This window comes from Geodermatophilus sp. SYSU D00742 (assembly GCF_054049935.1).
On sequence record NZ_JBJGYJ010000025.1, the window covers coordinates 1 to 56,784 of the forward strand.

Below are 56,784 nucleotides of genomic sequence, written 5' to 3' on the forward strand. Positions count from 1 at the left end.
GGGTGAGCCCCCCCGACTTGGTTTTCGTCGCGGGGGACCGGGCGCGGGACTCCCCGCCCCCGCCGGGGGGCGGGGCCCCCGGCCGGCCCCCGCGGGTCGGTCGGCCCCGACCCGCCCCGGAACCGCAGGATCCGGCCGGGACCCTCGACCCGGCGCTCGCTGCCACGGCGCCGGCGTCCGGGTCCACCTCGGGACGGACCGCATGTCGCGGACCGTGGCCGGTCAGCGCTCCCGGCGCCGCCACCACCGCCGCCGGCGCCCCGCGGGCGGCGGTGGCGCCGGTGGCACCGGCGGCGCCGGCGGCGGCCGCGTGGCCCGCCACTGCTCGACCAGCGCGTCCACGTCGGCCAGCCCCGGCACCGGAGCCCACCTGCTCTCCTGCGGACGACGCCAGAAGGCCTGCACCCGGGCGTTGTAGTCCTCGGCCACGGCGCGGACGGCGTCCTCCGACTCCATGCCCGCGACCCGCGACGGCAGGTCGTCCCGCTCCTTCCGCAGCGCCAGCCCGGGCGGCAGCATCGCACCGGTGTCCACGCCCTCGCGGCGCGCCTTCTCGACCGCCCAGTCGTAGGCGGTCTCGTCCCGGTCCCGGCGGGGCAGCGGCTTCCCGGCACCGGCGAGCCCCTCGAAGGCGCCCTGGGCGAGGCCACGGCTGATCTGCGACTCCACCCAGGTCTCGAACGACATCCCGGTCGGCTTGCGCTCGGTCATCCCCTCCATGGTCACACCGGTGGTCGCCCCCGGCCGCCTCTCGAGGGGTGGACCCCGGGCACCCCACTGGACGCGGCGAGGCGCCCGCGGAGCGGCGGGGCGAGGGCGCCCGCGTGCTCCTCGGACCCCGAGTCGACGCGCGCGGGGGGCGCCTCGGCGTGACGGAGGACCCAGACCCTCCTCTCACGTGAGGGTCGAGTGTCGTGCACACTGGACGGCGACTCCGTGTCCCGGGCACCCGCGCCGGGCACGCCCGCTCCCTGTTCTGTCCCGGCCTCGGCCGGTGGATGGTGCACGACCCGAGATCGGTGGCATGAGCTCCCTGCGCACCCCACGCCTGACCCGCCCCGCCTGGCTGTCGCCGACGGTCGCCCGCACCGAGGTGCTGGCCGGCCTCGTCGTGGCGCTGGCACTCATCCCCGAGGCGATCAGCTTCTCCATCCTGGCCGGGGTCGACCCCCGGGTGGGGCTGTTCGCCTCGTTCACGATGGCCGTCGTCATCGCGTTCACCGGCGGCCGGCCGGCGATGATCAGCGCCGCGACGGGTGCCATCGCCCTGGTCGTGGCCCCCCTGGCGCTGGAGTACGGCGTCCAGTACCTCTTCGCCGCCGTCATCCTCGGCGGCGTCTTCCAGATCCTGCTCGCCGCGGCCGGGGTCGCTCGGCTGATGCGGTTCATCCCGCGCAGCGTCATGGTGGGCTTCGTCAACGCCCTGGCCATCCTGATCTTCACCGCCCAGTTCCCGCAGCTGGTCGACGTGCCGTGGCTCGTCTACCCCATGGTGGCCGCCGGGCTGGCGATCATCTTCCTGCTGCCCCGCATCACCACGGCGGTTCCCCCACCACTGGTCGCGATCGTCGTGCTGACGACCCTGGCGGTGGCCGCCGGCTGGGACCTGCCCGACGTCGGCGGTGAGGGGGACCTCCCCGACAGCCTGCCGTTCCTCCTGTTCCCCGAGGTGCCGTCCACCCTCGAGACGCTCGGGATCATCACCCCGTACGCCCTCGGCGTCGCCTTCGTCGGGCTCATGGAGTCGCTGATGACCGCGAAGCTGGTCGACGACATCACCGACACCCACTCCGACAAGACCCGCGAGTCCTGGGGCCAGGGCGTGGCCAACGTCGTCACCGGCTTCTTCGGCGGCATGGGGGGCTGCGCCATGATCGGCCAGACGATGATCAACGTGAAGTCCGGCGCCCGCACCCGGCTGTCGACCTTCCTCGCCGGCGCCTTCCTGCTGGTCCTCGTCGTGGCCCTGGGCGACATCGTGAGCGTCATCCCGATGGCCGCGCTCGTCGCCGTCATGGTCTTCGTGTCGATCGCGACCTTCGACTGGCACAGCCTGCGCACGATCCACCGGATGCCCAAGAGCGAGACGGCGGTGATGCTGGCGACCGTCGCCGTCACCCTCGTGACCCACAACCTCGCCATCGGCGTCGGCGTCGGCGTCCTGGTCGCCTGCGTGCTCTTCGCCCAGCGCGTCTCGCACCTCGTCGACGTCACCCGCGCCGTCGAGGAGGACGGCAGCGTCCGGTACTCGGTGGACGGGGCGCTCTTCTTCGCGTCGAGCAACGACCTCTACACGCAGTTCCACTACGCCGACGACCCCGATGCGGTGGTCGTCGACCTCTCCGGCGCCCACGTCTGGGACGCCTCCACCGTGGCCGCCCTCGACGCGATCACCCACAAGTACGCGAGCCGGGGCAAGCGGGTCGAGATCGTCGGGCTCAACGAGAACTCCGCCAGCCGGTACGAGCGGCACACCGGCCAGCTGTCCGGGGCGCACTGATGCCCGCCCGCACGGGGCTGCTGCAGATCGGCCAGGTCGCCGAGCGCACAGGCCTGAGCCTGCGCACCATCCGCTTCTACGAGGAGAGCGGGCTCGTCGTGCCCACCAGCCGCAGCGAGGGCGGGTTCCGGCTCTACAGCGCCGAGGACGTGGCCCGCCTCGAGGTGGTCAAGCGGATGAAGCCGCTCGGGTTCTCCCTGGAGGAGATGCGCGAGCTGCTCACCGTGCTCGCCGACCTGTCCGCCGCGCGGAGCCCCGGCCACCCCGACCGCGACCAGCTGCTCGACCGGCTGCGGATGTTCCACGAGGCCGCGCGGGTGCGGGTGGACGCGCTGCGCGCCGAGCTCGCCGTCGCGGAGGACTTCGCCGGTTCCCTCGCCGAGCGTCTGGCGGCCGAGCGGGGCTGATCCCCCGGTCCGTTACCGGATCGGGACTTGACCCGGCCAGGGACGACGTGCCGCCCGCCGGATCACTCGCGGAGCGTGGCGACCTGCCACGAACGGGTGAAGCGGCAGCTCAGCGGCCTGCGCGGGGAACGGCGACGGCCCAGGCTGGCCGACGTGCCGCTGTCCGTCCCGGGGTTGCCCGACGTCCCCCCCGAGCTGGCCGGGCCGGTCGCGGTGGAGCTGGCCAAGCCGGTGCGGGAACTCCCGCGGGCCGACGCGCTGCCCGGCGGCGTCCTCTACGAGCCCAAGTGGGACGGCTACCGGCTGGTCGTCGTCCGCACCGGCAGCACCACCCGGGTGTGGTCCAAGCAGGGCCGCGACCTCAGCGACCGCTTCCCGGACGTCGTCGCCGCCGCCGTCGCCCAGGTGCCGCCCGGCACGGTCGTGGACGGCGAGGTCGTCGTGTGGAACGGCACCCGGCTGGACTTCGGGCTGCTGCAGCGCCGGATGGTGACCCCGCCCGGGCGCATCGCCGCCCTCGTCGCCACCGCCCCGGCCTCCTACGTCGCCTTCGACCTGCTCGCACTCGGCGGCGCCGACCTGCGGGCCCGCCGGCTGCGCGAGCGCCGGGCCGCGCTGGAGGAGCTGGCCGCGCGCTGGTCGCCGCCGATGCAGCTCTCCCCCGCCACCACCGACCCCGCCGAGGCCCGGCAGTGGTCGACCGACTGGCGCGCCGCCGGCGTCGAGGGGCTGGTCGCCAAGGGTGCCGGCACCCGCTACGCCCCCGGCCGCCGCGAGTGGGTGAAGGTCAAGTCGTGGGAGACCACCGAGGTGCTCGCCGGCGGCGTCATCGGCCCGCTGGAGCGGCCCAGCCAGCTGGTGGCCGGCCGCTACCGGGACGGCGAGCTGGTCGTGGTGGGGCGCACCAGCCCGCTGTCGCCCGCGCACGCCGCCGAGCTGGCCGCCGTCCTGCGCCCGGCCGGCGAGGACCACCCCTGGCCGGACCGGATCGGCACCGGCCGCTTCGGTGGTGGCCGGCTGTCGGTGCCCCTCACCCGGGTGCAGCCCGACGTCGTCGTCGAGGTCAGCGCGGACGCCGCGCTGCAGGCCGGCGTCTTCCGCCACCCGCTGCGCTACGTGCGGGTGCGCGCGGACCTGCAGCCCCGCGACGTACCCGGGATCTGACGTCAGGGTCGCTGCGGCGTCCGGCCGAGGGCGACCAGGAGGCGCCGCAGCAGGTCGGCGAGTTGGTCACGGTCGTCGCCGGAGAGCCCCTCGAGCAGCCGCCGCTCGGTCTCCAGGTGGTCGGGGAGGGCGGCGTCCAGCGCGGCGCGGCCCGCGTCGGTGAGCGTGACGACGACGGCGCGCCCGTCGGCCTCGCTGCGCTCCCGGGTGATCAGGCCCTTCTCCTCCAGCCGGTCCAGCCGCTGGGTGATCGCCCCGGAGGTGACCAGCGCCGTGCGCATGAGCGCGGTCGGCGTCAGCTGGTAGGGCGCCCCGGCGCGGCGGAGGGCGGCCAGCACGTCGAAGGACGGCGCGTCGAGGCCGTGCCGCGCGAACGTGGCGCGCTGGGCGAGGAAGACCTCCCGCTGAAGCTGGGTGATGCGGCCGATCACGCCCATCGGCGTGCAGTCGAGATCGGGGCGCTCACGGGCCCACTGGGTGAGGATCAGGTCGACGGCGTCCTCCGCGGGGCGCCCGTGCGTGCTCATGCCGGCAGGGCCACGTCGGCGAGGTGGTCGGCGTAGCTGCGCGGCGGGCGGCCGAGCAGCGCGGTCAGCACCCTCGGGCTGCCGGCGAAGCCGTGCGCCCGGTAGTGGTCGAACATCAGCCGCCGGCAGCGGCCGGCGTAGGAGTCGGGCACGGGCCCCCGGGGGACGACGTCCTCCGCGACCACCTCGCGCCCGAGCCGCTCGCCGACGAGCTCGGCGAGCCGTGGCGCGGTCAGGGCCTCGGGCCCGGCCGCCTCGAACGTCCCGCCGTCGAGGCCGTCCTCGGTGAGCAGCACGGCGGCGGCCTGGGCGACGTCGGCGAGGTCGAGCAGCGACTGCCCGGTGCGCAGCCCCCAGGTGCTGCGCAGCCGCCCGGTGTGCGCCGCCGCGGCCACCTGCTCGTCGAGGTTCTGCGCGTAGGCGCACGGCTGCAGCACGCGCCAGGCCAGGCCGGAGGTGTCCAGCGCCTGCTCGGCGCGGTCCTTGGCGGCGTGGTGCGGCATCGTCCGCGCCTGCGGCCGCAGCACCGAGTGGTAGACGACCCGGCCGACGCCGGCGCGCCGCGCCTGGCCGAACAGCGCCTGCGCCCCCTCGGCCTCGTCGGGGTCGAAGTTGGGCCAGATCAGGTAGAACGCGTCGGCCCCCGCGAGCACGTCGGACCACGGCAGCGGCTGGGTGAGCTCGGCGACGACCACCTCGGCGCCGAGACCGTCGAGCTCGGGACGCGGCCGGCGGCGGGAGACCACCGCCCGGACCTGCTCGCCGCGCTCCCGCAGGGCGCGGACGACGGCGGTGCCGGTCTGGCCGCCCGCTGCCGTCACCACGATCACACCGGTACCTCAGCAGTGAGGTATCCCGGCGTCAAGACCGGAGCACCCTCAGTGCAGTCGGGTGGCGAGCCGGACGGTGAGGCCCGCGGGGCCCGGCAGCAGGTCGACGCTGTCCCACAGCTTGCGGGCCAGCCACAGGCCCATGCCGCCGCGGCTGAGGTCGTCGCCGTGGGCGGGCCGGAAGCCGGCCAGCGGGTCGTCGAAGCGGTTCCCGGCGTCGGTGATGGCGCACACGAGGCGGCGACCGTCGCACCAGACCCGGGCCGAGACCGGCCGCCGGCCGTGCCGGAATGCGTTGGCGGCGACCTCGCTGGTGGCCAGGTGGAGGTCCTCCCGCTCCTCCTCGTCCGGCACGAGCGCGGTGAGGACAGCGCCGAGCTGGTGGCGCAGCCCGGCGAGGGTGGGGGCGTCGTCGACGGCGAGCACCGGGACGGTGTCCTCGACCGGCTCGTGCGGCGGAGGCAGGCGCCGGAGGTAGCGCTCGGGGTCCTGGAAGGCCGGGCTGGCCGCCCACGACCCGGCGCGGACCACCTCGGGATGGGTGGCCGGGGCGCTGTCGACCACCGGGGCGGGCAGCCGCTGCCGGTCGTAGAGGCACAGGGCGGTGACGGCGCTGTCGTGCAGGAACCGGTTGCTCGCCGACTCGAACCGCTGACCCTCGCGCCAGCCCGCGGGATGGTCCCCGAAGTCCACCTCGGAGAGGACCCGCAGACGCCCGGACGGGTGCGCCGCCGCCCGCTCGGCGTACCGGCGGACCTGGCCCGCGGCGTCCGGGGCCCGGGCGCCGAGGAGGGTCAGGCCGGGGTCGTTGCGCAGCCCCGCGCCCAGCTCACCGAGCGCGTCGCAGACCAGCGTGCCGGTCTCCGGCGGGCAGGCGATGGCGACGAGGTCCCCGACCCGCAGGCCCTCCTCGACGAACGGGACGGCCACCTCGAGCAGCTCCGCGGAGCCGTCCACGGTCGCGACACCGTGCCGCAACCGGCGCTCGGAGGGGACGCGGTCGGTGCGCAGCGCGGTCCGCCCGTCCGCCTCCTGGTCCACGGTCCCCGTCCTCTTCCCGCCGGGTCGTCCCGGCCCACAGCTCCGACATCCTGGTACACGCAACGCCGATCTCCGTCCAGGAGAGCGTGCGCGTCGTCACGGGGACGGGGCCACGGCCTCTCCGGCCGCGGAGTCGACACCGGCCAGGGCGAGTATGCGCGCCGGGGGCGTGCCCTGCCGTGTCTGCACGCGGAGGGCGACCCCGGCCTCACCCGCACGGGCGAGGGCCTCCAGCACCATGCCGACACCCGCGCTGGCGAGATAGCTCGTCGGCCCGAGGTCCAGCACCGCCGACGACCCCGGGGGCAGCCGGTCCACGTGCCGCAGCAGCTCGTCCCGCACCGGTCCCGCGCTGGCGAGGTCCAGCTCCCCGAGGACCTCCAGGCGCACCACCCCGGTGCCGTCGTGGACCACCAGGCGCGCCGGGGCCCCGCCGTCCGTGGCCGGGCGGTGCCGCCGCGGCGCGGCCGGGACCGCGTCCCCGGTGACCGCGGGCACCCGGAACCGGACGGTCGTGCCGGTGCCGCCCGGACCGCGACCGAGTTCCACGTCGGTGCCCAGGGCGTGGATGAGGTCGAGTCCGCGACCCCGGAAGCCCCTGTCCGCGGGCGGGGGGCGCCAGACGCCGTTGTCACGCACCTCCACCCGGAGCCCGCCACCGGCCTCCCGCACGAGCTCGTAGGAGCACTCCCCCGTGCCGTCGGGCGCGGAGGCGTAGGCGTGCTCGACGGCGTTGGCCAGCGCCTCCCCCAGGGCCAGCTGCAGGTCCTCGGCGGTCTCCTCGGGCACGCCGGCCGCCGCCGTCCACGCGGCCACGGCCCGCCGGACGGCGGACAGCCGGGCCGGATCGGCCGGCAGCCGTGCGGCCAGCGGGGCCGGCAGGACACGGGCCGCGATGACCGCGACGTCGTCGGGCTGCTCGGTGTCGGCGAGAACGTCGGCCAGCAGGCCGGTGGTGAGCCGCACGGGATCGGCGGCGGCGTGCCGGGTGGCCGCGGCGCAGACGCGGTCGAGCCCGTCGTCGAGCACCTCGCCGCGCCGCTCGACGAGCCCGTCGGTGTAGAGCAGCAGCGTCGCGCCGGGGGGAACCGTGGTGGTGCCCTCCCGGTAGGGCGGGCGACCGGGGGCGCCCAGCACCGCGCCGGAGCCGGCGTCGTCCAGGAACCGGCTGCCGCCGGGGGCGACCAGCAGCGGCGGCGGGTGGCCGGCCCGCGCCCACCGCACCGTCCCGGCGGCCGCGTCGACCACGAGGCAGGCGGCGGTGGACGCCAGCGCGCCGGGCAGGCGGGCGGCGAAGCGGTCGAGCAGCTCCAGCGCCTCGGCGGGGGGGCAGCCCTGGAGCAGCGCCGTCGAGAGCGCGCTGCGCAGCTGCCCCATCACGGCCGCCGCGGCCGGCCCCTGGCCGACGACGTCGCCGACGGCGATCGCCACGCGGTCGTCCGGGAGCTCGACGACGTCGTACCAGTCACCGCCGGCCTGCGCGCCCTCCGCACCGGGCAGGTAGTGGGCGGCCAGCGCCAGCCTGTCCAGCGGCGGCAGCTGGGCCGGGAGCAGGCTCAGCTGCAGCGTCTCGGCGATGCTCCGCTCGGCGCGGAACAGCCGCGCGCGGTCGAGGGCCTGGGCGCACTGCTCGGCGACGGCCAGGAGCATGGCGCGGTCGGCGGCGGAGAAGCGCTGCACGGTGGGCCAGGCGACGGCGAGGACACCCACCACCCGGCCGGCCACGACCAGCGGGATGCCCACGTTCGCGGCCAGCCCGTAGGCCGTCAGAGCCTCGGCGAGCTCCGGCGGCAGCGGGCGTTCCGCCGGCGGCTCGGCGGCGATGTCCTCGATCCAGATGGAGCGGCGCTCGGTGACCGCGGCGGTGGCGACCAGCGGGGTCGACAGCGGCAGGGTGCTCCACAGGCGGCGGCCCTCCTCGCTGCCGCCGTCGATCGCCAGCGCCGACAGCCCGCGGTGCGAGGCGTCGAGCTCGTAGACGGCGACCCGGCTCTCGGGACCGGTGAGCGCCCGCAGGTGTCCGGCGGCCGCGGTGGCCACCTCCACGGGCGTCGTCGCGGCCGACAGCTCCGCGGTGGCGCGGTGCAGCAGGGCCAGCCGGTGTGCGGCGGCGCGCTCGTCGGACAGGAGCACCGTGTTGTCGACGGCGAGGGCGGCGCGGGTGGCGATCTCCTCGGCCAGGACGCGGTCGTCGTCGGTGTAGGCGGGCGCGTCGGCCCGGCGGCCCAGCGCCAGGACGGCCAGCACGCGCCCGCGCACCGTCAGCGGCAGGGCGAGCACGGAGGCGACCGCCAGCGGCGCCGCCAGCGCCGGGTGGTCCTCGCCGAGGTCGGTCGCCCCGGCCAGTGTGGCGTGCACGACCGCACGTCCGCTCCGCACCACCGCCGGCCCCACCCCGACGTCGGGATCCAGGCCGGCCAGCGCGGCCTCGGTCTGCCCGTCCATGCCGGCGATGCCGGTCCAGTGCAGGCGACCGTCCTCGCCCACCAGCCGCACCGTGCACAGGTCGGCCAGGCGGCTGTCCACCACCAGCCGGGCCAGCGCACCCAGCTGTCCGCCGACGGTGCTCTCCCGGTCCAGGGCGGCACCGACCTCGGCGAGCAGCGTCTGCCGCTCGGTCTCGCGGATGCGGGCGTTGACGTCGGTGCAGCTGCCGACGTGGCCGGCCGGGGTCTCGCCGGTGCCGAGGGGCGCCGCCCGCTCCAGCAGCCAGTGGTAGGCGCCGTCGGCCCGTCGCAGCCGGAACTCGACCTCCCAGCCCTCCCGCCGGTCGCACGCGGCGGCGACGACGGCCGCGTACCGGTCGCGGTCCCCCGGGTGCAGCCCGTCGGTCCAGCCCTCGCCGAGCTCCTCGCCGGCCGGGCGGCCGGTGAACTGGGTCCAGCCCCGGTTGACGAAGACCCGCCGCCCCTCGGCGTCGGTGACCCAGATGAGCGCCGGCGCCAGGTCGGCGATCGCGGTGAACCGCTCCTCGGCGGCCCGGCGGGCGCGACCCAGGTGCAGGTGGGCGTCGACGCGGGCGACCAGTTCCTGCGTGGAGAACGGCTTGACCAGGTAGTCGTCGGCGCCGGCGGCCAGCCCCTCGACCGCGGCCTCCTCGCCGGCGCGCGCCGACAGCAGCACCACCGGGATCCGCGCGGTCCGGGCGTCGGCGCGCAGGGCGGCGAGCAGCTCGACGCCGTCCATCTCCGGCATCATCACGTCGCTGACGACGAGGTCCGGTGGGTCGGCGAGGGCGGCCTCGAGGGCCCGCCGGCCGTCGGCGACCGCCCGGACGGCGTAGCGCGGGGCCAGCAGCCGCACCACGTAGGCGCGCATGTCCGCGTTGTCGTCGGCGACCAGCACCCGGCCCGCCGCGGCTCCGGAGGGCGGGACGACCTCCGCCGGCACGCCGTCCCCGCCGGGCAGCCAGCGCAGGGCCTCGGTCACGAACGGCGCCGCGGCCGGCGACACCGCGGGAGCCTCGCTGGTGGGCTCGCCCAGCTGGTCGCCGGGCAGGTGCGCGCTGCCGAACGGCAGCGTGACGGTGAACGTCGTCCCGACGCCGGGGGTGCTGTCGACGTCGATGCTGCCGCCGTGCAGCCCGACCAGCTCGCGCACCATGGCCAGGCCGATGCCGCTCCCCTCGCCGGAACGCCCGCGGGCGTCGGCCACCCGGTGGAAGCGCTCGAACAGGCGGGCCTGCTCCGCGGCCGGGATGCCGGTGCCGGTGTCGCTGACGGTGAGCCGCGCGACCCCGCCGTCCCGCCGCAGCCGCACGGTGATGCCGCCGGTGAAGGTGAACTTCAGCGCGTTGGAGAGCAGGTTGAGGACGACCTTCTCCCACATGTCCCGGTCGACGTGCACCGGTTCGTCCAGGGACGCGCAGTCGACGGTGAAGTCCAGCCCGGCGCGGGTGACCGCCGAGCGGAAGACGCTGGCCAGCTCGGCGGTCGTGGCCGCGAGGTCGACCGGCTCGAAGCGGGCGTCGATGCGGCCGGCCTGGATGCGGGAGAAGTCGAGGAGGGTGTTGACCAGCCTCCCCAGGCGGAGGGCGTTGCGCTCGATGACCTCGAGCTCCTCGCGGACCCGGGGGTCGGCCTGGGCGGCGGGGATGCCCCGCAGCTCGGCGATCGGCCCGGCGATGAGCGTGAGCGGGGTGCGGAACTCGTGGCTGACGTTGCTGAAGAAGTCGGTCTTCGCGCGGTCGAGCTCGGCGAGGGCCTCGGCACGGCTGCGCTCGGCCTCGTAGCTGCCGGCGTTGAGCAGGCCGGATGCGATCTGGTTGCCGACGAGCTCGATGAACCCGCGGTAGCGGTCGTCGTAGCGGCGGTGCGGGTTGAGCCCGACGACGAGGAAACCGGAGACCGGGCCCTCCTCGTGGGCCGAGGAGGCGATCGGCACGGCGACCGCCTGCGCCGGCGGGCGCCGCCACGCGCCGGTGGGCAGGCCGGGGAAGCGGTCCTCGAGGTCCTCGACCAGCACGTGCTCGCCGGCCAGCACGCGGTCCAGCGGCCAGACGTCGTCCCCGGGAGCGATGACCTCCGGCGCCGCCGCCGAGCCGGGGTCGATGCCGGTCGCGCAGCCGAGCCGGGCGGTGCCGGTCGCGTCGAACAGGTAGGTGAGGCTGAACGGCAGGTCGGCGAGGTCCTGCCCGAGCTGCTCGCACACCGCGGAGAGCACGTCGGCCCGGGTACGGGTGGTCGCGACGGCCGCGGCGAGGTCGCGGAGGGCGGCCACACGGCGCTCACCGACCACCCGCTCGGTGTTCTCGGTGACCACGCAGAGCATGCCCTGGGCGTGGCCGTGGTCGTCGCCGAGCGGGCTGTAGGAGAACGTGTGGTACGTCTCCTCGGGGTACCCGCTGCGCTCCAGGAAGAGCAGCAGGTCCTCGTCCCACGTGGCGACGCCGGTGTCGAGGACCGACCGCACCCGCGGCCCGATGTCGTGCCAGATCTCCGCCCACACCTCGGAGGCCGGCCGTCCCAGCGCCCACGGGTGCTTGGTCTGCAGCGTGTCGCGGCGGTAGGCGTCGTTGTAGAAGAACGTGAGGTCCGGACCCCAGGCCGCCCACATCGGGAAGCGGGACGTCAGCATGATCCGGACGACGTTGCGGAGCTCCCGGGGCCAGCCGTCCGGCGGCCCCAGCGGCGTCCGGGCCCACTCCCGCCCCGCCATCGCACGGCCGACCTCGCCGCCACCGGCGAACAGCGACCGACCGGGCAGGTGCTCGGTCACCGTGCGCTCACGGGGCGATCGTAGGCGGCGCGGTGGCCCCCCCGCCCCCGCGGGGCAGGGCGGCTGGACGCCCGGCGAGTCCGTCCAGCACGGCGCGCTCCACCCCGGTGGCGGCCCGGACCTCCTCCCCGTCCAGGGCACCGCAGTCCAGCCCGCGCAGCAGCACCGTGGCGAGGGCGCGGGCGGTGGCCGGCTCGTCGAGCACGCCGCCGTCGCCCCGCTCCAGGAAGGCGACCAGCCGGGCGGCGGCGTCGGGCAGCGCGGCCCGGAAGAAGGCGTAGGTGACGGCGTACCGGGTGACCAGCTGGGCGGGGTGCAGGTCCCAGCCCTGGTACAGGCCACGCTCCAGCGCCCGGCGAACCAGCCCGGCGTGCCGCCGCCAGGCCGCGTGCACCTGCTCCCGGGAGCCCACGGGCAGCACGTTGGTGGAGCCGTCGACGGCGCGGGCCCCGGTACCGGCGACGGCCACCTGGACCACCTGCTTGGCGAAGTCCGCGGCGGGGTGGTCGGAGGCCTGGTGTCCCGCGGCGACGTCGAGGGCCGCGGTGTAGTCGTAGGTGCCGAAGTGCAGACCGGTCAGCCGGCGCCCGGCCGCGTGCACCAGCACCGCCGCGGTGACCGAGCCGTCGGCGCCGATCACCGCCTGCGGGGTCTCCACCTGCAGCTCGAGGTCGAGCGGGACGCCGTGCGCGGCCTCGAGCGCGTCGAGCACCGGCAGGAACGCCCGCACCTGCTCGACGGCGGTGACCTTGGGGAGGGTGACGGTGCAGCGGGGGACGGACCCCCTCCTCCCCTCCCCTCGCGAGTGCGGGACGGTGCCCCGGAGGGGGCCGGCCAGGGCGCCGAGGAACAGGTCGAGGGTGCGGACGCCACGGTGCCGGGTGGCCTCCTCGAGGGACTTCGCCCGGATGCCGACCGCCGGCGGGCCGCTGCCGGCCGCCAGGTCGGCGGCCACCGTCCCGGCCGCCCGCCGCACGTCGTCGTCCTCGGCGTCCGGGGCGCCGCGGTAGCCGTCCTCGGCGTCCACCCGCAGGTCCTCGACCGGCTCGCGCGCCAGCTTGGCCCGCACCCGTGGGAGCACCTGCGCCACGAGGCCGTCGTCCACCCCCAGGTCGGGCAGCCCGTGCTCGTCGAGGGCGGCGAGGGCCGCCGTCCCCCACGCGGCGGGGAGGCCGGGCGTCACCGCGTCGGCCGGCACGTAGCAGGTGTGCACCGGCCGGCGCCCGGCCCGCTCGCCCGGGTAGGCGGCCGACCGCGCGGCGTCCACCGGCGCGAGGCGGCGGTCCAGCTCCGCGTAGACGGCGTCGTCCAACCCCATCGGCCGACCCTGCCACGCCGCCGCCGGCGCTGGCATCCTCCCTCCATGGGAGCCCTCGACGACTTCAACGCCGAGCCCGCCGACCGCGCCGTCCAGCAGCTGCGCGCCTGCAACGCCGCGCCGCGGTTCGCCGCCGAGGTGGTCGCCGGCCGGCCCTACCCGGACGTCGACGCCCTGGTGGCCCGCGCCGAGGCGGTCGCCCGCGGGCTGCCGTGGGACGAGGTGGCGCTGGCGGTGGCCGCCCACCCGCGGATCGGCGAGCGGCCGGAGGGCTCCTCACCCGAGGCGGCGGCCTCGCGCCGGGAGCAGGGCGCGGTGGGCGGCGCGGACGACGCGACGCGGGCCGCCCTCGCCGACGGCAACCGCCGCTACGAGGAGCGCTTCGGCCACCTCTTCCTCATCCGGGCGGCGGGCCGGGCCCCGGAGGAGGTGCTGGCCGAGCTGCGCCGCCGGCTGGACGCCGACGAGGAGGCCGAGCGGGCGGAGGTCACCGAGCAGCTGGCGCAGATCACGGCGCTGCGGGTGCGGGAGCTCGTGGGATGAGCGTCAGCACGCACGTCCTGGACGCGGTGCTGGGCCGGCCGGCCATGGGTATCCCCGTCCGGCTGTCCGCCGGCGAGGTGCTGCTCGCCGAGGGGGTCACCGACACCGACGGCCGCTGCCGGCTGGTGGACGGCGCGACGGCGCTGGGCACCCACCGGCTGGTGTTCGCGACCGGGCCCTGGTTCGCCGAGCAGGGGCGGGAGGCCTTCTACCCGGAGGTGGTGCTCACCTTCGACGTCCGCGAGCCGGGCGAGCACCACCACGTGCCGCTCCTGCTGGCCCCGTTCGCCTACTCGACCTACCGCGGCTCGTGACGGCCGTCGGGAGCCGGCCCCGACCGGGGGCGCGGCGCGGGCTCGCCAGCGGGCCGGACGGGGTCCGCCCTGTGCGACGGTGTCGCGCATGGTGATCCGGCTGGGGCCGAACCAGTACGGCAAGGCGGAGGTGCGCGTGGTCGCCGTCGACCGCAGCCGCCCGGAGCACACCCTGGCCGACCTCACCGTCAGCACCGCGCTGCGCGGCGACTTCACCGCGGCGCACACGGCCGGCGACAACGCCCACGTGCTGCCGACCGACAGCCAGAAGAACACCGTCTTCGCCTTCGCCCGCGACGGTGTCGGGGCGATCGAGTCCTTCGGCCTGCGGCTGGCCCGGCACCTCGCCGGCGCGTACCCGTGGGTCACCGGGGCCCGCGTCGAGGTCCAGTCGCACGGCTGGAGCCGGATCAGCGTCGGCGGCCGGCCGCACGAGCACGCCTTCCGCCGCGACGGCGGCGAGGTCCGGACGGCGGTGGTGACCGTGGACGGCGACGACACGCACGTGCTCGCCGGTCTGCGCGACCTCGTCGTCCTCAAGACCACCGGCTCGGAGTTCCGGGGCTTCCCGCGCGACCGCTACACGACCCTGGCCGAGACGCGCGACCGCATCCTCGCCACCGCCGTCACCGCCCGCTGGCGGTACACGACCACCGACCCGGACTTCGACGCCGTGTTCGCCGGGGTGCGCGCGGTGCTGCTGGAGACCTTCGCCGCCACCCACTCCCTCGCGCTGCAGCAGACGCTGTACGCGATGGGTGAGGCGGTGTTGCAACGGTTCCCCGAGGTCGCCGAGGTGCGGCTGTCGATGCCGAACCGCCACCACTTCCTCCAGGACCTCTCGGCGTTCGGCCTGGACAACCCCGACGTCGTCTACCGCGCCGAGGACCGGCCCTACGGCCTCATCGAGGGCACCGTCCTGCGCGACGACGTCCCGACCGCCGAGGCGGCCTGGCCGGGGACGCCGGGCTGAGCGTCAGCCCTGCGGACCCTGCACGCCCACGCCGCCGAAGAGCACGTCGGCGTGGATGCGCAGGTCGGCGCCGCGCTCGTCCTCGGTCCGGGTGACGTCGGCAGCCTCGTCGACCCCGATGCCGCCCACGCCGCGGAAGGCCCACCACACCCGCCAGCCGGCCGGCACCCGCACGCCCACACCGCCCATCAGCACCCGCGCGGTGAGGTCGATCCCCCCGGGCACCCGTGGCAGCGCGGTGAGGTCCAGCTCCGCGCCGCCCATGACCAGGTCGAAGCGCACCCGCGACAGCTCCGGGTTGACCGGCCGCAGCTGCACGCCGCCCACCGCGACGACCCGCCGGATGCCGGCGGTGCTCTCGTCGCCCTCGTCCTTGCGGCGGGCCACCAGCCGGCCGGTGAGCGCGACCGTGCCCTGCAGGGCCCACCAGCCCAGCAGCCAGGGCAGGAGCCGGCGGACGGCGGGGGGCAGGGAGCGCGGCGTCGTCATGGGGTCAGCCTGCCCGTCGTCCCCCGCCGCGGCCCAGGGGGCGGCCGCTCAGTACCGGAAGCGGCCCACCGCCGAGCTGAGCGCCGACGCCATGCGGGCGACCTCGTCCATCGCCGTCCGGGCGTCGGTCATCGCGCGGGTCGTGGCGCCGGCGGCCCCGGCCACCGCGGTGATGTTCTCGGCGATCTGACCGGCTGACAGCGCCGCCTCGGCGACGTTGCGGTTCATCTCCGTCGTGGTCGCCGTCTGCTCCTCGACGGCGGCGGCGATCGTGCCCTGCGAGTCGTTGATCAGCCCGATGATCCGGCCGATCTCCCCGATGGCCCGCACCGCGCCGCCGGTGTCGGCCTGGATCGCCTCGACCCGCGCGGTGATGGTGTGCGTGGCCTTGGCGGTCTCCTGCGCCAGCTCCTTGACCTCGTTGGCGACGACGGCGAAGCCCTTGCCGGCCTCGCCCGCCCGCGCGGCCTCGATGGTCGCGTTGAGCGCCAGCAGGTTGGTCTGCTCGGCGATGGCCGTGATCACCTGGACCACGCCGGCGATCTCCCGCGAGGACTCCCCGAGCTTGGCGACGGTCGCGGTGGTCGTGTCGGCGACGACGACCGCCTGGGTGGCCACGCGGGCCACCTCGCCGGCGTTGCGGGCGATCTCCCCGATGGAGGCGCCCATCTCCTCCGAGCCCGCGGCCACGGTCTGCACGTTGCGCGACACCTGGCCGGCCGCCTCCGCGACCACCTCGCTCTGCACCGCCGACTCGTCGGCCAGCCGGGTCATGTCCAGCGCGGTCGCGGCGAGCTCCTCGGTCGCCGAGGCCAGCGTCGTGGTGGTGTCGCCGATGGTGGCCACCACCTCCCGCAGGCCACCCAGCGAGGTCTCCAGGGCCGTGGCCATCCGGCCGACCTCGTCGCGGCTGGTCACGCCCGTGACGCCGCGCAGGTCGCCCTCGGCCAGGGCCTCCAGGACCGCACCGACCCGGCGCAGCGGGCCGACGACCGACCGCGTCACGACCCAGCCCAGCGCGGCCAGCACCAGCACCCCGCCGACGGCGACGAGCACCGACAGCGTGATCGCCGTCCCCCGCTGGGCGGCGCTCGCCGTCGCGGCGGCCGCGGCCTCCTCGTCGACGGCGGCCCCGACGGCGGGCAGCTCCTCCTCGAGGACGGCGAAGGCCTCCGCGAACGCGGGGTAGGCGGCCCGGGCGGCGGCCGGGTCGGTCGCGGCGAGGGTGACGATGCGGTCGGCGGTGGCGAGGTAGGCCTCGACCGCGGGGGTCACCTCCGCCACGGCCGCGCCCACCTCGGCGTCCAGGCCGGCACCGGACACCGCGGCCAGCACCTCGCGGAAGGTCGCGTCGTGGTCGGCGAGGTCCGCCGCCGCCGCGCCGTCGCCGGGTCCGTCGAGCAGCGCCTGGAGGACGTCGCCCCGGACGGCGTCGTGCATCATGTCCGCCTCCAGGGCGGCGGCGGTGGCGCGGGTGGCGACCAGCAGCACGTCGGTGCGCTCCCCCGTCCCGCGCAGGGCCTGCACGGCCAGGACGGCGAAGACCGCGAGGACGACGGCCCCGGCGGCGACGAGGGCGGCGAGCTTCACGCCGAGGGGACGGTCCGACCAGAGGTTGCGCGCCATGAGGCACTCCTGCGTCGCGGGCGATCGGCGCGGAGGTGCGCACCGTTGGCACCTCGATCGGCACGGAGGTGGGGTGACTACAGCAGAACTGCTCCGATCTTCATGGACTTTCCGGTTCCGGAATGCGACCGGGCTCACACCGTCAGCCGGTAGAACCGGAAGAAGTCGTTGTCGATCGGCAGGACCTCCACCCCGGCGAAGCCCGCCTCCCGGGCGTACGCCTCCAGCGTGGCCGGTCGCATGACCGTGCCGGTGCTCGCAGACGGCCGCGTGGAGAGCCCGTCGGGCAGACAGCAGGTGAGGCTGTAGCCGTACATCAGCCGCTCGGTCTCGTCCCCGGGCGCGGTGAAGTGCTCGGCCACCCGCTCGTCGACCACCAGCACGGTGCCGCCGGGCGCGACCATGCGCCGCATCGCGCCGAGGACAGAGACGGGGTCGGGCATGTCGTGGATGCACTCGAACGCCGTCACCAGGTCGAACGCGCCCGCCTCGCCGCCGGCCGAGCCCGCGTCGACGGTGGTGAACCGCACCCGGTCGGCCACCCCGGCCTGCTCGGCGTTGCGTCGCGCCTGCTCGACGGAGGGCTCGTCGATGTCGAAGCCGTCGACGCGGGCCTGCGGGTACGCCCGGGCCATCCCGATCGCCGACCAGCCCATGCCGCACCCGACGTCGGCGACCCGGCCGCCCGCCCGCAGGGCGCCGTCCACCCCGGGCACCCGCGGCAGGTCCTCGGTGGCCATCGGCCCGAGGAAGTAGGGGCGGTTGGCGTCACCCTGCGCCTCGCGCGCGTCGGGGCCCATCTCCGCCCAGCTCAGGCCCGCACCGGTGCGGTAGACCTCCCGCAACCGCGGCACGTTGCGCGCGAACGCCAGGGCCACGCGGGCGAACGGGGGCATGTAGGAGAGGTCGAGCTCGTCGACCAGCACGCCGCGGTACTCCGCCGGGAGCGTGTAGCGCCGCGCGTCGGGCTCGGTCCGGACGTCGTCGACGACGAGGATGCCGGCCACCGCCTGCTGCTCGAGCCACTCGCGGGCGTACCGGGCGTCGGTGCCGGTGCGGTCGGCGAGCTCGGGGGCCGTGGCGGGGGCGTCGGCCAGGGCGCGGTACCAGCCCAGCCCGGCGCCGAGGTCGACGGCGGCGAGCTCGAGGGTGGCGGTCACCCCGGCGACGAGGCGTTCGGCGAGTGCGGCGGCGGTGCCCGCGGGCGGCGTCTCGGTCGTCGTCATGCCCCCGCAGCCTGGCCCGGGGGCCGGGGACCCGGACAGAGGCCTCCGCCCCTGCCTCAGCGGCGGGTGGAGACGGTGACGGTGAACCGGCGGTCGGACGCCGCCACCCGCGTGGGCCCGACCAGCCGCCGCAGCGCGCTCCGGTGCGGCAGCTGGTTGTTGTAGACGGTCCACAGCTCCCCGCCGGGGCGCAGCACCCGGCCGGCCGCGGCGAACAACCGGTCGGCGGCGCCGGTCACGACCGCCGCCCCCACGTGGAACGGCGGGTTGCAGACGACGAGGTCGACGCTCGCGTCGGCGACGGTGGACGCCGCGTCGTCCCGGGTCACCCGCACCCGGCCGGCCACCCCGTTCGCCTCGGCCGTGGCCAGCGCGGAGGCGACCGCGGCCGCCGACTGGTCGCTCGCGGTGACGGCCAGCCCGGGCCGGGCGCGGGCCAGGGCGGTGGCGAGGACGCCGGTGCCGCAGCCCAGGTCCAGGGCGGTCGCGGCGTCGGGGGCCATGCGGTCCAGCGTGGCCAGCAGCGCCCGGGTCCCGACGTCGACCCGCGTGCCGGCGAACGCCGCGCCGTGCGCGCAGACGGTCAGGCCGAGGTCGGCGTGCAGCTGGCGGCGGGGGAAGGACGGCCGGACGCCGGCCCGCGGCCCGCGCGCCACGAGCAGGCGCGACTTCTGCCGCGCCAGGGTGGCCGAGACGTCGGTGAAGCAGGCGCGCAGGACGTCGTTCATCCCGTGGGTCATGTGCTTGACCCGCCCGCCCACGAGGAGGGTGGCGTCCGGGGCGGCGCCGGACGCCAGCTCGGCGATCTCGCGCAGCGCGTCCAGCGACCGGGGCGCCTTGGCCAGCACCAGGCGGGCGCCGGCGAACACCTCCGGGCCGAGCGGCAGGCAGCGGTAGGAACCGGTCAGGCCGGTGCGCTCGGCGTTGCGGGCCAGCGCCAGCTCGCCGACGAGCAGGTCCTGGGTGACCCGGACGTCGCGGGCGCCGGCCACCGCCGCGCCGAGGGCGAGCGCGCCGTAGGAGTCGTCGACGACCGCGACCCCGCCCGGCCCGGCGGCCGCGATCGCCGCGGCCGCCTGGTCGAGCAGCAGCCGGTCGGTGGCGTCGACGGCGACCAGGTCCGACGCCTCGACGTCCGGCTCCCGCCGCAGCCGCGCGAGCACGTCCTCCCGGGGGCCTGAGAGGGCCGTCTCGGCCCCCGTGGTCACAGGCCGGGCAGGCCGACGGGGCAGGAGACGCCGGTCGAGTGGATCGGGCAGTACCCGTTGGGCACCTTGTGCAGGTACTGCTGGTGGTAGTCCTCGGCGTAGTAGAACTCGCCGAGCGGGGCGATCTCGGTGGTGATCTCGCCGTAGCCGGCGGCGGTCAGGCGCTCCTGGAACGCCTCCCGGCTGGCCAGCGCGGCGGCCTCCTGCTCCGGGGTCGCGTGGTAGACCGCCGAGCGGTACTGCGTGCCGATGTCGTTGCCCTGGCGCATGCCCTGCGTCGGGTCGTGGTCCTCCCAGAACACCTTGAGCAGCTGTTCGTAGGAGATGACCGCGGGGTCGAAGACGACCAGGACGACCTCGGCGTGGCCGGTCCGCGCCGAGCAGACCTCCTCGTAGGTGGGGTTCGGCGTGTAGCCGCCGGCGTACCCGGCGGCGGTCGAGTAGACCCCCGGCGTCTGCCAGAAGACCTTCTCCACGCCCCAGAAGCAGCCGGCACCGAAGACGGCGGTCTGCAGGCCCTCGGGGAACGGCGGCTGGATGCGGTTGCCGTTGACCGCGTGCAGCTCGGGGACGTGCGGAAGGGGGTCCGGACGCCCGGGGAGGGCGTCGTCGGGGGACACCGGCTGGGTCTTGGCCCGGGAGAACAGCATGCTCCGAGCGTAGGCCCGCGGATCAACGGTCGGTTGTGCACCATCGACCGGCGGGGCCGGCGCGGCAGGGGCAGGATCGGGCGGACCACGTCGTCGACCGCGCAGGAGGGTCCGTGAGCACGACCACCCGGGAGTGGCACCTGGCCGCCCGCCCGCACGGCGAGCCGACGCCGGAGGACTTCCGGCTGGTCGAGGTGCCGGTGCCCGACCCGGCCGAGGGGCAGGTCGTCGTCCGCATGGTGGCGATGTCGGTGGACCCGTACATGCGGGGGCGGATGCGGTCGGGGCCGTCCTACGCCCCGCCCTGGGAGGTGGGCGAGGTGATGAAGGGCGGCGCCGTCGGCCGGGTGGTCGCCTCCCGCGCGCCGGAGCTGCCCGAGGGGGCGCTCGTGCTCACCGACGCGGCCTGGCGGGAGGTCGCCGTCCTGGACGCCGGTGCCGTGCGCCGGCTCCCCTCGCTGACCGACGTGCCGCCGTCGTGGTTCCTCGGCGTGCTGGGGATGCCTGGGCTGACCGCGTACACCGGGCTGTTCCGGGTGGCCGGGTTCACCCCCGGCGACGACGTCTTCGTCTCGGGGGCCGCGGGCGCCGTCGGCAGCCTGGTCGGGCAGTTCGCCCGCCTGCGCGGTGCCGGGGCGGTGGTCGGCAGCGCCGGCAGCCCGGAGAAGGTCGCCTGGGTGACCGGCGAGCTGGGCTTCACCGCCGCCTTCGACTACCACTCCGGGGTGGCCGAGGGGCTGGCCGCGGCCGCGCCGGACGGCATCGACGTCTTCTTCGACAACGTCGGCGGCGAGCACCTGGAGGCGGCGATCGGCGCGCTGCGGGTGCACGGGCGGGCGGCGCTGTGCGGGTCGATCTCCGGCTACAACGCGGTGGAGCCGCCGCCCGGACCGCGCAACATGTCGCTGATGGTGGGCAAGCGGCTGACCCTCCGCGGCTTCCTCGTCGGCGACCACACCGACCTCCGCGAGGAGTTCACCGGGACGGTCACGGGATGGCTGCGCTCCGGCGATCTCGTCGTCCGGGAGACCGAGTACCAGGGCATCGAGAACGCGCTGCCGGCCTTCCTCGACCTGCTGCGCGGCGGCAACACCGGGAAGATGGTGGTCCGTCTCTCCCCCGACCCCGACTGAGCAGGGGCCGTCCGGGGCAGTCTGGGGGCATGTGGCTGTTCCTGACCCGCCGCCTCCGCACGTGGCTGCTGCTCACCGTCGTCGTCCCCCTCGCCACCGGCCTGCTGCGCCGGGCCGGGCAGACCCTGGAGCGCCGGACCGGCTCGACCCGGCTGTCCCGCGGGCTGCTGCGGGCCGGGGACCTCGGCGACCGCGCCCGCGCCACCCTCCGCGGCGGGCGCCGCCGGAGGTGACCCCGGGCGACGTCCCGGCCCTGGAGCACGTCCCGGCGTCCGGCCCGGTCCGGGCGCTGGCGGTCTTCTGCCACGGGGGCACGGTGGCCAGCGTCGAACCACCGCGCGAGCGGGCGCTGTCGCTGCTGCGGATGCGGGCGATCGAGCAGTTCGTCCGGGCCGCGGGTGGGCGGCACGGGCTGGGCACCTACCTCGTGCGGTACCGGGTGGCCGGCTGGAACGGCCCGGCGGCCGACGCCTACGCCGACCTCCGCTGGACCCTGGAGGAGATCCGGGGCCGGCACGGCGCCGACGTCCCGGTGGTGCTGGTCGGCCACTCGATGGGCGGCCGGGCGGTGCTGCGCGCGGGTGGGGACCCGTCGGTGGCCGCCGTCTGCGCACTGGCCCCGTGGACGCCGCCGGGCGAGCCGGTCGAGCACCTGCGCGACCGGACCGTCGCCGTCCTGCACGGTCGCGGCGACCGCTGGGTGCCCGCGGCGCTCTCGGCCGACTTCGCCGTCCGGGCGTCGGAGGCCGGCGCGCAGATCGCCCGGTTCACCATCGCCGGCGGGCACAGCATGGTGCGGCGGGCGCCGGTGTGGCACGCGTTCGTCCGGGACGTCGTCCTGGCCGGCGCCGGGCTCGTGCCGTGGCGGGCCGACCTGCGCCACGCGCTCGACCGCCAGAGCCTCGCCGTCCCGCTCTGACCCGGGCGGGTGCGCGAGGAGCCGGTGACCTGCTCGCCGCCCGGGCGTGCGATCCCGCTCGCCGTGGGTAGGGCGGGCCGGTGGAGGAGCTGCTCGCCGAGGTCGTCAACGTCCTGGTCGTCGTCGTGGAGGCCTGCGGGGCAGCCGTGATCATCACCGGCGCGGTGTGGGCCTTCGCCCGGTTCCTGTGGGTGGGCCTGCGCGACCGGAGCGCGGCGGCGTTCGTGCCGGTCCGGCTGACCCTCGGCCGGTTCCTGGCGCTGGGCCTGGAGTTCCAGCTGGCCAGTGACGTCCTGCGGACGGCGGTGGCGCCCAGCTTCCGCGAGCTGGGACAGCTGGCCGCGGTGGCGGCGATCCGGACGGCGCTGAACTACTTCCTCGGCAGGGAGATCGCCGAGGAGCGCCGCCAGGTCGCCGAGGAGCGGGAGCAGGGCGGGGAGGTCACCGACCCGGCGGACCGGGCGCGGGGGCGGACGGCGTGAGCACCCTGGAGCCGGTCGTGGGTACGGCGGCGACCCTGGTCGTCGGCGCCGCGCTCGTGGCCGGGGTCCTCACCCTGGCGGCGACCCGGCGTCCGCCGCTGGCGCTCGGCGTGCTGCTGGACCTGCTGGTCGCCGCCGGGCTGCTGCGGCTCGTCGGCGACCCGAGCTGGCAGGCGCTGGTCACCGCCGCGGCGATCGTCGTCCTCCGGCGGCTGATCGGCGCGAGCCTGCGGTCGGCCCGGCGCAGCTGGTCGGGGCGCGCCGACGACGAGCCCGCTCCCCCGCCGTCCGGCCGGGTCCGGCTCCCGTCCGTGGAGCACCTGGTCCGGCCCGCGTGGCGCCGGTGAGCGGAGTGGGTCCGTGCGCGTCGCGCCCACGGACCCACCCCGGCACTCACGAGAACAGCGCGCTGTAGCCGTTGATGGCGGGCTGCCCGCCGAGGTGGGCGTAGAGCACCGTGGACGACGGGTCGATCTCGCGGCGCCCGACGAGGTCGATCGTCGCGGCCATCGACTTCCCCTCGTAGACCGGGTCGGTGACCATGCCCTCGGTGCGGGCGGCCAGCTCCATCGCCCGGATCGTCGTCTCGTCGGGGACGCCGTAGACGCCGGCGTGGTAGCGCTCGTCGAGCTCGACGTCGTCCAGCGTGAGCTCGCGCCGCAGGCCGACGAGGTGCCCGGTGCGCTGGGCGATCCGCAGCACCTGGTCGCGGGTCTCGGCCGGCTTGGCCGACGCGTCGACGCCGAGCACCCGCCGGGGCCGGGCGCCGTCCTCCTCGAGCTTGGCGAAGCCGGCGACCATGCCGGCCTGGGTGGAGCCGGTCACCGAGCAGACGACGACGGTGTCGAAGAAGACGCCGAGCTCGGCCTCCTGCGCGGCGACCTCCTCGGCCCAGCCGGCGAAGCCGAGGCCGCCCAGCGGGTGGTCGCTCGCCCCGGCCGGGATGGCGTAGGGCTTGCCGCCGCGCGCCTCGATCTCGGCGAGCGCGGCCTCCCAGCTCTCCTTGAACCCGATGCCGAACCCGGCCTTGACCAGCCGCACGTCGGCGCCCGCCAGCCGGCTGATCAGGATGTTGCCGACCTTGTCGTAGACGGCGTCGGGCCAGTCGACCCAGCTCTCCTGCACGAGGACGCACCGGAGCCCGACCCGCGCGGCGACGGCGGCGACCTGCCGGGTGTGGTTGCTCTGCACCCCGCCGATGCTGACCAGCGTGTCGCAGCCCCGGGCCAGCGCGTCGGCGACGAGGTACTCCAGCTTGCGGGTCTTGTTGCCGCCGAAGGCGATGCCGGAGTTCACGTCCTCCCGCTTGGCCCAGACGGCCGCGCCGCCGAGGTGCTCGGTCAGCCGGTCCAGCCGGTGCACCGGCGAGGGCCCGAACAGCAGCGGGTAGCGGGGGTGGTCAGTCAGCATCGTCGGGCTCCTCGGACAGTTCGGACAGCAGCGCCGTCCAGATCTCGGTGGTGGTGGCGACGGCGGCGTCGACGTCGGAGGCCGCGCAGGCGGCGATCAGGCGGTCGTGCAGGACGACGGACTCCCGCCCGTGCGCGGTGGCGAAGCGCCGGCGCTCCAGCCGGCGGACGGCCGGGGCGAGGCGGGCGACGGTCGCGGTGAGCGCGCCGTTGCCGCAGCGGTCGAGCAGGACGGCGTGCAGGTCGTCGTCCGCGGCGAGGGCGGCATCGGCGTCCCCGGCGGCGAGCGCGGCGGCGAACCGGGCGTTGGCCGCGCGCATGGCGGCGAGGTCCTCCGGGCGCGTGGCCGCCGCGGCCTCCCGGGTGGCCAGCTCGTGCATCGCCCGGACGACGACGGCGGCGTCGCGGACCTCCCCTACCCGCAGCGGGGTGACCCGGGTGTGGCTCTGCGGCTTGGACTCCACCAGGCCCTCGTCGGCCAGGCGGGCGAGGGCTGCCCGCACCGGGGCGACCGACAGGCCCAGTCGGCCGGCCAGTTCGGCGTCCTTGACCACCGCGCCGGGCTCGAGATCGCCGGAGACGATCGCCTCCCGGATGCGGGTCAGGGCGACGTCGCGCAGCAGCACGCGGCCCACCGGGGCGAGGGTCACAACTGACATCTCAGATGTCAGCCGCGGGCCGTGTCAACCCCTCGCCGGTCGGGCGTCCGCGTCGTGTGCGCGTTCAGGCCGCCGGTCGACCCAGGTCGGGGGCCGGGTCGTCGGACAGCCGGCTCCACAGCAGCTCGTCGTGCCTGACGCCGTCGCCGTAGCGGTAGGAGCGGCGCAGCCGGCCCTCGAGGGTGAACCCGGCCTTGCCCGCGACCCGCCCGGAGGCGGCGTTCTCGACGGCGTGGCACAGCTCCACGCGGTCGACGGCCAGCTCCGCGAACGCCCAGCGGCACACGGCGTCCACCCCGCGAGGCGCCACCCCACGCCCGCGGGCCGCGGGCACCGTCCAGTAGCCGACCGAGGCCCCGGCCTGCGCCCGGTCGATCGAGTGCAGCGACAGGGAGCCGAGCAGCGCGCCGGTCGCGGCGTCGACGACGGCCCAGGAGGCGTGGTCGCCGGCGGACCAGTCGGCCCGCCGGCGCAGGAACGCGACCACGTCGGCGCGGGTGGTGGCCGGGACGGCGTTCCACCGGCGCAGCAGCGGGTCCTGCATCGCGACCAGGACGTCGTCGGCGTCGTCCGCACGCCAGGACCGCAGGTGCAGCTCACCGGCGGTCAGCTCGACCGGTTCCACGGGGAGGCATCCTCCCCGACGTCCTCAGGCCGGGACGGAGACCCCGACGCCACCGCGGGTGTGGGCGCCGTAGCGGGCGATCTCGCGGTCGAGGTCCAGCGGCGAGGTCATGGCCGCGCCCTCCAGGAGCTCCGGGGTGATCGCCTCCGCCGGCAGCAGCCAGGAGACCTCGAACTCCAGGCCGTCCGGGTCGTGGGCGTAGAGGGCCTTGGTGGTCACGTGGTCGGACATCCCGACCAGCGCCCCTGCCTGCAGCAGCGCGTCGCGGATGCGGGCCAGCTCGGCGAGCGTGTCGACCTCCCACGCCAGGTGGTAGAGCCCGACGGTGCGCCGGCCGGCCTCCGAGGCACCGGCGCCCGCGCCGATCTGGAACAGGCCGAGGTCGTGGTCGTTGGACGACCCCTCCGCCTGCAGGAAGACCGCCGCGCCGGGGATCTCCGTCTTGGCCCGGAACCCCAGCACGTCGCGGTAGAAGGCGTGGCTGCGGGCGACGTCCCGGACGTAGAGGACGGCGTGGTTGAGACGCTGGACCGGCATGACGGGTGCTCCCTCGGACGACTGGTCACCAGTCTGCCCCTCGTTTGTTGATTGTTCAAGTACCAGTGCGGGGCATCCGGGTAGAGGCCCGGCATGGACCACTCGCGCGTGCCCGTCAGCGAAGCCCTGCAGGAGTTCCGCCGCCGCGGCGACGTCGTCCCCGGCCCGCCCGGGCACGAGCAGGGCCGAGGGGCCGACCCGCGGGTGGTCGAGGTCGTCGGGGAGGCGTGGTCGCCCCCGACGTCCTCCCGCTCGACCGTCGCCGGAGGACCCTGACGTGAGCGTCGTCGTCCGGGTTCCGCCGGAGCTGGCCTTCCTCCTCCGGCCACGGGACCGTCCCGCCCGGGAGCGGCGGCTGGCCTTCGACCCCGACGCCACGCTCGGGCACCTGCTCCGCGCGGCCGGCGTCCCGCCGACCGAGGTGGGCGGGCTGCGGTTGGACGGCGTCCCGGCCGGACCGGACGCCCGCGCGCACAGGGGTGGCGTGGTCGACGTCGTCCCGGTGGCACGCCCGCAGCCCGCACCGCCGGGCGGGTTCGTGCTCGACGTCGGGCTGGGCGCGCTGGCCCGGCGGCTCCGGCTGCTCGGGCAGGACGCCGCGTAGTCCAACGACGCCGACGACCGCGACCTGGTGGAGCGCGCGAACGCCGAGCACCGCGCCCTGCTCACCCAGGACCGCGGGCTGCTCATGCGCCGGGCCCTGGTACGGGGGGCGCTGGTGCGCGGCAGCCGGCCCGACGAGCAGCTGGCCGACGTCCTCGACCGGTTCGCTCCCCCGCTGGCCCCGCTCACCCGCTGCACCGCCTGCGGCGCCCGCCTCACCGCGGTCGCCAAGGCCGACGTCGCCCACCGGCTGCCACCCGGCACGCGGCAGACCTACGACGAGTTCTCCCGCTGCCCCGCCTGCGACCGGCTCTACTGGCGCGGCGCGCACGCCCACCGGATCGAGGCGGTCGTCGCGGCGGCGGAGCTCGCGGCGGCACGGCGCGGGTAGGCCGCGGCGACCGAGCGGCTCGCGGCCGCGGGGCCACGGCGGGCAGGGCAGCCTCACCTCGGCCCCCCAGGGCCACACGTTGGCCCCGGCGTGTCAACCGGCGCGGGCACAGGCAGGAGCGCCCACCCACCCGTCGTGTCGTTGCGAGGCCGCCGTGTACCTGTCGAAGACCGAGGCCGCCGTCCTGCCGACCACCCTGGTCGGCTCGCCCGGACGGAGGCCGGCCCCGGGCAGCCGGCGCCGCATCTGGCCCCTGCTGGGGCCGGCGTTCGTGGCCGCGGTGGCCTACGTCGACCCGGGCAACTTCGCGACCAACTTCTCCGGCGGCGCCTCCTTCGGCTACACGCTGCTGTGGGTCATCGTCGCGGCGAACCTCATGGCGATGCTCATCCAGTCGCTGACCGCCAAGCTCGGGCTCGCCACCGGCCGCGACCTGGCCACGCTGTGCCGGGAGAACCTCCCCCGGCCGGTCACGAAGGGCCTGTGGGTGCAGGCCGAGGCGGTGGCGATCGCCACCGACCTGGCCGAGATCGTCGGCGGCGCGGTCGCGCTGAACCTGCTGTTCGGCGTCCCCCTGCCGATCGGCGGGGTCATCACCGCGGTGGTCGCGTTCGTGCTGCTCGCGGCGCAGTCCCGCGGGCACCGGCCGTTCGAGCGGGTGATCGCCGGGCTGCTGCTGGTCATCGGGCTGGGCTTCGGCTACACGCTGGTCGGCTCCGGCGTCGACGCCGGCGGGGTCGCCTCGGGCCTGGTGCCGTCGTTCTCCGGCTCGGAGAGCCTGCTGCTGGCCACCGGCATCCTGGGCGCCACGGTCATGCCGCACGTCATCTACGTGCACTCGGCGCTCACCCCGGGCCGCTACGGCGACGTCGTCACGGCCGGGCGCACCGAGAGCGGCCGGCGCCGGCTGCTCAAGGCCCAGCGCATCGACGTCCTCGTGGCCATGGGCCTGGCCGGGCTGGTCAACGCCGCGATGCTCGTCATCGCCGCCCAGCTGTTCACCGCCGACGACGGCATCGAGTCGCTGGAGAGCGTGCACGCCGGCCTCGGTGACCAGCTGGGCACCGGCGCGGCGCTGGCCTTCGCCGTCGCGCTGCTGGCGTCGGGTTTCGCCTCCTCCTCGGTCGGCACCCACGCCGGGCAGGTGGTCATGGCCGGCTTCCTGCGCCGCCACATCCCGGTGCTGGCCCGCCGGCTGATCACCCTCGCCCCCGCGCTGGCGGTGCTCGTGCTGGGCGGGGACCCCACGACCGCGCTGGTCTGGTCGCAGGTCGTGCTGTCCTTCGGCATCCCCTTCGCCCTGGTGCCGCTGCTGTGGCTGACCTCCCGCCGCTCGGTCATGGGCCACTGGGTGAACCGCCCGGTCACCACGATCGCCGGCGCGGTGGTGGCCACCCTGATCATCGGGCTCAACGGCCACCTGCTCCTGGGCTTCGTCCTCGGCTGAGGCGGCGGCGGTCGGGGGGACGGTCGTGGTGGCACCGGCGAGGGCTACGCTGGGTGCCACAACCGAACACACAGCAGGGGAGCGCCTCGGCGCTGAGAGTGCGGGATCCCGCAGACCCTCGAACCTGATCCGGGTCATGCCGGCGCAGGGAGTCTGGAGGAACACCATGGCCGACCAGGCCGTCCGTCCGTCGTCGGCTGCACCTGCCGGGGAGCGCCGCGCCCGCTGGCGCACCGTCGACATCGTCGTCACCGCCGTCCTCGGCGTCGCCTTCGGCGTCGTCTTCTGGGCCTGGGGCCTGCTGTGGGCCGGCACCGGGACGGCGTTCGCCGCCTTCCCGCCCGCGCAGGCCTTCATGTACGGCGTCTGGCTCATCCCGGCGGTGCTCGCGCCGCTGGTGGTCCGCAAGCCCGGTGCCGGTCTGTTCGCCGAGCTCGTGGCGGCGGTCGTCTCCGCGCTGCTCGGCTCGGCCTGGGGGACGACGACGATCGTCTACGGCATCCTCCAGGGCCTGGCCGGTGAGGCCGGGTTCGCCGCGTTCCGCTACCGCTGGTTCGGGTGGGTGCCGGCGCTGCTGTCGGCGGTGCTGGCCGGTGCGATGGCCGCCGTCCTCGACCTCCTCTACTACTACCCGGACTGGACCGCGGGCTGGAAGACGACCTACGTCGCCCTCGTCGTGGCCAGCACCGCGGTCGTGGCCGGCGTCGGCGGGGTGCTGCTGACCCGGGCGCTGGCGGCCAGCGGCGCGCTGTCGTCGTTCGCCTCCGGCCGCACCCGGCACTGACCGGCACCGCACCGGCCGCCGTCGCGCTGGCCGGGTGGGGCTTCCGGCACGCCACCCGGCGGGCCTGGGCGGTGCGGGACGTCGACCTGCGGATCGCCCCCGGCGAGCGGGTGCTGCTCACCGGTGCGTCCGGGTCGGGGAAGTCCACGCTGCTGCGGGCGCTGGGCGGGCTGCTGGACCCGGAGAGCGGCGACGCCGTCGGCGAGTTGACCGTCGACGGCGCCGCGCCGGACCGGCGGCGGCAGCGGGTCGGCATGGTGTTCCAGGACCCGGACGCCCAACTGGTCATGACCCGCGCCGGGGACGATGTCGCCTTCGGGCTGGAGAACGTCGGTACGCCGCCGGACTGCATCTGGCCGGCCGTCGACGTCGCCCTGGACGCCGTCGGGTTCGACCTCGGGCGCGACCGGCCGACCGGGGCGCTGTCCGGCGGGCAGAAGCAGCGGCTGGTGCTGGCCGGCGCCCTCGCCCCGCGGCCGGGTCTCCTGCTCCTGGACGAGCCCACCGCCCAGCTGGACCCGGCCGGCGCCGCGCTGGTCCGCGACGCGGTCACCAGGGCCGTCGCCGACCGCGGCGCCACGCTCGTCGTCGTCGACCACGACGCCGAGGCCTGGCTGCCGCTGGTCGACCGCGTCGTGGAGCTGCTGCCGGGCGGCGGCGCCGTCGAGCACGGGCCCGGGTGGACGCCGGCGCCGCTGCGGTTCCCCGAACGGCACCCGCACCCGCCCGGGGAGCCGCTGCTGTCCGCCCACGCCGCCGGGTACACCCACCGCGGCTCCGCCGTCCCCGCGCTGCCGCCGACCGACGCCGTCCTGCGGGCCGGGCGGACGCTGGCGGTCACCGGCCCCAACGGCACCGGCAAGTCCACGCTGGCGCTGCTGCTGGCCGGGCTGCGCGCGCCCACCACCGGCCGGGTCACCGCCGCACCCGCGCTCACCGCCGGCCTGCGCCGTCCCGGCCGGCCGCCCTCGCGCTGGGCGGCGGCGGAACTGGTGGAGCGGATCGGCACCGTGTTCCAGCACCCGGAGCACCAGTTCCTCACCGGCCGCGTCCGGGACGAGCTGTCCCTGGGGCCGCTGCGCGCCGGGGCGCGCCACGGCGAGGCGGCCCGGCGGGCCGACGAACTGCTCGAGCGGTTGGGCCTCGCGCCGCTGGCCGAGGCCAACCCGTTCACCCTCTCCGGCGGCCAGCAGCGGCGGCTGTCGGTGGCCACGGCGCTGGCGACCCGCCCGCGGGTGCTGGTGCTGGACGAGCCGACCTTCGGGCAGGACCGCGACACCTGGGCCGGGCTGGTGGCGCTGCTGGCCGAGCAGCAGGACGGCGACCGGGCGCTGTGCCTGGTCACCCACGACGCCGCCGTGGTCGCCGCGCTCGCCGACGACGTGGTGAGCCTGGGCGCGCCGGTGGCCGTGCCGTGACCGCGCCGCTCGCCCTCGGTCCGGCCCGCGCCGTCCCGCTGTCGGCGGTGAACCCGGTCGCCCAGCTCACCGCCATCGCCCTGGTGACGGTCCTGCTGCTGGTCAGCGGCGACCTGGTGACCCCGGCGGTCGTGCTCGCCGCGGAGCTCGCGCTCCTCCCCGCCGCCGGGCTCACCCGCCCCCGCGAGGTGCTGCGGCGCACCTGGCCGCTGCTGCTCAGCGCGGCCGGTGTGGCCTGGGTCAACGTCGCCTTCGGCGCCCTCGACGGTGCGGCCGCGTGGCTCAGCGGCGCGACCTGGGGGGTGCGCGTGGTGGCACTGGCGCTGCCGGGGGTGCTGCTCGTGGCCTCCACCGACCCGGTGCGGCTGGCCGACGCGCTGACCGTGCACTGGCGGGTGTCCACGCGCTTCGCCTACGGCGCGCTGGCCGCGCTGCGGCTGGTGCCGCTGCTGGCGGCGGAGTGGGAGACGATCCGTTCGGCCCGCCGCGCCCGGGGCGTGGACGCCGGGGGGAACCCCGTCGCCGCGGTCCGGCTGGTGGCCGGTACGGCGTTCGCCCTGCTCGTGGCCGCGATCCGGCGCGGCACGCGGCTGGCGACCGCCATGGACGCGCGCGGCTTCGACTCCGGGGTCGCGCGCACCAACGCCCGCGGTTCGGTGTTCCGCCGGCGGGACGGCTGGTTCGTCGCCGCCGCGGCGGCGGTGGGCGCCGCGGCAGTCGGCGCCAGCGTCGCGCTGGGCACCTGGGACCCTCTGCTCGGCTGACCGGGGACCCGGCCCGTGCGCGGCTACGGTGCCGGTCGTGAGCACCCGCTACGTCGTGCTGTTGCGCGGCATCAACGTCGGCCGGGCACGACAGATCGGGATGGCCGAGCTCCGGGAGGCCCTCACCGCACGCGGGCACCGCGACGTGCGCACCCACCTGCGCAGCGGCAACGTCGTCCTGGACAGCGCGCTGGACGAGGCCGAACTGGTGGACGACGTCGAGGCGGCCGTGCGCGAGCGGTTCGGCGCCGCGGTGCCCGTCGTCGTCCGCACCGGGGCGGAGGTGGCCGCCGTCCTGGCCGCCGACCCGCTGGGCGCGGTGGCGACCGACCCGTCCCGCTACCTGGTGACCTTCCTGCCGCGGGCTCCGGAGCCCGCGCGGGTCGAGGCGCTGCCGCCTGCGGACGCCGGGGAGTACCGGGTGGTCGGCCGGGAGCTGTTCCTCTGGCTCCCCGACGGCGTCAGCAACACCCCGCTGGGCGCCTGGAGGTGGGACGACCTGCTCGGCGTCGCGGGGACCGCGCGGAACTGGAACACCGTCCGGAAGCTGGCCGACATGGCCGCCGTGTGACACCGGCTACACACAGGTTTACCGACGCACCGCCCGGTGCATACGCAGGTGTTCGGCCCGCCAGCGGGCCGTCACAGCTACGCCCTCCGGGCGATGTCGAGCACGTGAGGGGACCAGCGGCGTGACACGGGAGACGGCCGGGCCGGTGTGGCCGACCGCGACCCCGCCGCCTGCCCACGAGGCGCTGATCTGGGAACTCGACACCGTCGCCGAGCTGCCCGGTGTGCGCGCCGACCTGCGCCGGCACCTCGCCGCGGCCGGTCCCGACCTGGCCGACCTGCGCGACCGGCTGGTGCTGGCCCTCGACGAGATGGCCTCCAACGCCCTGCGGCACGGGGGCGGCGCGGTCCGGGCCGCGGTGCGCACCACCGGCGGCGCGTGGCTGATCGAGGTCTCCGACGGCGCGGCCGGCACGCCACCGGCTCCCGCCGTCGGCCGGGATCCGAGCGAGGGCGGCCTGGGGCTCTACCTCATCGCCGAGCTGGCCACCGCGCACGGCTGGTACACCGCCGGGGGCGCCAAGCACGTGTGGGCCGTCCTCGCGCCGTGACGTCGTCGGCCTGCCGGCCGACCCTGCGGGCCCCCGCGCCCGGTCCACACCGCGCGGTGGGGGACCTCAGTCCTGGGGGTGCAGGCGGATCGCCACGAGGGCGATGTCGTCCTGCAGGCCGGAGGGCCGCAGCCGCTCGATGACCGCGTCGCAGAACTCCTCGAGCGGCAGGGTCCCCAGCTCCGCCAGCGCCGCCCGCAGGCGGGCGATGCCGTCGTCCAGGGGCAGGTCGCGGCCCTCGACGAGCCCGTCGGTGTACAGCAGCACGGTCGCGCCCCGCCGGAAGGTGACCACGTCCTCGGTGCGCCGCGCGGCGGGGTCGACCCCCAGCATCAGCTCCGGGCGGCCGGCCGCGAGCTCCTCCACCCGCCCGTCGGGGTGCATCAGCAGCGGCGGCGGGTGCCCGGCGTTGGACCAGCGCAGGCTGGTGAGGCCGGCGGCGCGCTGCTCGGGCGACTGCTCGACCCGGGCCACGGCCGCGGTCGCCATCGTGGACATCCCCAGCCCCTCGACGGCCGCGTCGAGGTCACTGAGCACCTGGGCCGGCCCGATCCCGGGGCGGTAGGCGATCCCGCGCAACAGCCCGCGCAGCTGGCCCATGGCGGCCGCCGCCGCGGTGTCGTGGCCGACGACGTCGCCGATGACCAGCATCGCCGCGCCTCCGGGCTGCAGGAAGGCGTCGTACCAGTCGCCGCCCACCTCGGCGGCGGCCATCGCGGGCCGGTAGCGGACGACGATCTCGGCGGAGTCCGGCGCCGGCGGATCGGTCAGCAGGCTGCGCTGCAGGCCCTCGGCGAGACCCCGCTGCTGCTCGTAGAGGCGGGCCCCGTCCATCGCGAGGGCGACCCGGGAGGTCACCTCCTGCGCGGCGGCCACGTCGTCGGCGTCGGCCGGTGGCCGGCCGGCCGAGCGGTAGATGCTGAGCGCGCCGAGGGTGCGTCCGCGGGCCACGAACGGCAGCGTCACCGCCGACCGGGGGGCCAGGCGCCAGAACACGTCGCTGGCCTCGCCGGGCGGCAGCGTGCGGCCGACGACCGTGCCGACGTCGTCCACGGTCAGGGTCCGGCCGGAGGCCAGGGCCCGCAGCACCGGCGCGTCGGGCCGGATGGAGGCCAGCCGCAGGTCCGCGTAGCGGGCCACGGTCGCGCGCTCGGCCGGGTCGCGGTGCCACGTCGCGACGTCGCGCATCCGGCCGTCCGCGCCGGAGAGGCTGACGATCACCCAGTCCCCCAGCACGGGCACGACCGTCTCGGCCAGCCGCTGGAGGACGGCCTCCTCACCCTCGCCGGCGGTGAGCGTCTCGCCGGTCATCGCGCTCACCTCGGCGATGACGGCCAGGCGCGCGGCGCTGCTCTGCGCCCGAGCCTGCGCCGCCCGCCGCTCGGTGACGTCGAGGAAGTAGACCGAGAGGCCGTCGGGGCCCGGCCAGGCCCGCACCTCGTACCAGGCGTCCAGGGGCGCGGGGTAGTACGCCTCGAACACCCGCTCCTCGCCGGTGGCCGCCGCGCCGCGGTAGTTGACCTCGAAGTCGCTGGCGACCGCCGCCGGGTAGAGCTCCCAGATGTCGCCGCCCAGCAGTTCCTCGCGGGGGCGGCCGAGGACCCGTTCGGCCTCGGCGTTGACGTAGGTGAACCGCCACTCCCGGTCGAGGGCGAAGAAGGCGGCGTTCATCGCCTCCAGCACGCGGGCCACGCGGGCGTCGGCCTGGCGGTGCCTCGTGGTGTCGTAGCCGGCGCCGAGCAGCCGGACGGCGGTCCCGCGCTCGTCGGCCAGCGCGCGGCCGCGGCCCTGCACCCAGCGGGTCTCCCCCGAGGGCAGGACGATCCGGAACTCCGACTCGTACCCACCGCAGGTCTCGATGGCGTGCTGCAGCGCCTCCAGCGTCCGGACGGCGTCGTCGGGGTGCAGGCGCTCGGCGAAGGCCTCGATGCTCTTCCCGAATCCGTCCCGGTCGTAGCCGAAGATCTCCAGCAGGCGGTCGTCCCAGGCCAGCTGTCCGGTGACCAGGTCCCAGTCGAAGCTGCCGATCCCGGCGGCCTCGATCGCGAGCTCCTGCCGCAGGCGGACGGCCGCGAGCTCCGCGTCGGAGCGGCCCTCGTCCGGGCGCAGCCGATCCGGGCTCACGGTCGAGTCACTCGCATTCCCGGGCCGGACGACGGGGGCCTGACGTGGCGCGGCCCCGTCGACGCCACCTGAGGGTTCTCCGGACACACGGGCCGGCTCCCCTTTCTCTCATGGCGACGGCGCCACCGCCAACCGCTGTGCCGCAACCGACACCCCGCCCCGCTGCCCCGCCCCCGGGGTCGGGGAGGGCGGGACCCGAGCGGAGGCGACGCGCGGGCGGCCTCCACCCGGAGGAACGAGCCGGTCACCGGCTGGCTACGCCCGGAGGACGACGAAACGGCGGGCGCCCCCGGTCCAGGAGGGGCGCCCGCCGTTCGGCAGGGGGCGGACGGGTCGTCCACCGGCACGGGGTCACGTCCTGCGGTCGCGGGCGTCCAGCGTCGCGGTGCCCGCCGGCCCGGCTCCGTGCGACCGGCCCGGTCTGCTCCGTCGACTCCCGGTCGCCGGTGGCGGGCCGGCGGCTCGGTCCCCCGCAGCGCGCCCTGCACGTCGGTGCCGGCCGACCCTGGGGCGGGGGTGGCGGCGGGACGTGGCGTCCCCCTGCGGTGCAGGACCCGGTGCCGGCGGCCGGACGCCCATGCGGTCCGCGCCTCCCTGGAGGGTCCGCGCGCTGCGTCGGGGCGCAGTCGGCGGGGGGTCGAGGCGGGTACCGGTGGTGCGGGACGGCTGGGCCGGCGCAGGTGCTGCGTCGGAGGGGACGACCGGGGCGGTGCGAGGTCGGCCAGGAGTACGGAGGACGGGTGCCGGAGCGACGGGGTGCGGTCCCCGGAGGAGGCGGGGACCGGCAGCCGGCGGCTGGCAGGCGGTGCGGAGGACGGCGTCCGCGGCGGGGCCGTGGTCGCGCTGGGATCAGCCCGGGGGCTGTCCCCGGGCCGGAGGTGGCCGCGGATCGCCACGTGCCCGGGCCGGGCCGGAGGCCCGCGCGCCCCGTGGGCCGTGCCCGGCCCGCGCGGTTCCCGGGGAGGGGGTGGGCCGCGGTGCCGGCACCTGCCGGGCGAGCGGCGGGACCACCGGGACGCGGGATGGGGCGACCGGCCGGGGAGCCCGGGCCGGGAGGAGCGCCGCAGCGGGGGAAGACGCCGCGGGCTGGATCGTGGGCGTGCTGGGCAGCTCGGTGAGGACCACCGGGCCGTCGGCACGCGGAGCCGGGGCGGGCGGACGGCCCCAGGCGAGGTACGCGCCGTCGGGACCGGAGCCCCACAGCGCCAGGCGGCGGGGAACCGCCCGCAGCCGGGCCCCCAGGCGCGGGAGCCGGGCGCCCAGGCCCGCACGGGCCTCCGCCGGGACGGGCCACCTGCCGGTCGGCGACGCGACCGCCGGGGGACGGGTCACCGCCGGACGGCCCCAGGCGAGGTACGCGCCGTCGGGACCGGAGCCCCACAGCGCCAGGCGGCGGGGAACCGCCCGCAGCCGGGCCAGCAGGCCCGGGCGCCGCCCGGCCGCAGCGGCCGGCTCCGGCCGTGCCGCCGGCGCCGGGAACTGCGCCTGCGGCGGGCGGGACCGCGGGACCGGCACGGGACGGGCGGGCGGGAGCGGGCGGAGCGCGTGGGGGGTGCGGGCCGTCCGGGACCGCCCGGGTCGCAGCGCCGCGGCCCGGGCGGGACGGGGACGGTCGCGCAGCGGCAGCTCGTCGGCGCGCTCGAGCACGTCCAGCAGGCCGCTGAGGGTCAGGTCGTCGGACACGCGCGACGGGCGGAGCAGCGGTGCCCGGTCGATCGCCATGTCGTCCTCCTGCAGGTGTCGCCGCGGCCGGGGAAGGTGCCGCGGACGAGGAGAAAGGTAGGGACGACGGCCCGCGCGGACGGCGTTCCGGGACACCCCCTGGAGGGCGCGTGACCGAACCGTTGTCGGACCCCTCCGGACCCGTCGGCGACCCGTCCCCCACGGCGCAGCCTTGTCGACAAGCCGTGCCGTCCCGAGCGTGGGAGGCGCTGGTCAGCGCGTCGGTCACCCCGGGACACACCCCACCGCCCCGGCGTGTCGGGCACCGTGGAGCTCCTCCCCGGACGCCGGCCACCTCCAGCAGCCGACTGCTGGAGGTGGTGGGGGCTGGCGACGCGCGGGCTCGGGAGGACGCCGTGACCGGCTGACAGGATGGCGCGGTGGCCGACCGCACCCCCCTGGTGATCGACACCGACCCCGGCATCGACGACGCGCTGGCCGTCCTGCTGGCGCTGGCCAGCCCCGAGGTCGACCTGCGGCTGGTCACCACGGTGCACGGCAACGTCGACCTGCCGCAGACGACGGAGAACGCGCTGCGCGTGCTGCACCTGGCCGGGCGGTCCGACGTCCCGGTGGCCGCCGGCGCCCGTGACTCGCTCGTGTACCGCCAGCCCGAGCGGGCCGGCCACGTGCACGGCAGCACCGGCCTGGGCGGGGTGGAGCTGGCGCCGTCCCCGGCCACCGTGGACCCGCGGCCGGCCGTCGTCGCGCTCGCCGAGTCGCTGCTGGCGTCGCAGGCGCCGGTGACCGTCGCCGCGATCGGGCCGTGGACGAACATCGCCCTGCTCCTGGCCACCTATCCCGAGGCGGCCGAGCGGATCGGGCGGCTGGTCCTCATGGGCGGCTCGGCCGCCCGCGGCGGCAACGTCACCGCCGCCGCCGAGTTCAACGTGTGGGCCGACCCGGAGGCCGCCCAGCGGGTCCTCGGCTCGGGGGTCCCCACGGTCCTCGTCGGGCTCGACGTCACCCTGCCGACGGTCCTGGACGCCGACGGCATCGCGCGGTTCGCCGCCGCCGGGCCGGTCGGGGCCACCGCGGCGGCGGTCCTGCAGCAGTACCTCGACCACGCTCGGTCGGCCTACGGGACCTCCGGCGTCGTCCTCCACGACGCGCTGGCGGTCACCGAGGCCGTCGTCCCCGGCACGCTCGGCACGGTCCGGCGGGACGTCGTCGTCGACACCACCCTCGGGGCCGGTCGCGGCCAGACGCTGGTCGACCGCCGCCGCGTGTCCGACTCCCCGACCGCCGTCGACGTCGCCGAGACCGTGGACAGCCCGGCCGCGGTGGAGTTCCTCGTGAGCCGGCTCGAGGCGCTCAGCCGGGCGGCCGGGTAGCGCCCCCGCCGTCGTACGTGGACTCCACGATGCCGGTGGCGATGTCCCGCAGCTTGCGGTTGTAGCGCTGCGAGGCCTCGCGGAGGATCTCGAACGCCTGCTCGGCGTCGACGCGTCGCTGCGCCATCAGCACGCCCTTCGCCTGCTCGATGACCGACCGGGACTCCATCGCCAGCCGCATGTTGCGCGCCTGCTCCCCCAGCCGGTCGTGGGCGTCGGCGTTGGCCACGGCGACCGCGATGGCCTCGGCCACCTCGAGGGCCACCTCGAGCGACTCGCGGCCGGCGAAGGACCCCGGCGCGGACGAGTAGATGTTCAGCGCCCCGATCGAGATGCCCTGGTACGGGAGGGGTATGGACAGCGAGCTCAGGACGTCGACCTCGACCACGGAGGCGGTGTAGTCCGGCCAGCGGGTCTCGGTGCGCATGTCGTCGATCCGGAGCACCACGCCGCCGCGGCCGGCGTCCATGCAGGGGCCGTAGCCGCGCTCGTACTGCAGTTCGTCGGCGGCGAGCGCCATCTCGCCGTGGTGGGCCGCGGTGAAGGCCTTGTCGCCGCGGACCAGGGTGATCGAGGTCGAGTCGGCGCCGGGGATGGTGCGGGCCGCCAGGGCGGTGATCTCGGTGAGGACGTCGGTGATCGTGCGGTCGGCGAGTACCACCCGGCTCAGGTCACGCCACAGGCCCTCCATGCGGCCAGTCTGCCTCTCGGGCAGGCCACGCGGAACGCCCGGCGGGTCGCTGCGGGACCCGCCGCTGCGGGACGGGGCCGTTTCGGTCAGGATGGGGGCGGCCGCGAGTCGGCGGCCGGCGGACGCTCAGCACCGGCGGAGGAGGTCGCTTTGGGCCAGGAGCCATGGCCGCAGGCGCCGGTCCCCTCCGTGCCCGGCGACGTCTGGCACTGGCAGCTGGAGGCCATGCACGTCGTCTCCCGCGTGCGGTCGGACCTGCGGGCCCGCATCGCCCACCCCTCGGTGTCGTCGTCGTCCACCGAGGACGCCCGCGACGGCCTGCTCCTGGTCTTCGAGGAGCTGGCGTCCAACGCGCTGCGCCACGGCGGCGGCGCCGTCCGCGCGCTGGTGGTGGCCGGCCCGGAGGGCTGGCTGCTCGACCTGAGCGACGAGGCGCCGGACCGCCCGCCGGTCCCCGCGATCGACCGCGACCCTGCTCTGGGCGGGATGGGCCTGCACCTGGTCGCCCAGCTGTCCAGCGACTACGGCTGGGAGGGCCGCCCGGGGCGCAAGCACGTCTGGGCCCGGCTGCCCAACGGCCGCCAGCCCGTCGACGCCGCGAAGGACCGCGTCCCCGAGCCGCGGGCCCCGGAGATCCCCCGCGACTGACAGGCGCGAGGACGTCGTCGGCCTCCCGGCCCCCCGCGGGCGGTCACCGCCGGGCGCGGGTGACCGCCGCGCAGAAGCGGGCGTGGGCCTCCCGCACCTCGGCCATCGGGGCCAGCACCTGCTCCTGCGCCACCACGTCGACCGCGGCCTCCAGCCGCTGCGTCGCCCGCCGGGCGCGGCGGCGGGCGCGGGCGCGGACGAAGGGCCGGGCCAGCAGCGCCAGCAGCGCCCCCGCCAGGAGCCCGCCGACCAGCAGCAGCGTGGGCAGCGGCAGCCCCTCGACCCGGGGCAGCGGGACGACGTCGTCCAGCTGGAACAGCCCCAGCACGACCAGCGCGAGCAGCCACAGCGCCCCGGCCAGGGCCACCAGCATGAGCAGCCACTGCAGGCCGCCGACGCCCCGCTGCCACACCGGTGTGCGCTGCGGCCCGAGGTCGGTGCCGGCCACGGCGCGGTCGAGCTCGTCGGCCAGCCGTTCCTCGGAGACCTCCACGGTGCGCCGCAGGTCGTCCCGCCACGCCTGGGGCAGGCCGTCACCCGCGGCCTCCCGGGCCTGCCGCACCGCCCGGGTCACCCCCGCCTTCTGCACCGCCCCCGCGGCCGGCAGCGACGTCCGTGCCGGGGTCGGACCGTCGGCCGCCGCGGCCTGGCCCGCGCCGAGGTGCAACCGGTCGAGGGGGTCGGCGCGCAGCTTGCGGGTCCAGCGCACCAGGGGCCACCCGGTGGCCGCCGTCCCGCTGCGGCGGACCGACCGCTCCACGGCGGCGGCGACCGCCGGCACCCCCGCCGCCTCGGCGAGGGCCTCGGTGAGCTCCTCGCGGTCCCGCCGGCCGACCCCCGGGCCGCTGCCGTCGCCGCAGTGGACCGCGAGCGCGCCGGCCGCGGCCCGGACGTCGGCGGTGAGCCGGTCGGTCGCCGCCCGGCGGGCCGAGACCCGCGTGGCGAGCTCGGCGCGCAGCTCGCCGACGCCGGTGCCGGTGCGGGCGGAGACGGCCAGCACCGGCGTCCCGGACAGCCCCTCGCGGTCGAGCAGGGCACGCAGGTCGGCCAGGCAGGCGCGGGCGGACGCCGGGTCCAGCCGGTCCACCTGGTTGAGGACGACGAGCAGGACGCCGGCGTGCCCGGCCAGCGGCACCAGGTACCGCTCGTGGACGGCGGCGTCGGCGTACTTCTCGGGGTCGAGCACCCACACCAGCACGTCGACCAGCTGCACCAGCCGGTCGACCTCCAGCCGGTGCTCGAGCTTGATGCTGTCGTGGTCGGGGAGGTCGAGCAGCACCAGGCCGTCCAGCGCCGGCTCGGGGGCGTGCCGGTGCCGGCGGGGTACCTCCAGCCAGTCGAGCAGCCGGTCGGCGCCGTCGGCACCCCACACGGTGGCGTGCGCGACGCCGGTCGTGGGCCGGCGGACACCGGGCGTGCTCACCTCGCTGCCCGACAGCGCGTTGAACAGCGTGGACTTGCCGCTGCCGGTGGCCCCGGCGAGCGCGACGACGGTGGCGTCGCCGAGCGCCTCGCGGGCTCCTGCCTTGGCCAGCAGTGCGCGGGCCCGGGCGATCTCCGCGACCTCCAGCCGGTCCTCGGCCACCTCGACGGCCTCGCGGAGGGCCGCCAGCCGGTCGGCCAGCGGCGGGGTGCGCCCCCTCATGCGGTCGCCCGGGCCGCGGCGAGCGTGGCGGCGGCCGCCCGCAGCCGTCCGGCGTCGTCCGGTCCGGGCGCGACGGCGTCGACCAGGTCGTCGAAGCGGCCCTGCTCGTAGCGGAGGAGCGTGTCGGCGCGGGCCTGGAGGTCCTCGCGGGCGCGGGCGGCCAGCGACCGGACGGCGGCGTCGCCGAACACGGCTTCCAGCACCCGCTGCCCCAGCGCCGTCGTCCCGCCGGCGACGGCGACCTCACCGCCGGTGAGCCCGCCGGTCTGCGCGAACACCGCGACCATGACGACGGCGCCGGCGCCGTTCACGCCCCAGGAGAGGACGCGGGCGCGGGTGCGTTTGCCGGCGCCCTCCTCGCGGACCAGGTCGAGCACGTAGCCCTGCCAGTCCCGGACCTGCGCGGACGCGGCCTCCGGGAAGTCGTCGGAGACCCGCTCGAGGTCCTCGCCGGCGACGGCCAGCAGACCCGGCCCGCCCGGCAGTGCCCGCCACGTGGTGACCGTGCGCTCGGCGGCGCGGTCGGCCTCCGCGCGCAGCAGCGTCTCCACGCTGGACTCGAGGGCGCCGGCGAGGTCGTCGGCCGGGGCGGACCGCCCGGTGAACGCCGCGGTCACCCGGTCGCGCAGCCGGCCGATCGAGCTCTGCAGCGAGCGCATCCACTCGCCGGTGCCGACGAACTCCTGCCAGCGGGCGAGCACCTCCCCGCGCAGCAGGCTGCCGCTGCGGACGCCCTCGTCGATGCCGTCGTAGGCGGCGGTGTAGGCGGCCGCCGCGGCGCCGCGCAGGGTCGACGCCGCCTCCACCTGCTCCTCCACGGCGTCCGCGATGCCGGCCACCCGCTCCTCCAGGCTGGCCAGCGCGCCGGTGAGGGTCTGGCGGACGACGGCCGCGCGCTGCTCCTGGTCGGCGGCGAGGGCGTGCAGCCACTGCCGCAGGGGAGCCACCTGGTCCTCGGGGAGGAGACCGTCGACCAGCGGGCGCTCCTCGACGACGAACAGCCGCGCCCCGGCCAGGCCGGCCCGCTGCAGCATCCCGGCGAGGTCCTCGGCGATCTCGCGCGCGGCCTCCGGTGGCACGCGGTCGAGGACGACGGCCAGCGCGGTGCCCCGCTCCTGCGCCGTGCGCAGCAGGTCCCAGGGGACGGCGTCGGCGTAGCGGGCCGCGGTGGTGACGAAGACCCACAGGTCGGCGGCGGCCAGCAACTGGGCGGCGAGCTCGCGGTTGGACTCGACCACCGAGTCGACGTCGGGTGCGTCCAGCACCGCCAGTCCGGCCGGGACGTCGTCCCGCGGCACGAGCTGCAGGGTGCCGGGGCCGCCGGAGCCGCCGGTGACCCGGGCCAGGCCCGGGAGCACCCGGTCGCCGGAGAAGGCGGCGGTGTCCGCGGCTGCGCAGACGAGCACGGGTGACCGGGTGGTGGGCCGGAGGACGCCGGCGGTGGTGATCGGCGCGCCGACCAGGCTGTTGACGAGGGTGGACTTGCCGGCGCCGGTGGAGCCGCCGACGACGGTGAGCAGCGGGGCGTCGAGGTCGCGCAACCGGGGCAGCAGGTAGTCGTCGACCTGCTCGACCACGCTGCGGGCCGCCCGGCGGGCGGGCTCGGCGGCGGGCGTGGCGAGGCCGAGGGGGGCCGCCGCCACGGCATCCCGCAGCGCGGCGAGGGCGTCGGGCAGCCGCGCGGGGAGGGTCACCCCCGGGGTCTATCCCGGAGCGACCGTTGTTAGTCGGCGGACGCCCACCCGGACCGGCCGGGCGCGCGCCCGGGGTCCTCGTCACCGTGCCGTCGAGCCGAGCCCCTCAGGCCGAGTCGCGGACCGGGGTGTCGCCGTGCACGTGCCGCGCGCAGGAGGCGCAGCAGTAGAAGTGGCCGCCGACGACGACGCCGTGGCCGATGACCTTGCAGCCGCAGTGCTCGCACACCGGCGCCATCCGGTGGATCGCGCACTCGAAGCTGTCGAACGTGTGCCGCGCACCGGCGGCCACCACCTCGAACGCCAGCTCGTAGTCGTTTCCGCAGACCTCGCAGACCGCCATGGCTCCTCCTCGTCCTCCTCCGGGGGATCCCGGGGTTCCCCGGACGGGGATCGCGGACACCACGGAACTCGACGCGCGCAGACGACCTCGGCTCCGTCGGCCGGCCCGTGAGCGGGTCGCCTCCCGCGGGTCAGCGGCGGCGGCTCGGCCGGAAGCTGCGCCGCACCCGCCGCCAGCGGTTCGGCGTCCGCTCCGCGTCCAGCAGCTCGGTGTCGGCCAGGAGCCGCTCGGCCGGCCCCAGGTCGGGCGGCGTGAACGGCACCAGCGAGCGGCCCTGCGGCCGGCGCAGCCGCTCCACCGCCTGGAGCAGGGAGCCGCCGCACTCGGCCACCGTCGCCGTCACCGCCTCCGGCGGCACCCCCAGGTGCTCGCCGAGCAGGCGGTCCCGCAGCCCGGTGACAGCCGCCGCCAGCTCGTCCCGCCGCGGGTCGCCCGCGCGGGCCTCGACCGACAGGTCGCACTCGGTGTCCAGGCCCATGGAGCGGTTGTTGAGGTTCGCGGAGCCGATCCGCAGCAGCCGGTCGTCGACGACGAGCACCTTGGCGTGCACGTAGATCGGCCGCCGTCCGGCGGTGACCGGCACGTACAGCCGGAACCGGCCGTGCACGTCGGCGTCCCCGACGAGGGCCAGGAGCTTGGCGCGGGCGGTGCCCATCGCCTTCTCCTCCAGCCACCCGTCGGCGCTCTCGGGGTTGACGACGACGACCTCCGGCCCGTCGTCCTCCCGCAGCCGCTCGGCGATCGCCTCGGCGACCCGGCGGTTGGCGAAGTATTGGCTCTCGACGTAGACGGTGCGCCGGGCGGCGGCGATCGCGGCGAGCCACAGCAGCTCGACCTCGTGCACCAGGCTCTGCCCGCCGTACTCCGGCCGGGTGCGGGAGATCGCGACGTCGACGTCGGTCAGCAGCGCCTCGACCTCCGGCGGCCAGCAGGCCTCGACGCCGGTCACGGGCTCCAGGTCGCGGCCCGTGCCGCTGGCCCACCGCTCCCGGGCGAGATCGCCGATGGCCCGGGCGGCTGGCCCGGAGACGAGGCTGGTCACGTCGTGCCAGGGCCCGGTCGGGCGGTGCGTGGACGGACGGCGGCGCAACGGCTGCCGGTCCAGGTGCTCGGGGGTGTCCCAGCGGTCGGCGGTGACGTCGATGCCGCCGGCGAAGGCCAGGCAGTCGTCGACGACCACGATCTTCTGGTGGTGCGCGCCCCCGAGGGGGTGGTGCGTGTCGACGGTCATCGTCAGCCGCTCGGGGGTGCGCCGGTTGAGCAGCACGATCGGCGCCAGCCCCCTGCCGAGGCCGACGACCATCCCGTAGTCCCACTGCAGGACGCCGATCTCCAGCTGCGGGTTCGCCCGGACCGCGTCCTCGAGCACCCGGCCCAGCTTGTCCGCGCGCCGGGACCCCGAGTGCCGGCGTCCCGACCGGCGGGGGTCCAGGCGGATCCGCGGGTCGAAGTCCCAGCCGATGAACAGGACCCGCCGCTGGGCCCGCAGCACCGCCCCCTTGAGTGCGGCGAAGTAGTCGGCGGCGTCGACGAACACCGCGTACCGGTCGGCGCGCTCGACCCGCCAGCAGGTCTCGCCGGGGACCAGGAGCTCCTCGGCGACGACCGGGCCGGATCCCTCGTCCAGCACCGGTCAGCCGTTGCGGCGCAGGAAGCTCGACACGAAGTCGCGCAGGCTGCGGGTGGGCCGCAGCCAGGCGCCGTCCGGCGGCAGCGCGTCCAGGCGGACCCGGTCCAGCGGCTCGACGAAGGCGCCCGGGACGTCCTCGATGTCGATGAACTCCAGCAGGTCCGACCCGATCGCGTAGCCGGCGACCTCGCTGAACGCGACGACGACGACCTGGGTGCCGGTGCGGGCCAGCGCCTCCAGCGGCTCGGCGAAGTTGCGCCCGTCGCCGGAGAAGACCACGAGCCGGCGCAGCCGGTGGCTGTGCTGCCGGACGGCGATGTGGTCGAGCATGTCCTGGTCGATGTCGTCGTCGGGCTGGGTCTTGGGCCGGGCGAAGACGGCGAACCCGAAGTTGCGCAGCGCCTCCACCCAGCGCTGCAGCGAGCCGACGACCGGCGGGATGTTGGCGAAGACGCAGGCCTCGACCTCGGGGGCGTCGGGCGCGCCCGGGTCGCCGGCGCCCTCGACGAACCACGCCGCGATGGCGTCGAACCGGGGGCGGGACGCCGCCGTGGGGCGGGCACCGATCACCGTCGACAGCGTCATGTCGATGTTCGGCGCATCCCAGATGAGCAGGTCCAGCGCCGGGCGGGCCCGGCCCTGCTGCTGGGCGCCCTCGGCTGCCGGCTGGTCGGCGAGGTCCAGGTCGGTCACGGGGGCAGTCTGCCCGGTCACGGACGGCACCGGCGACGGGGCACCGCCTGCGGGTGCGCCATCGGGTGACGCCGTGTCCTGCCTCCGGACGTCGGGACGCGGCGGGTCCTCCGGCCGCGGCGACACCGGACGCGGTGGCCCGGCCGGGGCGGTGGCCCGCCGCCCGCGGCGACGCAGGCGGGGACGCCCGTCCCCCCATCCCGGCGGTGCGGACACGGAGCGGCTCAGCGGCCCTGGCTCTTCAGGGCCAGGGCGCAGCAGTCGCCGCCGGCCGCCCGCACCCGCGAGGCCCAGAGCGGGACCTCACCGGCCGGCATCGGCCGGGCGAGCAGGTAGCCCTGGGCGAGGTCGCAGCCGGCCTCGCGGACCATCTGCAGGTGCTCGGCGGTCTCCACGCCCTCGGCCACCGAGCGGATGCCGAGGGTGCGGGCGAGCGAGACGATCGCGGCGAGCACCGCCCCGGTGCCCCCGGCGGCCAGCCGCGCGGCCGCGGTGAGCAGCGAGCGGTCGATCTTCAGCGTCCCGATCGGTAGTGCGAGCAGCTGGGCGAGGGAGGACCAGCCGGTCCCGAAGTCGTCGATGGCCACGCGGACGCCGGAGTTGCGCAGCACCGACAACTGGTCCTCGGCGCGGGTCGGGTCCTCGGCCACGCTGGTCTCGGTGAGCTCCAGCACCAGCCGCTCGGCCGGCAGCCCGGAGTCGTGCAACGCCACGCGGACGTCGCGGACCAGCGTCTCCGCGGAGAAGTGCCGGGCGCTGATGTTGACCGACATGCGCAGCGGCAGCCCCTCGGCGGCCCACTGCGCGGCCTGCCTGGTGGTCTCGCCCAGCAGCCAGCGGGTGATCGGGATGAGCTGGCCGGTCTCCTCGGCGACGGCGAGGAAGGCGTCCGGGGAGAGCAGGCCCCGCTCGGGGTGTTGCCACCGCAGCAGCGCCTCCACCCCGTCGACCTCCCCGGTGTCGACGCGGACCACGGGTTGGTAGTGGACGACGAACTGGTCGACCGCGCCGTCCCGGAGCCGGTTGGCCACCTCCAGCCGCCACCGGGCGGCGTCACGGAGCCCCGGGGAGAACAGGTGGACCCGGTCGCGGCCGGCGCCCTTCGCGGCGAAGGCCGCCGCGTCGGCGTCGCTGAGCAGCTCGTGGGCCTGCTGGGTGCCGGGCAGGGCGGCGGCGACGCCGATGCTCGCCGACAGCGGCACCGAGATGCCCGAGGCGAGGAACGGCCGGGTGAACGACGTCTGCAGCCGGAAGGCCAGGGCGGCGGCCTCCGAGGTGTCGCAGTTGCGGGCCAGGACCAGGAACTGGTCGCCGCCGAGCCGGCCCACGCTGTCGTCGGGACGGACCTGCTCGGCGAGGCGGGCGCCGACCTGCCGCAGCAGCTCGTCGCCGACCGCGTGGCCGAGAGAGTCGTTGACCGTCTTGAACCCGTCGAGGTCGAGGAACAGCAGCGCCGCCCGGCCTGCCGGCTCGGCCAGCGCCTCGCCGATCAGCTGCAGCAGCCGGGCGCGGTTGGGCAGCCCGGTGAGGTCGTCGTGGTTGGCCTGCCAGGACAGCGCCTGCTGGTCGCGGACCCGCTCGGTGATGTCGATGTGCGTGACGACGACGCGACCGGAGTCCTCGACCCGCGCCGCCTGGAGGCGGAACCAGGCGTGGTCGGGGTCCAGTGCGTGCGCGTAGTCGTGGGTGAAGGCGCGGTCGGCCACGGCGGGGCCGCCGGCGAGCAGCTCGCCGACACCGCGGACGATGATCTCGCGGTCCTCGCCCTCGATGCTCTGCGCGAAGACGCCGAGGTAGTCGTCGCCGACCTCCGCCGGCCGGTACCCGGCCCGCCGGACGATCTCCGACGCTGCGCTCCACCGCCGGTTGACCGACACGATGCGCCCGGTGTCGTCGAGCAGCACCGTGGGCGACGGGAGCCCGTCGAGGACGGCGGTCAGCATCGCGAGCTCCTGGTCCCGGGCCCTGCGCTGCCGGCGCTCCTCGTCGACGTCCCGGAGGAAGACGGTCAGGCCGGCGGCGCCGGGGAACACCCGCGCCTCGTACCAGCGGTCCCTGGGGCGGTAGAGGAAGTCGACGGTGCGGGGCCGGCCGTCGGCCAGCGCTGCCCGGTACCGCTCCTCGAGCACGGAGCCGCGGGCCTCGGGGAAGCACTCGAGGGAGTCCTGGCCGACCAGGTCGTGCGCCGACCGCCCGAGCAGGGCCTCGGCGGCGGCGTTCACATAGGTGAAGCGCCCGTCGGCGTCGAGGCGGTAGACGGCGTCGGGGACCGTGGACAGGGGGTCGGCCGCAGGCCCCGCGTGGACGTGTCGGTGCACCTGCCCGCTTCCTCTTCCCCTGCGGCACTCGCGTCGGCCCGTCCCCTCCGGGGCCACGCCGCGACACCGTCTCCCCGACGGCGCAGCGGCGCATGACGCGCCACCGAGGGTAACGGCACGCGTGTAATTCAGGGAGCCGGAACGGTCGCGCGAGCGACGATGCTGGTCACGGCCGAGCCGGCGGGCAGGGAGCCCAGGACGGGGCTCCAGTCGCCGCCGAGGCGGGTGGCGCAGAAGGCGTCGGCGACCGCGGGCGGCGCCGAGCGCACCAGCAGCGAAGCCTGGAGGCACAGCGCCAGCAGGCCGGTGACCCGCCGGGCCCGCATGGGCAGACCCTCGGCGTCGGCGAGCTCGGCGGAGAGCCGGGCGACCGCGGCGTCCAGGCGGCGGTCCGCCCCCCGGGCCAGGTCGATCTCGGCGCGGACGGCGGCGAGCGCCTCCGAGGAGCGGCCCAGCGCCCTGAGGACGTCGAGCGCGATGACGTTGCCCGAGCCCTCCCAGATGGAGTTCAGCGGCGCCTGGCGGTAGAGCCGGGGCAGGCCGGACTCCTCGACGTAGCCGTTGCCACCGAGCACCTCCAGGGCCTCGGCGACCGCGGTGGGGGTGCGCTTGCAGACCCAGAACTTGGCGGCCGCACCGGCCAGCCGGAGGAACGCCGACTCCCCCGCGTCGACGGCGGCGGCCAGCCGGACGGCCAGCGCCGTGGCGGCCTCGCTCTCGACGGCGAGGTCGGCGAGCACGTTCTGCATGACCGGCTGGTCGACCAGCAGGGCGCCGAACGCCCGCCGGTGGCGCGCGTGGTGGACGGCCTGGGTGAGCGCGGCCCGCACCGTGGCGGCCGAGCCCAGGACGCAGTCCAGGCGGGTCGCGTTGACCATCTCGATGATGGTGGGGACGCCGCGACCGGGCTCCCCCACCAGCCACGCCGTCGTCCCCTCGAACTCGACCTCGCCGGAGGCGTTGGAGCGGTCGCCCAGCTTGTCCTTGAGCCGCTGCAGCCGGAAGACGTTGCGCGCGCCGTCGGGCAGCACCCGCGGCACCAGGAAGCAGGAGACGCCCTCGTCCAGCTGCGCGAGCACCAGGAACAGGTCGCTCATGGGGGCGGAGGTGAACCACTTGTGCCCGGTCAGCGCGTACGTGCCGTCCGGCTGGGGGACGGCGCGCGTGCTGTTGGCCCGGACGTCGGAGCCGCCCTGCTTCTCGGTCATCCCCATGCCGGCCACGAGGCCGCGCTTGCCCGTCGGTTCGACGAGCCCGAAGTCGTAGGCGGGCGCGGTCAGCCCGGGTTCGTAGCGGGCGGCCAGCTCGGGCGCGGCCCGCAGCGCCGGGACGACGGCGTAGGTCATGGTCACCGGGCAGGCGTGGCCCATCTCGACCTGGGTCCAGCCGAGGTAGCCCACCGCGCGGCGCACGTGCGCGTGCGGGTCGGGGTGAGCCGGGTCCCGGTGCCACGGGGCGCCGGCCAGCCCGTGCTCGACCGCCGTGCGCATGAGCTCGTGCCAGGCGGGGTGGAACTCGACCTCGTCGACCCGGTGGCCGTAGCGGTCGTGGGTCCTGAGCCGGGGCGGGTTCTCGTCGGCCAGCCGCCCCCACTCCTGCGCCTGCTCGCTGCCCGCCAGCGCACCGAGGGCCTCGAGCGAGTCGAGGGTGGACCGGTCGGCGTACCGGAGACAGGCCTCGGTGAGCACGGCGTCCCCCGAGATCGGGTCGTAACCGGTCAGCAGCGGGACCTGGTTCGTGACCTCGTGCGTGACGCCCATGCGCGGACCGTACGACGGCCTGGTTCCACGTGGAACGCGTGCGGACCGACGCCTCCGACCGGCCGTCACCGGCCGCCCTGCAGGAGCACGGGTGCCCCGAGCAACCGCCGGGACGGGCGGAGGGGACGCTCAGCGCAGCGGTCGGACCAGCCGCCCGATCGCGACACGCGCCAGCGGTGCGTAGCCCAGCACCAGCGGCCCCGGGCCGTCGACCCGCAGCGCGGTCGTGCTGCCGCCGTCCGGACCGTCGGCGACCCAGTGCACGAGCCGCAGCCGCACCGGACCCACCGACACGGTCCACGACCACTGCCGGCCCTCCTCGTCCACCGTGTCGACGACGAACGGCAGCGCCGGCCCCAGCGGGGTGCGCACCCGGCCCCGCGCCCCTGGCTCCAGGCGCGCGACGGGCAGGTCGACGCCACTGATCTGCGGTGCCCACTCCGGCCACCGCGCCGGCACCGCGTAGCGCTCCCACACCTCACCCGGCGCCTCGGGCCCCGTCGCGTGGAGGGTCAGCACCGTCACGCGGGCGGACCGCCGAGCAGCAGCTGCCGCAGCATGTGCATCGCCAACGTGACCGAGCGCTGGCGCACCGCCGACCGCGACCCGGGCAGCACGACCGACCGCGGCTGACGCCCGTCGGGTCCGACCGCGCACAGGTGCACCGTGCCGACCGGCTTGTCCGGCGTCCCGCCCCCCGGGCCGGCGATGCCGGTGATGCCGATGCCGACGTCGGCCCCGAACCGCTCCCGCGCTCCCTCCGCCAGGGCCGCCGCCACCTGCGTGCTGACCGCGCCGTGCTCCTCGAGCACCTCCCCCGGGACGCCGACCAGCGCCTCCTTGGCCGAGTTGGCGTACGACGCGACCCCGCCGAGCACCCACGCCGAGGACCCGGGCCGCTCGGTCAGCCGCGCCACGAGCAGCCCGCTGGTGCACGACTCGGCCGTCGCGACGGTCAGCCCGCGGTCGGCGAGGGCCCCGGCCACGAGGTCGTCCACGGTCGGCCCGGTCGAGAACAGGTGCTCACCGTGCGCCGCCCGCACGACGTCGACCAGGCGGTCGTACACCGGCTGGGCCTCGGGCCCGTAGCGGGTCACGATCTCCAGTTCGCCGTCCCGGAGACAGGTGGTGACCTCCAGGCCGGCGAACTCGTGCTCCCGGAGGGTGGCCGCCAACTGCGACTCCAGCGTCCCCCACAGCCGCAGCGTCTCCTGCCTGAGCTCGCTGCGGCCGGCCAGGGCCCGCTGCACCTGCTCGTCGGCGAGGGCGGCCGGCCACATGCCCTGCAGCTCGGGAGGCGGCCCCGGCAGGACGACGACCAGCGGCCCGGTACGCCCCTCCGCCGGGGGGACGACCAGACCCGGTGCCGTCCCGACCGGGGGCAGCACCGTGGCGCCGGCGGGCACCATCGCCTGCTTCCGGACGCCGGCAGCGGTGGCCTCCGGATCGGCGCGCAGGCCGCGGCCGTCCATGAGCCCCTCGACGATGCCGGCCACGTGCCGCTCCACCTCCGGGTCGAGCGCCACCGGCCGCCCCTGGGCGTCGCCGACGATCTCGGCGGTGAGGTCGTCGGCCGTGGGTCCGAGCCCACCGGTGGTGATCACGACGTCCTCGCCGGAGAGGAAGCGCAGCGCGGCCCGCAGGTCGTCGGGCCGGTCGCCGACGACGAGGACCGCCCCCACGTCCACTCCCAGCTGCCGCAACCGCTCGGCCAGCCAGGGCCCGTTCCGGTCGGTCACCCGGCCGGTGAGCACCTCGGTGCCGGTGACGACGATCCCTGCGCGCGCACCCACCCGGCCGACCCTAGTGAGGGCCGGCCCCGACCGCGCCCGGTGCGCCGGGACGCGTGCGCCGGGACGCGTGCGCCGGGACGCGTGCGCCGACCCGGTGCGCCGGACCCGCCGCGCCGCCTCCCGGGCACCGGCCGCACCCGCCGCTACCGTCCAGACACGAACTGGTCCGCCGCCCGCGGAGCCGACCCGTGCGAGCGAGGAGAGCCGTGAACCACCCGACCACCCCCCAGCCGGCCGCCGATCCGGGCACGCAGGAGATCCCGGTGGTCGGGACCATGACAACCGGCACGCAGCAGCTGCCCCGCCCCGAGGTGCAGGCGGCCGCCGAGCCCGCCGGGACGGGGACCGCGGCGTCCGGGACCACGGTCCCCGACGCCGGGCAGCCCGCGCAGCCGACGGGTCCGGTCGACCTCGTCCCCGGCCTGCCCGGAACGGGTACGCCCCCGCCGCCGGCCGCCGCCGAGGCCCCGCGGCCCCCCCGCTCCCCCGAGCAGCGGGCCGCGCTCGCCGGCGCCGGCCTCACCGCCGGCAGCCTCCTGCTGCTGCAGCTGGGGCTGGCGCTGCGCTTCGACACCGACAGCTTCTGGACGACGGTGCCGCTGTGGTCGGCGTTCGCCACGCTCGCCACCCTGCTCGGGCTGCTGCCGTCGGCCGGCCGGCTCCTCGGCGACCGACTGCGGCCCGGCGCCGCGTCGCAGGTGGCCGCGGGCGGGCTGACCGGCCTGGCCGTCTTCTGGGTGCTCGTGGTGCTCCCCCGGGCCGACAGCGACCGCGGCTTCCTCCTCACCGCCGCGCTGGGCGCGCTCGGCGCGGCGCTGTGGGTGGCCGCCGCCACGCGTCGCGGCTGAGCCGCCGACCCACCCCTCGGACGCCGGCCCCCTCCCCTGCCAGGCCGGTCGGCGCGGAGCGCCGGCGGTCTCAGCCGTTGCCGTTCCCCCGGCCCTTGCCGTTCCCGCCGCCGTCGTTGCCGTTCCCCCGGCCGTTCCCGTTCCCGCTGTTGCCGTTCCCGTTCCCGCTGTTGCCGTTCCCGCTGTTGCCGTTCCCGTCGCCACCGCCGGTGTCCGGGGCGGCCACCTCGTCGGCGTCCTCGTCACCGGCGTCGCCGTCCGAGGAGTCCCGCTCCTCCGGTGCCCCGGCGTCCCCGTCGGCGGCGGCCCCCGCCGCGACGGCAGCCGCCCCCGTGCCACCCGGCCCGGAGCCGCCACCCACCGTGCCCGCGGCCACGCCCGGCACCTCGGGGGAGGGCTCCGCACGACCGGCCCCGACCGGGGAGACCGGGGGAACCGGGGGTGCCGGCGCGCGGGACGGGGGCGCGACCGGCGGAGCGGTCGCCACGGTGAGCGTCACGAGGTCGCCGCGGACCAGTGCACCGACCGGCCCGAGCCCGACGACCAGCCCGGCCGGGACGTCGACCCGCTCCTGCGGCGCCCGCTGCACACGCAACCCGAGTGCGGCCAGTTCCGTCTCGACCTCGTCCACCGGGCGGCCGAGGTACGGGCCGGCGGTCACCAGGATGCCGTCGTCGTCCGGCGGTGCGCTGGCACCGGTGCCCGGGTCGGCGACGGCCACCGGCACCGTGGCCTCGCCACCGGCGACCTCGAGCAGGCCGACCCCGATCCCGGCGCCGAGCAGCAGAGCGGCCACCGGCACGAGCAGCCGACGGCGCCGCGGGGCCGGCACCGCCGGGAGGACCGGGAACACCGAGGTGGGTGGTGGCGCCGGCGGCAGGGCCCGTCCCGCCCGGACGTCGTCGACGGCGGCCCGGAACGCGGCGCCGTCCGGCAACCGTCGCGCCGGGTCCTTGACCAGCGCGTGGGCCACCAGGGTGCGCACCGGCCCGGGGACGTCGTCCGGCAGCGGGTCGGGCTCGTCGCGCACCTGGGCCAGGGCGATCTGCACCGGGTTGTCGCCGTCGAAGGCGCGGCGCCCGGCGAGGCACTCGTAGGCGATCATGCCCAGCGCGTAGACGTCGCTGGCCGGGCCCGCCTTCGCCCCGGCTGCCTGCTCCGGCGACAGGTAGTGGGCGGTGCCGACCACCTGGCCGGTGCTGGTCAGCGGGACGCTGGAGGCCGACCACGCGACGCCGAAGTCGGTGATCTTCACCGATCCGTCGTCGCCGAGGAGCACGTTGCCGGGCTTGACGTCGCGGTGCACGATGCCCGCCGCGTGCGCCGCGGCCAGCGCATCGGCGGTCCGGCCGACGACGTCGAGCGTGCGCTCGGTGCTCAGCCGGCCCACGCGCGCCAGCAGCGCCGACAGCGCCTCGCCCTCGACCAGCTCCATGACGAGGTAGGCCAGCCGCTCGCCGTCGGCGGAGGTGCTCTCGCCGTAGTCGTACAGCGCCGCGACGTTCGTGTGCCTCAGCCGGGCGGTGAGCTGCGCCTCGGCACGGAAGCGGGCGAGGAAGGTCGGGTCGCCGGTGTACTCGCTGCGCAGCACCTTGACCGCGACCGGGCGGTCCAGCAGCAGGTCGCGGCCGCGCCACACCCGTCCCATCCCGCCGGTGGCCAGCAGGCCCTCCAGGGCGTAGCGGTCGCCGAGTGTGCGCAGCTCCGGCTCGACCACCCGCACCCCCTCGCGCCGCCGACGTCGGACCGGCCCAGCCTGCCACCGGGCCGCGGACCCGACATCTCGGTGACCAGGGCCGACCGGCCCGGCCGGGCGCCTCACGGCAGGGCTCAGTCGACGTCCTCCTCGGCGGACGACGGGACAGCCGTGCTGGAGGTGGGTGGGGACGAGGTGGCGCCGGAGGTGGACGGCGGGGCCGTCGTGGGGGCCGTGGTCGACGGCGCGGTGGTCGTCGTGGGCGTGGTCGGCGTCGGTGCCGTCGTGCTGCCCGGCAGCTCCGAGGGCGTCGTCGGCGCCGGCGTGGTCGTGGTCGTGGTCGTGGGAGCCGGCGAGGGCGTCGTCGCCTCCGTCCGCTCCGGTTCGGCCCGCGGCGCGGCCCCGCGCTCGCTCCCGCCACCGGCGACGACCGTGGAACTGCGGCCGGGCGCCCGTGGGGTCTCGGGGGCGACGGCGAAGACGAGGACCACCTCGTCGCCCTCGGCCAGCGGCACCCCGGCCGGGTCCAGCCCGGTGACCAGACCCGGGGCGGCGTCGGCGGTGACCTCCTCCTGGCGGGAGACGAGCAGCCCGAGCGCGGAGAGGGTGAGCGCCACCTCGTCGACGCGGCGGCCCACGTAGTCGGCGGCGTCGAGCACGATCCCCGCGTCGTCGGTCTGCGCGGCCACCACCGGGGTCCGGGGGTCGTCCTCGGAGACGGCGACGAAGACCGCACCCGCGGTACCGGCACCCAGCAGCAGCGCCAGCAACGGCACGAGCAACGCGGCCGCCCCACGCCGTCGCGGCGCCGGCGGGCTGGTGGTGCGGACCACGGCGGGGCTGCCGCTGCGCGGGGACGGGAGGACTCCCGGCACGGCCCGCTGGTCACCGGCCGACGGGGGCGGCGGTGGGAGGGGGACGGCGCAGGTCGGCGGGGGTTCCGGCTGCGGCCGCCCGGCGCGGACGTCCTCGACCGCGGCCACGAACGCCGCGCCGTCGGGGATGCGGGCGGCGGGGTTCTTGCACAGCGCGCGCCGGATGAGCGTGCGGACCTCACCGGGGAGGTCCTCGGGCAGCGGCTCCGGGTCCTCCCGCACCTGCTTGAGGGCGATGGTGACCGCGTTGTCGCCGTCGAAGGCCGGGTGCCCGGTGAGGCACTCGTAACCGACCAGCCCGAGGGCGTAGACGTCGCTGGCCGGGGTGGCGTGGTGGCCCTCGGCGACCTCGGGGGAGAGGTACTGCGGCGTGCCGATGACCTGGCCGGTGCGGGTGAGTGGCACGCTCCCGGCCGACCAGGCGATGCCGAAGTCGGTGATCTTCACGCTGCCGTCGGGGCGGACGAGGATGTTGCCCGGCTTGACGTCCCGGTGCACGAGGCCCACCCGGTGCGCCTCGGCCAGCGCGGAGGCGGTCTGCTGGAGCACGTCGAGCGTGGCCTGCGCGTCGAGCCGGATCTCCCGGCGCAGCACCGCCGACAGCGGCTCGCCCTCCACCAGCTCCATGACCAGGTAGGCCAGCGTCTCGCCACTGCCGTCGGCGGCCTCGGTCTCCCCGTAGTCGAAGACGGCGGCGATGTGGGGGTGGCTCAGCGCGGCGGCGTGCTGCGCCTCGGCGCGGAACCGGGCCCGGAAGGTGGGGTCCCCGGTGTACTCGCTGCGGAGCACCTTCACCGCGACCGGACGCCCCAGCAGGACGTCCACGCCCCGCCACACCTGGCCCATGCCACCGGCGGCGATCAGCTGAGCGAGCTCGTAGCGCTCCCCGAGAGCGCGCCGACCCGGCTCCACCACGGTGGCTCACCCCTCGCCTGCCCGGCCTGCCTCGTCCTCGGCCCGGGGGCGCCGGCGTCCCCCGGGTCTGGATGTCCCGCACCGGCCGCGACTACACATGCGTCCGGCCGTCGACACCCGATCGGGCGTGTCGCCGTCCGCCGGGTGGCGGCTGGTGGCCGGACAGCCGGGGCTGGACGGTCCGAGGTCCATCCTCCCAGGTCAGCGGGGGGATGGGTGAGAACGGTCCGTCACGGGACGGTCACGCCTCGAGCGGGGCGCGCCCGATCGACCGGTGTCGTCGCGGGCAGCCCGGCGGGTGGGCGACGACCGCCGGGAGGCGCGTCCGACGTACGGCTCCTGCCGTCGGCTGCCGCATCGCGTTGCGCCGACGTTGCACCGGGGCCGGTCCGGTCGCGCAGACGCTTGCCAGGGGCAACGGCCGCTGTGACGGTGGACACTCCCCGGTGGTCGGCCCGGGCCACCACCGGGACTCCGCTCAGAGACGAGAGGACGGTCCCCCGATGACGAACGCCGCGCAGCAGGCCGAGGAACAGGCCCCGACCGCACCCGCCGCCGTCCCGGACATGACCGAGGTCCTGGCCGATGCCCCGACGAACTGGGGCAAGTGGGGGCCGGACGACGAGGTCGGCTCGCTGAACTACCTGACCGCCGAGGAGGTCATGCGGGGCATCGCGCACGTGAAGCAGGGCAGGGTCTTCACCCTGCAGCGACTGATCGGCGACCCGAAGGGCGACCCGGTGTGGCCGGGGCGCTCGCCCGCCGAGCGCACGATGATCCTCGACGAGTCCTCCTGGGACTCCCCCGACGCCCCCCAGTTCCCCGGCGGCCTGCACTACGCCGACGACAAGATCAACGCGTTCCTGCAGGGCTCCACGCAGTACGACGCCCTGGGCCACGTCTGGTACGGCGGGCAGATCTGGAACGGCTACGACGCCCGGACGACCGTCGGCGGGATGGAGAAGGCCAGCGTCGAGGCGATCGCCCAGCGCGGCGTCGTCGGCCGCGGCATCCTCCTCGACATGGCCCGCTTCCGCGGGAAGCCGACCCTCGACAAGGGCGAGACGTTCACCCACGAGGACCTCATGGCGTGCGCGGAGGCCCAGGGCACCCGGATCGAGAAGCACGACGTCCTCGTCATCCGGACCAACTTCCTGCAGCTGTTCCACGACCAGGGCGAGGCCTTCTACGAGGGCTTCAACGAACCCGGCCTGGTCTACAGCCGCGAACTCGTGCAGTGGTTCCAGGACATGGAGATCCCCAACCTGGTCACCGACACCATCGCCAACGAGGTCACCTACGACCCGAACAACGGCACCGCCCTGCCGCTGCACTGCGCCCTCATGCGCAACCTCGGCGTCGCCCTCACCGAGATCTGCGACCTGGAGGAGCTCGGCGAGGACTGCGCCGCCGACCGGCAGTACACGTTCCTCTACGCCGCCGCCCCGCTGAAGGTCCACCGGGCGACCGGCTCCCCGGTCAACCCGCTGGCGATCAAGTAGATGACCACCTACACCGACCGGCCGTGGCTGGCCCTCTACGAGCAGGGCCAGCCCGCCGACTACGAGATCGAGTTCGAGAACGCACTCGAGATGTACCGCGCCGGGCTCGCGCGGGATCCTGGCGGCGACGCGCTGAAGTACTTCGACGGCACCGTCTCCCGCCGGGAACTCGACGAGCTCAGCGACGCGTTGGCCGCCGGCCTGCTGGCCAACGGCTTCTCCGCCGGC

53 protein-coding genes, 1 pseudogene and 1 riboswitch (1 of these 55 only partly in view) are annotated in these 56,784 nt (G+C 76.6%); of the genes and pseudogenes, 25 read left to right on the forward strand and 29 right to left on the reverse strand.

Going from position 1 to position 56,784, the window contains the following annotated elements:
• Positions 1-222 precede the first annotated feature (222 nt).
• Positions 223-711, reverse strand: coding sequence for a DnaJ family domain-containing protein (locus tag ACI78V_RS16390; RefSeq protein WP_456852579.1), 489 nt, complete (start codon positions 709-711; stop codon positions 223-225).
• A gap of 313 nt (positions 712-1,024) precedes the next feature.
• On the opposite strand from ACI78V_RS16390, the gene ACI78V_RS16395 reads away from it, so the two are divergent.
• From ACI78V_RS16395 to ACI78V_RS16405, 3 genes are all read left to right on the forward strand, one after another.
• Positions 1,025-2,500 (forward strand): SulP family inorganic anion transporter, encoded by a 1,476-nt coding sequence (locus ACI78V_RS16395; RefSeq protein WP_456852581.1) that lies wholly within the window; start codon positions 1,025-1,027, stop codon positions 2,498-2,500.
• The gene (locus ACI78V_RS16400) at positions 2,500-2,907 is read left to right on the forward strand and encodes a MerR family transcriptional regulator (protein ID WP_456852583.1); all 408 of its coding nucleotides are present in this window, start codon (positions 2,500-2,502) and stop codon (positions 2,905-2,907) included. Before ACI78V_RS16395 ends, ACI78V_RS16400 begins: the two co-directional genes overlap by 1 nt.
• Before the next feature lie 75 nt (positions 2,908-2,982).
• Positions 2,983-4,071, forward strand: coding sequence for an ATP-dependent DNA ligase (locus ACI78V_RS16405; protein WP_456852585.1), 1,089 nt, complete (start codon positions 2,983-2,985; stop codon positions 4,069-4,071).
• Between the two features lie 2 nt (positions 4,072-4,073).
• On the opposite strand, the gene ACI78V_RS16410 is transcribed toward ACI78V_RS16405, so the two are convergent.
• The 5 genes from ACI78V_RS16410 to ACI78V_RS16430 form a co-directional block, all read right to left on the reverse strand.
• Positions 4,074-4,598 (reverse strand): MarR family winged helix-turn-helix transcriptional regulator, encoded by a 525-nt coding sequence (locus tag ACI78V_RS16410; RefSeq protein ID WP_456852587.1) that lies wholly within the window; start codon positions 4,596-4,598, stop codon positions 4,074-4,076.
• A complete protein-coding gene (locus ACI78V_RS16415) occupies positions 4,595-5,422 on the reverse strand; it encodes an SDR family oxidoreductase (RefSeq protein WP_456852589.1) in 828 nt (275 codons plus the stop codon). Before ACI78V_RS16415 ends, ACI78V_RS16410 begins: the two co-directional genes overlap by 4 nt.
• A gap of 54 nt (positions 5,423-5,476) precedes the next feature.
• Complete coding sequence (locus tag ACI78V_RS16420) at positions 5,477-6,469, reverse strand: anti-sigma factor RsbA family regulatory protein (protein ID WP_456852591.1); 993 nt, start codon at positions 6,467-6,469, stop codon at positions 5,477-5,479.
• Between the two features lie 96 nt (positions 6,470-6,565).
• Complete coding sequence (locus tag ACI78V_RS16425; protein WP_456852593.1) at positions 6,566-11,686, reverse strand: SpoIIE family protein phosphatase; 5,121 nt, start codon at positions 11,684-11,686, stop codon at positions 6,566-6,568.
• A gap of 7 nt (positions 11,687-11,693) precedes the next feature.
• Positions 11,694-13,004 (reverse strand): DUF6986 family protein, encoded by a 1,311-nt coding sequence (locus ACI78V_RS16430; RefSeq protein ID WP_456852595.1) that lies wholly within the window; start codon positions 13,002-13,004, stop codon positions 11,694-11,696.
• Between the two features lie 45 nt (positions 13,005-13,049).
• On the opposite strand from ACI78V_RS16430, the gene uraD reads away from it, so the two are divergent.
• The 3 genes from uraD (at position 13,050) to pucL (ending at position 14,834) form a co-directional block, all read left to right on the forward strand.
• Positions 13,050-13,547: a 2-oxo-4-hydroxy-4-carboxy-5-ureidoimidazoline decarboxylase gene (gene uraD, locus ACI78V_RS16435; protein ID WP_456852597.1), complete on the forward strand. Its 498-nt coding sequence runs from the start codon at positions 13,050-13,052 to the stop codon at positions 13,545-13,547.
• On the forward strand, positions 13,544-13,861 hold the full coding sequence (uraH, locus tag ACI78V_RS16440; protein ID WP_456852599.1) for a hydroxyisourate hydrolase: 318 nt from the start codon (positions 13,544-13,546) through the stop codon (positions 13,859-13,861). The genes uraD and uraH overlap by 4 nt, the downstream gene beginning before the upstream one ends.
• A gap of 88 nt (positions 13,862-13,949) precedes the next feature.
• Complete coding sequence (gene pucL / locus ACI78V_RS16445; protein WP_456852601.1) at positions 13,950-14,834, forward strand: factor-independent urate hydroxylase; 885 nt, start codon at positions 13,950-13,952, stop codon at positions 14,832-14,834.
• A gap of 3 nt (positions 14,835-14,837) precedes the next feature.
• Here pucL and ACI78V_RS16450 read toward each other — a convergent pair whose 3' ends face one another.
• The 5 genes from ACI78V_RS16450 to msrA form a co-directional block, all read right to left on the reverse strand.
• The gene (locus ACI78V_RS16450; RefSeq protein WP_456852603.1) at positions 14,838-15,323 is read right to left on the reverse strand and encodes a hypothetical protein; all 486 of its coding nucleotides are present in this window, start codon (positions 15,321-15,323) and stop codon (positions 14,838-14,840) included.
• Positions 15,324-15,371: 48 nt separating this feature from the next.
• Positions 15,372-16,949, reverse strand: coding sequence for a methyl-accepting chemotaxis protein (locus tag ACI78V_RS16455; RefSeq protein ID WP_456852605.1), 1,578 nt, complete (start codon positions 16,947-16,949; stop codon positions 15,372-15,374).
• Between the two features lie 134 nt (positions 16,950-17,083).
• Complete coding sequence (locus ACI78V_RS16460) at positions 17,084-18,175, reverse strand: class I SAM-dependent methyltransferase (protein WP_456852607.1); 1,092 nt, start codon at positions 18,173-18,175, stop codon at positions 17,084-17,086.
• Between the two features lie 56 nt (positions 18,176-18,231).
• Positions 18,232-19,338: a class I SAM-dependent methyltransferase gene (locus ACI78V_RS16465; RefSeq protein WP_456852609.1), complete on the reverse strand. Its 1,107-nt coding sequence runs from the start codon at positions 19,336-19,338 to the stop codon at positions 18,232-18,234.
• 41 nt (positions 19,339-19,379) lie between these two features.
• Entirely contained in the window at positions 19,380-20,033 is a 654-nt protein-coding gene (gene msrA, locus ACI78V_RS16470) for a peptide-methionine (S)-S-oxide reductase MsrA (RefSeq protein WP_456852611.1), read from the reverse strand.
• A gap of 113 nt (positions 20,034-20,146) precedes the next feature.
• On the opposite strand from msrA, the gene ACI78V_RS16475 reads away from it, so the two are divergent.
• The 5 genes from ACI78V_RS16475 (at position 20,147) to ACI78V_RS16495 (ending at position 22,914) form a co-directional block, all read left to right on the forward strand.
• Entirely contained in the window at positions 20,147-21,166 is a 1,020-nt protein-coding gene (locus tag ACI78V_RS16475) for an NADP-dependent oxidoreductase (RefSeq protein ID WP_456852613.1), read from the forward strand.
• 29 nt (positions 21,167-21,195) lie between these two features.
• Positions 21,196-21,399, forward strand: coding sequence for a hypothetical protein (locus tag ACI78V_RS16480; RefSeq protein WP_456852615.1), 204 nt, complete (start codon positions 21,196-21,198; stop codon positions 21,397-21,399).
• On the forward strand, positions 21,396-22,085 hold the full coding sequence (locus tag ACI78V_RS16485) for an alpha/beta hydrolase (RefSeq protein WP_456852617.1): 690 nt from the start codon (positions 21,396-21,398) through the stop codon (positions 22,083-22,085). Before ACI78V_RS16480 ends, ACI78V_RS16485 begins: the two co-directional genes overlap by 4 nt.
• An 80-nt stretch (positions 22,086-22,165) precedes the next feature.
• Entirely contained in the window at positions 22,166-22,567 is a 402-nt protein-coding gene (locus ACI78V_RS16490) for a DUF1622 domain-containing protein (protein ID WP_456852619.1), read from the forward strand.
• Positions 22,564-22,914 carry a hypothetical protein gene (locus tag ACI78V_RS16495; protein WP_456852621.1) on the forward strand — a complete coding sequence of 117 codons (351 nt, stop codon included), beginning with the start codon at positions 22,564-22,566 and terminating at the stop codon, positions 22,912-22,914. Before ACI78V_RS16490 ends, ACI78V_RS16495 begins: the two co-directional genes overlap by 4 nt.
• A 46-nt stretch (positions 22,915-22,960) precedes the next feature.
• Here ACI78V_RS16495 and ACI78V_RS16500 read toward each other — a convergent pair whose 3' ends face one another.
• The 4 genes from ACI78V_RS16500 to ACI78V_RS16515 form a co-directional block, all read right to left on the reverse strand.
• Complete coding sequence (locus tag ACI78V_RS16500; RefSeq protein ID WP_456852623.1) at positions 22,961-23,977, reverse strand: 1-aminocyclopropane-1-carboxylate deaminase; 1,017 nt, start codon at positions 23,975-23,977, stop codon at positions 22,961-22,963.
• Positions 23,967-24,611, reverse strand: coding sequence for a GntR family transcriptional regulator (locus tag ACI78V_RS16505; protein WP_456852625.1), 645 nt, complete (start codon positions 24,609-24,611; stop codon positions 23,967-23,969). The genes ACI78V_RS16500 and ACI78V_RS16505 overlap by 11 nt, the downstream gene beginning before the upstream one ends.
• Before the next feature lie 88 nt (positions 24,612-24,699).
• Positions 24,700-25,260, reverse strand: a complete 561-nt coding sequence (locus ACI78V_RS16510) for a GNAT family N-acetyltransferase (protein ID WP_456852627.1) — start codon at positions 25,258-25,260, stop codon at positions 24,700-24,702.
• Positions 25,261-25,284: 24 nt separating this feature from the next.
• The gene (locus ACI78V_RS16515) at positions 25,285-25,797 is read right to left on the reverse strand and encodes a VOC family protein (protein ID WP_456852629.1); all 513 of its coding nucleotides are present in this window, start codon (positions 25,795-25,797) and stop codon (positions 25,285-25,287) included.
• 108 nt (positions 25,798-25,905) lie between these two features.
• On the opposite strand from ACI78V_RS16515, the gene ACI78V_RS16520 reads away from it, so the two are divergent.
• The 9 genes and pseudogenes from ACI78V_RS16520 (at position 25,906) to ACI78V_RS16560 (ending at position 32,325) form a co-directional block, all read left to right on the forward strand.
• Entirely contained in the window at positions 25,906-26,073 is a 168-nt protein-coding gene (locus ACI78V_RS16520; protein ID WP_456852631.1) for a hypothetical protein, read from the forward strand.
• Position 26,074: 1 nt separating this feature from the next.
• The gene (locus ACI78V_RS16525; protein WP_456852633.1) at positions 26,075-26,401 is read left to right on the forward strand and encodes a hypothetical protein; all 327 of its coding nucleotides are present in this window, start codon (positions 26,075-26,077) and stop codon (positions 26,399-26,401) included.
• A 15-nt stretch (positions 26,402-26,416) separates the two neighbouring features.
• Positions 26,417-26,791 (forward strand): annotated as a pseudogene (locus ACI78V_RS16530) (Mut7-C RNAse domain-containing protein); the annotation flags it as partial.
• A 154-nt stretch (positions 26,792-26,945) separates the two neighbouring features.
• On the forward strand, positions 26,946-28,238 hold the full coding sequence (locus tag ACI78V_RS16535; protein WP_456852635.1) for an Nramp family divalent metal transporter: 1,293 nt from the start codon (positions 26,946-26,948) through the stop codon (positions 28,236-28,238).
• Positions 28,239-28,303: 65 nt separating this feature from the next.
• Positions 28,304-28,407: riboswitch (TPP riboswitch) on the forward strand.
• The gene (locus ACI78V_RS16540) at positions 28,405-29,022 is read left to right on the forward strand and encodes an ECF transporter S component (protein WP_456852637.1); all 618 of its coding nucleotides are present in this window, start codon (positions 28,405-28,407) and stop codon (positions 29,020-29,022) included. It overlaps the preceding riboswitch by 3 nt.
• Positions 29,023-29,093: 71 nt before the next feature.
• Positions 29,094-30,440 carry an ABC transporter ATP-binding protein gene (locus tag ACI78V_RS16545; protein ID WP_456852639.1) on the forward strand — a complete coding sequence of 449 codons (1,347 nt, stop codon included), beginning with the start codon at positions 29,094-29,096 and terminating at the stop codon, positions 30,438-30,440.
• On the forward strand, positions 30,437-31,204 hold the full coding sequence (locus ACI78V_RS16550; RefSeq protein WP_456852641.1) for an energy-coupling factor transporter transmembrane component T: 768 nt from the start codon (positions 30,437-30,439) through the stop codon (positions 31,202-31,204). Before ACI78V_RS16545 ends, ACI78V_RS16550 begins: the two co-directional genes overlap by 4 nt.
• A 37-nt stretch (positions 31,205-31,241) precedes the next feature.
• Complete coding sequence (locus ACI78V_RS16555) at positions 31,242-31,775, forward strand: DUF1697 domain-containing protein (protein WP_456852643.1); 534 nt, start codon at positions 31,242-31,244, stop codon at positions 31,773-31,775.
• Between the two features lie 121 nt (positions 31,776-31,896).
• Positions 31,897-32,325: an ATP-binding protein gene (locus tag ACI78V_RS16560; protein WP_456852645.1), complete on the forward strand. Its 429-nt coding sequence runs from the start codon at positions 31,897-31,899 to the stop codon at positions 32,323-32,325.
• Positions 32,326-32,391: 66 nt separating this feature from the next.
• On the opposite strand, the gene ACI78V_RS16565 is transcribed toward ACI78V_RS16560, so the two are convergent.
• Together ACI78V_RS16565 and ACI78V_RS16570 are read right to left on the reverse strand one after the other, a co-directional pair.
• On the reverse strand, positions 32,392-34,449 hold the full coding sequence (locus ACI78V_RS16565; protein ID WP_456852647.1) for a SpoIIE family protein phosphatase: 2,058 nt from the start codon (positions 34,447-34,449) through the stop codon (positions 32,392-32,394).
• Positions 34,450-35,298: 849 nt separating this feature from the next.
• A complete protein-coding gene (locus tag ACI78V_RS16570) occupies positions 35,299-36,171 on the reverse strand; it encodes a hypothetical protein (RefSeq protein WP_456852649.1) in 873 nt (290 codons plus the stop codon).
• 380 nt (positions 36,172-36,551) lie between these two features.
• Here ACI78V_RS16570 and ACI78V_RS16575 point away from each other — a divergent pair, with 380 nt between their 5' ends.
• Entirely contained in the window at positions 36,552-37,505 is a 954-nt protein-coding gene (locus tag ACI78V_RS16575) for a nucleoside hydrolase (RefSeq protein ID WP_456852651.1), read from the forward strand.
• Here the strand turns inward: ACI78V_RS16575 and ACI78V_RS16580 are convergent.
• Positions 37,486-38,196 carry a GAF and ANTAR domain-containing protein gene (locus tag ACI78V_RS16580; RefSeq protein WP_456852653.1) on the reverse strand — a complete coding sequence of 237 codons (711 nt, stop codon included), beginning with the start codon at positions 38,194-38,196 and terminating at the stop codon, positions 37,486-37,488. The genes ACI78V_RS16575 and ACI78V_RS16580 overlap by 20 nt on opposite strands.
• 150 nt (positions 38,197-38,346) lie before the next feature.
• Between ACI78V_RS16580 and ACI78V_RS16585 the strand changes: the two genes are divergently transcribed.
• Complete coding sequence (locus ACI78V_RS16585) at positions 38,347-38,844, forward strand: ATP-binding protein (protein ID WP_456852655.1); 498 nt, start codon at positions 38,347-38,349, stop codon at positions 38,842-38,844.
• 43 nt (positions 38,845-38,887) lie between these two features.
• Here ACI78V_RS16585 and ACI78V_RS16590 read toward each other — a convergent pair whose 3' ends face one another.
• From ACI78V_RS16590 to ACI78V_RS16630, 9 genes are all read right to left on the reverse strand, one after another.
• Positions 38,888-40,489 (reverse strand): YfjP family GTPase, encoded by a 1,602-nt coding sequence (locus ACI78V_RS16590; protein ID WP_456852657.1) that lies wholly within the window; start codon positions 40,487-40,489, stop codon positions 38,888-38,890.
• Positions 40,486-42,183, reverse strand: a complete 1,698-nt coding sequence (locus tag ACI78V_RS16595; protein ID WP_456852659.1) for an ABC transporter — start codon at positions 42,181-42,183, stop codon at positions 40,486-40,488. Before ACI78V_RS16595 ends, ACI78V_RS16590 begins: the two co-directional genes overlap by 4 nt.
• 106 nt (positions 42,184-42,289) lie before the next feature.
• Entirely contained in the window at positions 42,290-42,526 is a 237-nt protein-coding gene (locus tag ACI78V_RS16600; RefSeq protein ID WP_456852661.1) for a hypothetical protein, read from the reverse strand.
• Between the two features lie 130 nt (positions 42,527-42,656).
• On the reverse strand, positions 42,657-44,156 hold the full coding sequence (locus ACI78V_RS16605) for a phospholipase D-like domain-containing protein (RefSeq protein WP_456852663.1): 1,500 nt from the start codon (positions 44,154-44,156) through the stop codon (positions 42,657-42,659).
• A gap of 3 nt (positions 44,157-44,159) precedes the next feature.
• Positions 44,160-44,849 (reverse strand): NYN domain-containing protein, encoded by a 690-nt coding sequence (locus tag ACI78V_RS16610; RefSeq protein WP_456852665.1) that lies wholly within the window; start codon positions 44,847-44,849, stop codon positions 44,160-44,162.
• A 224-nt stretch (positions 44,850-45,073) separates the two neighbouring features.
• The gene (locus ACI78V_RS16615; RefSeq protein ID WP_456852667.1) at positions 45,074-47,167 is read right to left on the reverse strand and encodes a putative bifunctional diguanylate cyclase/phosphodiesterase; all 2,094 of its coding nucleotides are present in this window, start codon (positions 47,165-47,167) and stop codon (positions 45,074-45,076) included.
• 128 nt (positions 47,168-47,295) lie between these two features.
• The gene (locus ACI78V_RS16620; protein ID WP_456852669.1) at positions 47,296-48,927 is read right to left on the reverse strand and encodes an acyl-CoA dehydrogenase family protein; all 1,632 of its coding nucleotides are present in this window, start codon (positions 48,925-48,927) and stop codon (positions 47,296-47,298) included.
• A 129-nt stretch (positions 48,928-49,056) separates the two neighbouring features.
• A complete protein-coding gene (locus ACI78V_RS16625) occupies positions 49,057-49,452 on the reverse strand; it encodes an SRPBCC family protein (RefSeq protein WP_456852671.1) in 396 nt (131 codons plus the stop codon).
• Complete coding sequence (locus tag ACI78V_RS16630; RefSeq protein WP_456852673.1) at positions 49,449-50,720, reverse strand: competence/damage-inducible protein A; 1,272 nt, start codon at positions 50,718-50,720, stop codon at positions 49,449-49,451. Before ACI78V_RS16630 ends, ACI78V_RS16625 begins: the two co-directional genes overlap by 4 nt.
• A gap of 206 nt (positions 50,721-50,926) precedes the next feature.
• Between ACI78V_RS16630 and ACI78V_RS16635 the strand changes: the two genes are divergently transcribed.
• Positions 50,927-51,568, forward strand: coding sequence for a hypothetical protein (locus ACI78V_RS16635; protein WP_456852675.1), 642 nt, complete (start codon positions 50,927-50,929; stop codon positions 51,566-51,568).
• Positions 51,569-51,638: 70 nt separating this feature from the next.
• On the opposite strand, the gene ACI78V_RS16640 is transcribed toward ACI78V_RS16635, so the two are convergent.
• Both ACI78V_RS16640 and ACI78V_RS16645 read right to left on the reverse strand, forming a co-directional pair.
• The gene (locus tag ACI78V_RS16640; protein WP_456852677.1) at positions 51,639-53,285 is read right to left on the reverse strand and encodes a protein kinase domain-containing protein; all 1,647 of its coding nucleotides are present in this window, start codon (positions 53,283-53,285) and stop codon (positions 51,639-51,641) included.
• A gap of 113 nt (positions 53,286-53,398) precedes the next feature.
• The gene (locus tag ACI78V_RS16645) at positions 53,399-55,054 is read right to left on the reverse strand and encodes a serine/threonine-protein kinase (protein ID WP_456852679.1); all 1,656 of its coding nucleotides are present in this window, start codon (positions 55,052-55,054) and stop codon (positions 53,399-53,401) included.
• A gap of 503 nt (positions 55,055-55,557) precedes the next feature.
• Between ACI78V_RS16645 and ACI78V_RS16650 the strand changes: the two genes are divergently transcribed.
• Both ACI78V_RS16650 and ACI78V_RS16655 read left to right on the forward strand, forming a co-directional pair.
• Entirely contained in the window at positions 55,558-56,556 is a 999-nt protein-coding gene (locus ACI78V_RS16650; RefSeq protein ID WP_456852681.1) for a cyclase family protein, read from the forward strand.
• On the forward strand, positions 56,557-56,784 hold the 5' portion of the coding sequence (locus ACI78V_RS16655; RefSeq protein ID WP_456852683.1) for an AMP-binding protein. Its footprint extends 1,452 nt past the window's final position; the window shows 228 of its 1,680 coding nt (coding positions 1-228); the start codon lies at positions 56,557-56,559; its stop codon lies beyond the right edge, outside the window.

What these genes read in the sequence shown, in the direction of transcription:
- ACI78V_RS16390 (WP_456852579.1), bottom strand. Translation starts at nt 711, where the DNA reads ATGACCGAGCGCAAGCCGACCGGGATGTCGTTCGAGACCTGGGTGGAG.
- ACI78V_RS16395 (WP_456852581.1), top strand. Translation starts at nt 1,025, where the DNA reads ATGAGCTCCCTGCGCACCCCACGCCTGACCCGCCCCGCCTGGCTGTCG.
- ACI78V_RS16400 (WP_456852583.1), top strand. Translation starts at nt 2,500, where the DNA reads ATGCCCGCCCGCACGGGGCTGCTGCAGATCGGCCAGGTCGCCGAGCGC.
- ACI78V_RS16410 (WP_456852587.1), bottom strand. Translation starts at nt 4,598, where the DNA reads ATGAGCACGCACGGGCGCCCCGCGGAGGACGCCGTCGACCTGATCCTC.
- ACI78V_RS16430 (WP_456852595.1), bottom strand. Translation starts at nt 13,004, where the DNA reads ATGGGGTTGGACGACGCCGTCTACGCGGAGCTGGACCGCCGCCTCGCG.
- uraD (WP_456852597.1), top strand. Translation starts at nt 13,050, where the DNA reads ATGGGAGCCCTCGACGACTTCAACGCCGAGCCCGCCGACCGCGCCGTC.
- uraH (WP_456852599.1), top strand. Translation starts at nt 13,544, where the DNA reads ATGAGCGTCAGCACGCACGTCCTGGACGCGGTGCTGGGCCGGCCGGCC.
- pucL (WP_456852601.1), top strand. Translation starts at nt 13,950, where the DNA reads ATGGTGATCCGGCTGGGGCCGAACCAGTACGGCAAGGCGGAGGTGCGC.
- ACI78V_RS16450 (WP_456852603.1), bottom strand. Translation starts at nt 15,323, where the DNA reads ATGACGACGCCGCGCTCCCTGCCCCCCGCCGTCCGCCGGCTCCTGCCC.
- ACI78V_RS16455 (WP_456852605.1), bottom strand. Translation starts at nt 16,949, where the DNA reads ATGGCGCGCAACCTCTGGTCGGACCGTCCCCTCGGCGTGAAGCTCGCC.
- ACI78V_RS16460 (WP_456852607.1), bottom strand. Translation starts at nt 18,175, where the DNA reads ATGACGACGACCGAGACGCCGCCCGCGGGCACCGCCGCCGCACTCGCC.
- msrA (WP_456852611.1), bottom strand. Translation starts at nt 20,033, where the DNA reads ATGCTGTTCTCCCGGGCCAAGACCCAGCCGGTGTCCCCCGACGACGCC.
- ACI78V_RS16480 (WP_456852615.1), top strand. Translation starts at nt 21,196, where the DNA reads ATGTGGCTGTTCCTGACCCGCCGCCTCCGCACGTGGCTGCTGCTCACC.
- ACI78V_RS16500 (WP_456852623.1), bottom strand. Translation starts at nt 23,977, where the DNA reads ATGCTGACTGACCACCCCCGCTACCCGCTGCTGTTCGGGCCCTCGCCG.
- ACI78V_RS16515 (WP_456852629.1), bottom strand. Translation starts at nt 25,797, where the DNA reads ATGCCGGTCCAGCGTCTCAACCACGCCGTCCTCTACGTCCGGGACGTC.
- ACI78V_RS16540 (WP_456852637.1), top strand. Translation starts at nt 28,405, where the DNA reads ATGGCCGACCAGGCCGTCCGTCCGTCGTCGGCTGCACCTGCCGGGGAG.
- ACI78V_RS16570 (WP_456852649.1), bottom strand. Translation starts at nt 36,171, where the DNA reads ATGGCGATCGACCGGGCACCGCTGCTCCGCCCGTCGCGCGTGTCCGAC.
- ACI78V_RS16580 (WP_456852653.1), bottom strand. Translation starts at nt 38,196, where the DNA reads ATGGAGGGCCTGTGGCGTGACCTGAGCCGGGTGGTACTCGCCGACCGC.
- ACI78V_RS16590 (WP_456852657.1), bottom strand. Translation starts at nt 40,489, where the DNA reads ATGAGGGGGCGCACCCCGCCGCTGGCCGACCGGCTGGCGGCCCTCCGC.
- ACI78V_RS16600 (WP_456852661.1), bottom strand. Translation starts at nt 42,526, where the DNA reads ATGGCGGTCTGCGAGGTCTGCGGAAACGACTACGAGCTGGCGTTCGAG.
- ACI78V_RS16620 (WP_456852669.1), bottom strand. Translation starts at nt 48,927, where the DNA reads ATGGGCGTCACGCACGAGGTCACGAACCAGGTCCCGCTGCTGACCGGT.
- ACI78V_RS16650 (WP_456852681.1), top strand. Translation starts at nt 55,558, where the DNA reads ATGACGAACGCCGCGCAGCAGGCCGAGGAACAGGCCCCGACCGCACCC.